General features: G+C 64.4%; 44 protein-coding genes, 2 tRNA genes and 3 rRNA genes (2 of these 49 only partly in view). 30 read left to right on the top strand and 19 right to left on the bottom strand.

Annotated features, from left to right (window positions below):
* Together WHH00_RS15250 and WHH00_RS15245 are read right to left on the bottom strand one after the other, a co-directional pair.
* Window positions 1–2,376 carry the 5' portion of an ExeM/NucH family extracellular endonuclease gene (locus tag WHH00_RS15250; protein ID WP_406634065.1) on the bottom strand. The gene continues 2,148 nt to the left of window position 1, outside the view, so only the first 2,376 of its 4,524 coding nucleotides appear in the window; the start codon lies at window positions 2,374–2,376; its stop codon lies beyond the left edge, outside the window.
* 453 nt (window positions 2,377–2,829) lie between these two features.
* Window positions 2,830–2,917, bottom strand: a tRNA-Ser gene (locus WHH00_RS15245).
* A 107-nt stretch (window positions 2,918–3,024) separates the two neighbouring features.
* Between WHH00_RS15245 and WHH00_RS15240 the strand changes: the two genes are divergently transcribed.
* The 8 genes from WHH00_RS15240 to WHH00_RS15205 all read left to right on the top strand — a co-directional run bounded on the left by WHH00_RS15240 (window position 3,025) and on the right by WHH00_RS15205 (window position 9,800).
* The gene (locus tag WHH00_RS15240) at window positions 3,025–4,008 is read left to right on the top strand and encodes an NAD(P)H-quinone oxidoreductase (protein ID WP_406634063.1); all 984 of its coding nucleotides are present in this window, start codon (window positions 3,025–3,027) and stop codon (window positions 4,006–4,008) included.
* 44 nt (window positions 4,009–4,052) lie between these two features.
* A complete protein-coding gene (locus WHH00_RS15235) occupies window positions 4,053–4,586 on the top strand; it encodes a PadR family transcriptional regulator (RefSeq protein WP_406634061.1) in 534 nt (177 codons plus the stop codon).
* Between the two features lie 92 nt (window positions 4,587–4,678).
* Window positions 4,679–4,963, top strand: coding sequence for a DUF1540 domain-containing protein (locus tag WHH00_RS15230; RefSeq protein ID WP_066273802.1), 285 nt, complete (start codon window positions 4,679–4,681; stop codon window positions 4,961–4,963).
* 228 nt (window positions 4,964–5,191) lie between these two features.
* Complete coding sequence (locus tag WHH00_RS15225) at window positions 5,192–7,492, top strand: carbon starvation CstA family protein (RefSeq protein ID WP_406634059.1); 2,301 nt, start codon at window positions 5,192–5,194, stop codon at window positions 7,490–7,492.
* Window positions 7,492–7,695 (top strand): YbdD/YjiX family protein, encoded by a 204-nt coding sequence (locus tag WHH00_RS15220; RefSeq protein WP_231457563.1) that lies wholly within the window; start codon window positions 7,492–7,494, stop codon window positions 7,693–7,695. The genes WHH00_RS15225 and WHH00_RS15220 overlap by 1 nt, the downstream gene beginning before the upstream one ends.
* Window positions 7,696–7,773: 78 nt before the next feature.
* Complete coding sequence (locus tag WHH00_RS15215) at window positions 7,774–8,406, top strand: bacterial proteasome activator family protein (protein ID WP_406634056.1); 633 nt, start codon at window positions 7,774–7,776, stop codon at window positions 8,404–8,406.
* 8 nt (window positions 8,407–8,414) lie between these two features.
* Window positions 8,415–8,891, top strand: a complete 477-nt coding sequence (locus tag WHH00_RS15210; RefSeq protein ID WP_406634054.1) for a hypothetical protein — start codon at window positions 8,415–8,417, stop codon at window positions 8,889–8,891.
* Between the two features lie 63 nt (window positions 8,892–8,954).
* Window positions 8,955–9,800, top strand: coding sequence for an aldo/keto reductase (locus WHH00_RS15205; protein WP_406634052.1), 846 nt, complete (start codon window positions 8,955–8,957; stop codon window positions 9,798–9,800).
* Window positions 9,801–9,895: 95 nt separating this feature from the next.
* On the opposite strand, the gene WHH00_RS15200 is transcribed toward WHH00_RS15205, so the two are convergent.
* From WHH00_RS15200 to tmk, 8 genes are all read right to left on the bottom strand, one after another.
* Window positions 9,896–10,081 (bottom strand): hypothetical protein, encoded by a 186-nt coding sequence (locus WHH00_RS15200; protein ID WP_406634050.1) that lies wholly within the window; start codon window positions 10,079–10,081, stop codon window positions 9,896–9,898.
* A gap of 38 nt (window positions 10,082–10,119) precedes the next feature.
* Complete coding sequence (locus WHH00_RS15195) at window positions 10,120–11,088, bottom strand: hypothetical protein (protein ID WP_406634048.1); 969 nt, start codon at window positions 11,086–11,088, stop codon at window positions 10,120–10,122.
* A 29-nt stretch (window positions 11,089–11,117) separates the two neighbouring features.
* Window positions 11,118–11,288, bottom strand: coding sequence for a hypothetical protein (locus tag WHH00_RS15190; protein WP_406634046.1), 171 nt, complete (start codon window positions 11,286–11,288; stop codon window positions 11,118–11,120).
* Window positions 11,285–11,920, bottom strand: a complete 636-nt coding sequence (locus tag WHH00_RS15185; RefSeq protein ID WP_406634044.1) for a hypothetical protein — start codon at window positions 11,918–11,920, stop codon at window positions 11,285–11,287. Before WHH00_RS15185 ends, WHH00_RS15190 begins: the two co-directional genes overlap by 4 nt.
* Before the next feature lie 501 nt (window positions 11,921–12,421).
* Window positions 12,422–12,494: transfer RNA gene (locus WHH00_RS15180), tRNA-Thr, on the bottom strand.
* Between the two features lie 103 nt (window positions 12,495–12,597).
* Window positions 12,598–14,163 carry an alpha/beta hydrolase gene (locus tag WHH00_RS15175; protein ID WP_406634042.1) on the bottom strand — a complete coding sequence of 522 codons (1,566 nt, stop codon included), beginning with the start codon at window positions 14,161–14,163 and terminating at the stop codon, window positions 12,598–12,600.
* Between the two features lie 17 nt (window positions 14,164–14,180).
* Window positions 14,181–15,323 carry a DNA polymerase III subunit delta' gene (locus WHH00_RS15170; protein ID WP_406634040.1) on the bottom strand — a complete coding sequence of 381 codons (1,143 nt, stop codon included), beginning with the start codon at window positions 15,321–15,323 and terminating at the stop codon, window positions 14,181–14,183.
* Window positions 15,320–16,015, bottom strand: a complete 696-nt coding sequence (tmk, locus tag WHH00_RS15165; protein WP_406634038.1) for a dTMP kinase — start codon at window positions 16,013–16,015, stop codon at window positions 15,320–15,322. Before tmk ends, WHH00_RS15170 begins: the two co-directional genes overlap by 4 nt.
* A gap of 114 nt (window positions 16,016–16,129) precedes the next feature.
* Between tmk and WHH00_RS15160 the strand changes: the two genes are divergently transcribed.
* Window positions 16,130–17,320, top strand: coding sequence for a trans-sulfuration enzyme family protein (locus WHH00_RS15160; RefSeq protein ID WP_406634036.1), 1,191 nt, complete (start codon window positions 16,130–16,132; stop codon window positions 17,318–17,320).
* Window positions 17,321–17,329: 9 nt separating this feature from the next.
* Window positions 17,330–17,683, top strand: a complete 354-nt coding sequence (locus WHH00_RS15155) for a DUF2516 family protein (protein WP_102976875.1) — start codon at window positions 17,330–17,332, stop codon at window positions 17,681–17,683.
* 76 nt (window positions 17,684–17,759) lie between these two features.
* On the opposite strand, the gene WHH00_RS15150 is transcribed toward WHH00_RS15155, so the two are convergent.
* Window positions 17,760–18,605 (bottom strand): class I SAM-dependent methyltransferase, encoded by an 846-nt coding sequence (locus tag WHH00_RS15150; protein WP_406634034.1) that lies wholly within the window; start codon window positions 18,603–18,605, stop codon window positions 17,760–17,762.
* A 95-nt stretch (window positions 18,606–18,700) separates the two neighbouring features.
* Between WHH00_RS15150 and WHH00_RS15145 the strand changes: the two genes are divergently transcribed.
* Window positions 18,701–19,447 carry a phosphoglyceromutase gene (locus tag WHH00_RS15145; protein WP_406634032.1) on the top strand — a complete coding sequence of 249 codons (747 nt, stop codon included), beginning with the start codon at window positions 18,701–18,703 and terminating at the stop codon, window positions 19,445–19,447.
* A gap of 157 nt (window positions 19,448–19,604) precedes the next feature.
* Here WHH00_RS15145 and phoU read toward each other — a convergent pair whose 3' ends face one another.
* Window positions 19,605–20,267: a phosphate signaling complex protein PhoU gene (gene phoU / locus WHH00_RS15140; protein WP_406634030.1), complete on the bottom strand. Its 663-nt coding sequence runs from the start codon at window positions 20,265–20,267 to the stop codon at window positions 19,605–19,607.
* A 205-nt stretch (window positions 20,268–20,472) separates the two neighbouring features.
* Here phoU and WHH00_RS15135 point away from each other — a divergent pair, with 205 nt between their 5' ends.
* Together WHH00_RS15135 and WHH00_RS15130 are read left to right on the top strand one after the other, a co-directional pair.
* Window positions 20,473–21,717 (top strand): sensor histidine kinase, encoded by a 1,245-nt coding sequence (locus tag WHH00_RS15135; RefSeq protein WP_406638632.1) that lies wholly within the window; start codon window positions 20,473–20,475, stop codon window positions 21,715–21,717.
* Window positions 21,714–22,394, top strand: coding sequence for a response regulator transcription factor (locus WHH00_RS15130; RefSeq protein WP_066273817.1), 681 nt, complete (start codon window positions 21,714–21,716; stop codon window positions 22,392–22,394). Before WHH00_RS15135 ends, WHH00_RS15130 begins: the two co-directional genes overlap by 4 nt.
* Before the next feature lie 119 nt (window positions 22,395–22,513).
* Here the strand turns inward: WHH00_RS15130 and WHH00_RS15125 are convergent, their stop codons facing one another.
* The gene (locus WHH00_RS15125; RefSeq protein ID WP_374201030.1) at window positions 22,514–23,077 is read right to left on the bottom strand and encodes a hypothetical protein; all 564 of its coding nucleotides are present in this window, start codon (window positions 23,075–23,077) and stop codon (window positions 22,514–22,516) included.
* A 256-nt stretch (window positions 23,078–23,333) separates the two neighbouring features.
* On the opposite strand from WHH00_RS15125, the gene WHH00_RS15120 reads away from it, so the two are divergent.
* From WHH00_RS15120 to WHH00_RS15085, 8 genes are all read left to right on the top strand, one after another.
* Window positions 23,334–23,816: a CarD family transcriptional regulator gene (locus WHH00_RS15120; protein WP_011690592.1), complete on the top strand. Its 483-nt coding sequence runs from the start codon at window positions 23,334–23,336 to the stop codon at window positions 23,814–23,816.
* Between the two features lie 122 nt (window positions 23,817–23,938).
* A complete protein-coding gene (gene ispD, locus WHH00_RS15115) occupies window positions 23,939–24,721 on the top strand; it encodes a 2-C-methyl-D-erythritol 4-phosphate cytidylyltransferase (protein WP_406634025.1) in 783 nt (260 codons plus the stop codon).
* A 2-nt stretch (window positions 24,722–24,723) separates the two neighbouring features.
* Window positions 24,724–25,239 (top strand): 2-C-methyl-D-erythritol 2,4-cyclodiphosphate synthase, encoded by a 516-nt coding sequence (gene ispF, locus WHH00_RS15110; RefSeq protein ID WP_374201029.1) that lies wholly within the window; start codon window positions 24,724–24,726, stop codon window positions 25,237–25,239.
* Between the two features lie 9 nt (window positions 25,240–25,248).
* Window positions 25,249–26,715 carry a cysteine--tRNA ligase gene (gene cysS / locus WHH00_RS15105; protein ID WP_406634023.1) on the top strand — a complete coding sequence of 489 codons (1,467 nt, stop codon included), beginning with the start codon at window positions 25,249–25,251 and terminating at the stop codon, window positions 26,713–26,715.
* A gap of 102 nt (window positions 26,716–26,817) precedes the next feature.
* A complete protein-coding gene (gene rlmB, locus WHH00_RS15100; protein ID WP_406634021.1) occupies window positions 26,818–27,807 on the top strand; it encodes a 23S rRNA (guanosine(2251)-2'-O)-methyltransferase RlmB in 990 nt (329 codons plus the stop codon).
* Between the two features lie 106 nt (window positions 27,808–27,913).
* Window positions 27,914–30,025, top strand: coding sequence for a glycogen debranching protein GlgX (gene glgX / locus WHH00_RS15095; protein ID WP_406634019.1), 2,112 nt, complete (start codon window positions 27,914–27,916; stop codon window positions 30,023–30,025).
* 31 nt (window positions 30,026–30,056) lie between these two features.
* Complete coding sequence (locus WHH00_RS15090) at window positions 30,057–30,548, top strand: ribonuclease domain-containing protein (RefSeq protein ID WP_406634017.1); 492 nt, start codon at window positions 30,057–30,059, stop codon at window positions 30,546–30,548.
* A gap of 7 nt (window positions 30,549–30,555) precedes the next feature.
* Window positions 30,556–30,912 (top strand): barstar family protein, encoded by a 357-nt coding sequence (locus WHH00_RS15085; protein WP_406634015.1) that lies wholly within the window; start codon window positions 30,556–30,558, stop codon window positions 30,910–30,912.
* A gap of 15 nt (window positions 30,913–30,927) precedes the next feature.
* On the opposite strand, the gene WHH00_RS15080 is transcribed toward WHH00_RS15085, so the two are convergent.
* The gene (locus tag WHH00_RS15080) at window positions 30,928–32,712 is read right to left on the bottom strand and encodes a thiamine pyrophosphate-requiring protein (protein ID WP_406634013.1); all 1,785 of its coding nucleotides are present in this window, start codon (window positions 32,710–32,712) and stop codon (window positions 30,928–30,930) included.
* Between the two features lie 50 nt (window positions 32,713–32,762).
* Window positions 32,763–35,381 carry an alpha-glucan family phosphorylase gene (gene glgP, locus WHH00_RS15075; protein WP_406634011.1) on the bottom strand — a complete coding sequence of 873 codons (2,619 nt, stop codon included), beginning with the start codon at window positions 35,379–35,381 and terminating at the stop codon, window positions 32,763–32,765.
* Window positions 35,382–35,573: 192 nt separating this feature from the next.
* On the opposite strand from glgP, the gene WHH00_RS15070 reads away from it, so the two are divergent.
* The 8 genes from WHH00_RS15070 (at window position 35,574) to WHH00_RS15035 (ending at window position 51,475) form a co-directional block, all read left to right on the top strand.
* Window positions 35,574–37,616: an alpha-1,4-glucan--maltose-1-phosphate maltosyltransferase gene (locus WHH00_RS15070; protein ID WP_406638630.1), complete on the top strand. Its 2,043-nt coding sequence runs from the start codon at window positions 35,574–35,576 to the stop codon at window positions 37,614–37,616.
* Window positions 37,613–39,409, top strand: a complete 1,797-nt coding sequence (treS, locus tag WHH00_RS15065; RefSeq protein ID WP_406634009.1) for a maltose alpha-D-glucosyltransferase — start codon at window positions 37,613–37,615, stop codon at window positions 39,407–39,409. The genes WHH00_RS15070 and treS overlap by 4 nt, the downstream gene beginning before the upstream one ends.
* 1 nt (window position 39,410) lies before the next feature.
* Window positions 39,411–43,106 carry a 1,4-alpha-glucan branching enzyme gene (locus WHH00_RS15060; protein ID WP_406634007.1) on the top strand — a complete coding sequence of 1,232 codons (3,696 nt, stop codon included), beginning with the start codon at window positions 39,411–39,413 and terminating at the stop codon, window positions 43,104–43,106.
* A 470-nt stretch (window positions 43,107–43,576) separates the two neighbouring features.
* Window positions 43,577–45,099: ribosomal RNA gene (locus WHH00_RS15055) — 16S ribosomal RNA — on the top strand.
* A 507-nt stretch (window positions 45,100–45,606) separates the two neighbouring features.
* Window positions 45,607–48,733, top strand: a 23S ribosomal RNA gene (locus WHH00_RS15050).
* Window positions 48,734–48,952: 219 nt separating this feature from the next.
* Window positions 48,953–49,069: ribosomal RNA gene (gene rrf / locus WHH00_RS15045) — 5S ribosomal RNA — on the top strand.
* Together the 16S, 23S and 5S rRNA genes form the textbook arrangement of a ribosomal RNA operon.
* Before the next feature lie 433 nt (window positions 49,070–49,502).
* Window positions 49,503–49,994, top strand: coding sequence for a hypothetical protein (locus WHH00_RS15040; RefSeq protein ID WP_406634005.1), 492 nt, complete (start codon window positions 49,503–49,505; stop codon window positions 49,992–49,994).
* A 98-nt stretch (window positions 49,995–50,092) separates the two neighbouring features.
* Window positions 50,093–51,475, top strand: coding sequence for an FAD-binding oxidoreductase (locus tag WHH00_RS15035; RefSeq protein WP_406634003.1), 1,383 nt, complete (start codon window positions 50,093–50,095; stop codon window positions 51,473–51,475).
* Window positions 51,476–51,478: 3 nt separating this feature from the next.
* Here WHH00_RS15035 and WHH00_RS15030 read toward each other — a convergent pair whose 3' ends face one another.
* The 4 genes from WHH00_RS15030 to WHH00_RS15015 all read right to left on the bottom strand — a co-directional run bounded on the left by WHH00_RS15030 (window position 51,479) and on the right by WHH00_RS15015 (window position 56,707).
* Complete coding sequence (locus WHH00_RS15030; protein WP_406634000.1) at window positions 51,479–52,897, bottom strand: DUF4032 domain-containing protein; 1,419 nt, start codon at window positions 52,895–52,897, stop codon at window positions 51,479–51,481.
* A gap of 168 nt (window positions 52,898–53,065) precedes the next feature.
* Window positions 53,066–54,148, bottom strand: coding sequence for an ABC transporter ATP-binding protein (locus WHH00_RS15025; protein ID WP_174179677.1), 1,083 nt, complete (start codon window positions 54,146–54,148; stop codon window positions 53,066–53,068).
* Between the two features lie 230 nt (window positions 54,149–54,378).
* Entirely contained in the window at window positions 54,379–55,215 is an 837-nt protein-coding gene (gene otsB, locus WHH00_RS15020) for a trehalose-phosphatase (protein ID WP_406633998.1), read from the bottom strand.
* Window positions 55,205–56,707 carry a trehalose-6-phosphate synthase gene (locus tag WHH00_RS15015; protein ID WP_406633996.1) on the bottom strand — a complete coding sequence of 501 codons (1,503 nt, stop codon included), beginning with the start codon at window positions 56,705–56,707 and terminating at the stop codon, window positions 55,205–55,207. Before WHH00_RS15015 ends, otsB begins: the two co-directional genes overlap by 11 nt.
* 180 nt (window positions 56,708–56,887) lie before the next feature.
* On the opposite strand from WHH00_RS15015, the gene WHH00_RS15010 reads away from it, so the two are divergent.
* Window positions 56,888–57,671 carry the 5' portion of a DsbA family protein gene (locus tag WHH00_RS15010; RefSeq protein WP_406633994.1) on the top strand. Its footprint extends 89 nt past the window's final position, so 784 of the gene's 873 nt are visible here — the first part of the coding sequence; it begins with the start codon at window positions 56,888–56,890; its stop codon lies beyond the right edge, outside the window.

Genomic DNA, 57,671 nt, shown 5'->3' with positions numbered 1-57,671 from the left:
AGTGACCACCGCATTGGCGGCAGGTGAGGCCAGGATGTGGTCCAGCGAGCCCACCATGCCGCCGAAGAGGTAGGAGTGCTTGGCGGTGCCGTCGGCGTTGCGGGCTTTCTCGTCCTGGTTGACGTAGCCCTCTGCCGTGAAGACGTTGATGGGGTCTTCCTTGGCGTAGGCGTTGAAGTCGCCGATCAGGAACACCTTGTCCGTGCCCTTTGACTGCTGCAGGGACTTGGTGAACTCGAGAAGGGACTTCGCCTGGGCCGTGCGTGCGAGGTTTGATGCGCCCTGCCCCTGGTCCGTGTCCTCGGGGGTGGCCGCCGAGCCTTTGGATTTGAAGTGGTTTGCGATGGCAATGAACTCTGTGCCCGCACCGCCACCCACGGGCTTGAAAACCTGGGCCAGCGGCTTGCGGGCGTTGGAGAACGCCACGGTGTCGTTGTGGATGATGGACTCACCCACAGGCTCTGCAGCTGCCTTTTTGTAGATGAACGCGGTGCGGATCATGTCCTCGTCGCTCAGCGGCGGCGCGTTGGCAGGGGACCTGACGTAATCCCAGATGCCCGGCGTTTCGATGTTCAGGGCGTCCACCAGCTTGGCCAGGGCGTCGTCCCGGTCCTTGCCGAACTGTGCTGAGTTTTCGATCTCCATCAGTGAGACAACATCGGCGCCGGCCTTGGAGATGGCCGAGACAATCTTGTCCTGCTGCCGTTCGAAGTTCTCGGCGTTGGCGGCGCCGCGGGCGTCGCAGCCGCCGCGGACCGTGATCGGGTTCCCGGCCCGGTCCTCGTAGTAGGTGCAGCCCGTGAGCTGGTCACCTGTGGTGGGGAAGTAGTTGAGCACGTTGAAGGAGGCGATCTTGAGGTTGCCTCCTACTGCGGCAGGAGCGTCGGTGCGCGTGGCCCCGAACGACGCCGGCTGGACGGTGCCCTTGTTGCCTTCCGTCAGGTGGGTCAGCGGCTGGAGCTTCCAGGCGTTGTTTCCGTAGCCGAGCACCACGTTGGTGCTGAAGGTGGCGGGCGAGCCCACCCGTACCGGGTCAGCCGTGGTCAGGTAGGGAAGGACCTGGGCTTTGGCCGCGGCGTCGCGAAGGAAGTTGGTGCTGGAGCCGTCGTCCAGCTTGATCCCGCGGGCGGCGTTGTCCGCCACCGTTGCGGTGTATTCGGCTGAGCCGTAGGGGGCGACGGCGGTCGGCTGGACCAGCGGCGTCGTTCCGCCGGCGAGGCCGATCTCGCCGTACTGGTTCAGGGTGTAGTTGTCCGTGACAGTCAGCGGGCCCTGGGGTGCCAGGAGCATTCCTTCCAGGGATTCGCGGAAGGTTTCGCCTGCGGGCAGCGTGAACGGCGTGGCCTTGACCTCGGGCGCGGCGTCGGCCAGCTTGGTCAGTCCGGCCGCTGCGGTGACGTTCAGCTGCGTCATCCCGTAGTACTCCGCTACGGCACCGGTCACCTGCACGTGGTCTCCGGCCTGGACCGATGCCACGGTGGCGGGGGAGTAGACGAAGATTCCGTCCGAGGCGGTGTGGTTCGTTGCCGTCAGGTCGCCGCCGGTTCCCGGTGTCTGCAGGTAGTAGCCGTTGAGGCCGCCGGTGGGGAAGACCGCTGTGACCCTACCGGCGGTGGTCACTGTTGATCCGGTGAGGGGGCTTTGCGCGCCCGTGCCCTGAATCTCGGCGATGGACCGGACTGACGGCGCGGGGCCCGGATCCGGGGCGGTGCTGCCGCCCGGGGTTGGGCTGATGGTTGTGCTGAGGCTGAAGTCCGCCGCGTTGCTGTTGCTGTCCGCGCCCCCGCTGCGGTTCAGGCTCCTCACGTCGCCCGCACCCGCCACGCCCGCAGCTACTGCAGTTTCGAAGGTGTTGGAGGAGCCGTAGCCCAGCAGGTCCGCCACGCCCGCGGGCTCCACCTGGGAGCCGGTGGACAGCGCGACGGCGGTGGGCTGCTTTGCGAGCACGATGGTGCCGGAGGTGCCGCTGAAATTCAGGCTTCCTGCTACGAGGTCCGGCGTGGGGAGGTCGGCGCCGTTGGTTCCGTTGCTGGCACCCTGGATCAGGTAATGCCCCTTTGCCGCGATGGTGCCGGAAAGGGGTGCCACGGAGGTAGGGGCTGCCGTTCCGGCTGCGGAACGGTACTGGACTGACCAGCCGTCAAGCGACACCGGGGCGTCCGAGGAGTTGTAAAGCTCCAGGAACCGGTTCTTGTAGGCGGCGCCCGTGCTGCCGCCGCTGAGGTAGGCCTCGTTGATCACAACGGGGGAGGTTCCTGCCGCGGCTGAGACCTCTGCGGCTTTATTGTCCGCAACTGCGGGAAATGCTGCCAGGGGAGCCAGAAGCCCCGCCGACAACGCTGTACCCAGCGCTAGTTTCCAAGGTGTGTGATGCATCCGCTCGTACTTTCATAAGGGTGTCCCGGTGGGGGACCCGATGGAAGGTGTCCGGGTTGTACCGACGGACAGGGGCCCGGATCCTGCTCCTGGTCAAGTGGTATCCGGCACATCACAACAGCGCTGAATGAACGCAGGGTTGATAGCGCGTGCATTCGGCGGGACGCTCCCCAGCGGAACGGGCCACCTCCCGGCCGGGAGCCCCAGTAGCCCCGGTTCCGGTGATGCTGTTGGCGGAATGTGGTGGCCGGCATCTACCCCAGTGTGCCGACTATCACAAAGGATACCGGCCAGTAGCTTTGGTGGAAGGGTGCTGGACAAATTTGTCAGAACAATTTACCCGGGGGCACTGGTTTCCCTCGCGGCTGCCATTCCGGACCGGCTGCGGCCTGCCGCGGCTTAAACGAAGGACCCCTGTCCGCCAGCATGCTGGCGGACAGGGGTCCTATTTCGCGGAAGGTAAGAGATTCGAACTCTTGGTACGGGGTTACCGCACACTAGTTTTCAAGACTAGCTCCTTCGGCCGCTCGGACAACCTTCCTCAACAAGTAGTGTTTCATAGGCACTTGCCTGCAACAAAACAGAGTCCGGAAGGTGTCCGGTGCACACTGGTTGCACGCAGTATTCAGTCAGAAACGGGAGTGTTCCATGAAAGCCGTCTACATTTCAGAGCCGGGCGGCCCGGAAGTGTTGGAGGTCCGCGAGGTTGAGGCCCCGGTACCCGGTACCGGAGAGGTGCTGATCGACGTCGTGGCGGCCGGCCTCAACCGGGCGGACGTGCAGCAGCGCAGGGGTTTCTACCCGCCGCCGCCAGGAGCCTCGGACATTCCGGGGCTTGAGGTATCCGGCCGGATCGCGGGGTTCGGCCCCGGCGTCACGAGGGCGTTTTCCCTCGGTGACAAAGTGGTGGCGCTGCTGGCCGGGGGCGGCTATGCCCAACAGGTGGCTGTCCCCGCCGAGCAGGTCCTCCGGGTGCCCGACGGCGTCGACCTGGTCACCGCGGCAGCGCTTCCCGAAGTTGCCGCCACCGTCTACTCCAACCTGGTCATGACCGCCCAGCTGCAGGAGGGGGAGACCGTCCTGATCCATGGGGCCACAGGCGGGATCGGCACCATGGCCATCCAGCTGGCCAAGGCGCTCGGCGCCAGGGTTGCCACCACTGCCGGGTCTGATGAAAAAGTGAGCACGGCGAAGGCCTTCCTGGGTGCGGACATAGCGATCAACTACGCAGAGGAAGATTTTCCCGAGAGCCTTCGCCGCCAAAACGGAGGCAAGGGCGCGGACGTCATCCTCGACGTTGTCGGCGCCAAATACCTCAAGCAGAACGTGGACGCGCTCGCTGACTATGGACGCCTGGTGGTGATCGGACTGCAGGGCGGCACCAAGGGTGAGCTCGATCTGGGGCAGCTGCTTCAAAAGCGGGCTGCTGTGGTGGCCACAGCCCTGCGCCCGCGGCCCGTGGAGGAGAAAGGCGCCATTATGTCCGCCGTCCGCGACGCCGTATGGCCGATGGTCAGCGACGGAAGGGTCCGGCCGCTGGTGGCAAAGACATTCCCGCTCGACCAGGTGCGCGCTGCCCACCGGTACTTCGACACCGGCGACCACGTCGGCAAGATCCTCTTGGTCATGTAACCGCTCCGCCCGCAGACCGTTGCCCGCCGAGCACAAGGAACAGCATGTCCATCCGCCATAGCCTCCTCGCCCTGCTGCAGGACCAGCCCCGCTACGGCTACCAGCTGCGGGCCGAGTTTGAGGCGCGCACCGGCGCTACCTGGCCGCTGAATATCGGACAGGTGTACACCACCCTGGACAGGCTGGAACGCGACGCCCTGGTGGCCCGGGACGGCGACGACGGGAACGGCCACGTGGTGTACAGCATCACGGCGGCCGGCAGGGCGAAGATCCGGGAGTGGTTCGCGGCGCCGGTGGAGCGGAACAACCCGCCGCGCAATGAGCTGGCCATCAAGCTGGCACTCGCCGTCACCGTGCCCGGCGTCGACGTCCAGGGCATTATCCAGGGCCAGCGGATGGCCTCCGTCCGCGCCCTGCAGGACTACACCAAAGCCCGCCGGGACACGGCTTCAAACCAGCGGGCCGTTGATACGGCGTGGCTTTTGGTCCTGGACTCCCTGATTTTCCAGACTGAGGCGGAGGTCCGTTGGCTTGATCTGTGCGAGGCAAGGATGATCCAGCAGGCACAGGGGAAATAGGCAACACAATTGGGTCTTTTTGAACGCGGAGGACAGGTTTACCGTGGGGTGCAGGAGCCGCCCGGCCGGGCGGTGGAACTTGGAGGAAGCTCATGACAACCCACGTGGCCGACTGCAGCGTAACGAACTGTTCCTTTAACGATCACACCAACTGCAATGCTGCCGCCATCACGGTTGGCGGCGCGGAAAACCACGCGCACTGCGCCACCTTCATCGACACCGGTATGCACGGCGGACTGCCGAAAGTCCTTGCCGACGTCGGAGCCTGCCAGCGCTCCGAATGCGTCCACAACGACCACCTGATGTGCAAGGCGGCCGAGGTGCATGTCGGCCCCGGTGCTGACAACGCTGACTGCCTTACCTACTCGCACGCCTAAGGAGCAGTTTTACGCTTTCCCCACGAGCCAAGGCCTCCGCCCGAATTGTTCGGACGGAGGCCTTCTCTGCGTTGGTCCGGCCGGGACGACCATCTGATCCGTCGTTCGTCGCCGCGTCCCGTCCGCTCACCGCACGTTTCCGCGCCACCTGGCAGAACGCCCCTGGAACAGGGCTGCGGGTTGGTAGGGTGCGTCACAGCAGAAGCGAAACAATCTCAAGGAGGAGACATGGCCGAAACGCCTGATCAACGGAGGAATGCATCCGGGGAAAGGGGCGTGGTGGCCACCGACCCGGCCCTGCCCCCGACAGCCATCGATGAGGAGGTCCGCGAGGCAGAAGACCGGAAATGGACGCCGGCGAAGATCGCGCTGTGGGCCGGCATCGCCCTGCTGGGCGGCCTGGCGTGGTTCATGCTGGCCATCATCCGCGGCGAGACCGTCAACGCCATCTGGTTCGTGTTTGCCTCGGTGTGCACCTACCTCATCGGCTACCGCTTCTATTCAAAGGTCATCGAGCGCTATATCACCCGGCCTGACGACCGCCGTGCCACCCCCGCAGAGTACAAGGCCGATGGCAAGGACTACGTCAGGACTGACCGCAACGTCCTGTTCGGCCACCACTTCGCCGCCATCGCCGGCGCCGGACCGCTGGTGGGTCCAGTCATCGCGGCCCAAATGGGCTACCTGCCCGGCACTATCTGGATCATTATCGGCGTCGTTCTTGCCGGTGCCGTCCAGGACTACCTGGTGATGTTCTTCTCCATGCGGCGCGGCGGCAGGTCCCTGGGACAAATGGCCCGCGAGGAGCTTGGCGTGATCGGCGGCACTGCTGCCCTCATCGCCACCTTGCTGATCATGGTGATCATCGTCGCCATCCTGGCCCTCGTCGTCGTCAATGCCCTGGGTGAAAGCCCGTGGGGTGTCTTCTCCGTAGGCATGACCATCCCCATCGCCCTGTTCATGGGCGTCTACCTCCGCTACCTGCGGCCCGGCAAGGTCATGGAAGTGTCGCTGATCGGCTTCGTCCTCCTGATGGCGGCCATCGTCGGCGGCGGCATCGTGGCCGAAACCCCGTGGGGCGCCGATATCTTCAGCCTGGACAAGGTCACCATCGCGTGGGGGCTCATCGTCTACGGCTTCATCGCCGCCATCCTGCCCGTTTGGCTGCTCCTGGCACCCAGGGACTACCTGTCAACATTCATGAAGATCGGCGTGATCGTGATGCTGGCGCTGGCCATCATCGTGGTCCGACCGGAAATCACCGTTCCCGCCTTCAGCGAATTCGCCAGCAGGGACAACGGGCCAGTGTTCCCCGGGGCCCTGTTCCCGTTCCTGTTCGTTACCATCGCCTGCGGTGCCCTCTCCGGCTTCCACGCACTGATCTCGTCCGGCACCACCCCGAAGCTCGTGGAAAAGGAACGCCAGACCCGTTTCATTGGCTACGGCGGCATGCTGATGGAGTCATTCGTGGCCATCATGGCACTGGTGGCCGCCATCTCAATCGACCGCGGCCTGTACTTCGCCATGAACTCGCCGGCCGCGCTGACCGGCGGGACGGTGGAAACAGCAGCCACCTGGGTAAACAGCCTGGGCCTGGCCGGAGTTAACATCACCCCCGAGTTCCTGTCCCAGACGGCAGCCAATGTGGGTGAGGAAAGCATCGTTTCCCGCACCGGTGGCGCTCCCACCCTTGCCGTTGGCCTCGCGCACATCATGCAGCAGTTCATCGGCGGCACCGCCATGATGGCGTTCTGGTACCACTTCGCCATCATGTTCGAGGCCCTCTTCATCCTCACCGCTGTGGATGCCGGCACACGAGTTGCCCGCTTCATGCTGCAGGACTCGATCGGCAACTTTGTCCCCAAGTTCAAGGAGCACTCCTGGCGTCCCGGGGCCTGGCTCTGCACCGCCATCATGGTGGGAGCGTGGGGCGCGGTGCTGCTGATGGGCGTCACGGACCCGCTGGGCGGCATCAACACACTGTTCCCGTTGTTCGGCATCGCCAACCAGTTGCTGGCCGCAATCGCCCTGTCCGTGTGCCTGGCCATCGTGGCAAAGCGCGGCACGTTCAAGTACCTCTGGATTGTTGCCCTGCCGCTGGCGTTCGCCGCCGTGGTGACCATCACCGCGAGCTACCAGAAAATCTTCTCGTCCACCCCCGCGGTGGGCTACTTCGCCAACAACGCGGCCTTCAGCAAGGCCCTCGCTGACGGGAAGACGGAGTTCGGCACAGCTAAATCCGTGGCGGCCATGGAGGCCGTTGTTCGGAACACGGCCATCCAGGGCTGGCTCTCCGTGATCTTCGTGGTGCTCAGCATCATAGTGATTGCGACGGCGTTGCTCGCCACGGTCAAGGCCTTCCGCAACCGCGCGGACGGCACCGCCGTCAAGGACAATGAGGACCCGGCCCTTCCGTCCAGGGTCTTCGCCCCTGCCGGGCTTATCCCCACACCCGCCGAACGCGAACTGATGGCTGAGTGGGACAAGGTGCCGGCGGAGCTCAGGTTCGAAAAGGGCGGCCACCACTAATGGCGGCGCGGCTGGCTGTGCTGACGCGGGGCGTCCGCGGCGTCGCCAGGTATTTCGGCGGCGTCCTGGGCGCGGACGCGTACGCCAAGTACCTGGAGCACCACAGGGCGGCCGGGCACGGGGCGGCACCGCTCACGGAGAAGGAATTTTGGCGCGACCGGACTGACCGCCAGGACACCAATCCGCAGGGCCGGTGCTGCTGATTGAGCTTGCAGCGGACAAACCGCCAGGCAGGTTCATCCGGTGGGTCACGGGTGGATCGCTCATGAGAGTATGAACGCATGAGCGATCCACAAGACACTCAGTCAGCTGAGGACCTCCCGGTAGAAGGCACTCCCATCGACGACCGGCAGCCGCCCATGCACGCCCAGCCAGGCCCTCCGGAGGGCATGAAGCCCAAGGGGAGCAGCCTGCAGGACCTGGTGGATGAGCCGGCCAAGGTGATGCGGATCGGAACCATGATCCGGCAGCTCCTGGAGGAAGTGAAGTCGGCGCCCCTGGATGAGGCTGCGCGCGGCAGGCTGGCTGAAATCCACGAGCGCTCCATCAAAGAGCTGGAAGACGGACTGGCCCCGGAGCTCGTGGAGGAACTGGACAGGATCAGCCTTCCCTTCTCCGACGACGGCACTCCCTCGGACGCTGAACTGCGCATAGCCCAGGCCCAGCTGGTCGGGTGGCTTGAAGGCTTGTTCCACGGCATCCAGACGGCCATCGCCGCCCAGCACGCAGCCCGCGAACACGCGGCTGCGCAGATGCAGCTCCGCCAGCTTCCGCCCGGAACGATGATCGCCCCCGGCGTGGTCATTGGTGAAAACGGTGAGCCGCAGAGGGCCACCGCAGGTTCGCGCTCCGGCAATTCCGCCCGGCCCGGCCAGCGGGACGACCCGGACCACGGTCCCGGACAATACCTGTAAGGGTGCGCTTGGGCTTTTTCAGCGCCGCCAGGCAGGGGCGCAAGGATGATGCGGAACTGGGGAAGGGGCTGTGGCGCCGCGCCCACGACCGCTTCCAGCGGGGACTGGACCGCTTCCACCAGGTCCTTGAAGGTGTGGAGGACGACCAGCTTTACGGTGAACTGCTCGAGATCGCCAACGAGCTGGCGGGCCTCCTCGAAAGGGTACGGCTGGTCTGCATGGAGGCGCAGCGGCGTTCACCCAACGAAGGCCTGGATATTCCGGTTGACCTGGCCGGCGTGCACCGTGCCCTGTCCAAGGCTGGCAACTCATTGGCTACAACGGCGGAGGCAGCCGCCATGCTTCGGCTCGCCGCGGGCCCGGTCCCGGTAGGTGCGGCGTCCGTCCGGCGCCGGGCCGAGTCCGTCTTCCAGCAGGTGGCCGACGCCGAGCGCCACCTTGATGAGGAGGGCTCCGGGCAGCGGCAGGCGGATATTCCCGGTTAAGCGCCTGGCTTACTTCAGGCCAATACCCTCTTGGCGGGCTGCGGTGTTTGGCAGGATAGTCGAATGACTCTTTCACCTACACTGACGTTCAATGATGGAAACACGATTCCCCAGCTTGGCTACGGCGTGTGGCAGGTTGAGGACGACGTCGCCGAAAAGGTGGTCCGGCAGGCGTTTGAAGCAGGCTTCCGCCACATCGACACCGCCAAGATCTACGGCAACGAGGCAGGCGTGGGGCGGGCCATCGCCAGTTCCGGCCTCTCCCCGGAGCAGCTCTTCATTACCACCAAGCTCTGGAATGCTGACCAAGGCTATGAGTCCACCCTGGCAGCCTTCGAGGCGTCGATGGACAGGCTGGGACTCGAGACACTGGATCTGTACCTGATCCACTGGATGCAGCCCAAGCAGGACAAGTACCTGGACACCTGGAAGGCGCTGATCGAGCTTCAGAAGCGCGGCAGGGTCAAGTCCATCGGCGTGTCCAACTTCACCACCGAGGGCCTGCAGCGGCTCATCGACGAAACGGGCGTTGTCCCGGCCATCCACCAGATCGAACTGCACCCGTACTTCAGCCAGCGCGAACTGCGCGAGTTTGGCACTTCGAAGGGCATCCTGACCCAGGCCTGGTCGCCGCTGGGCCAGGGTGGCGAGCTGCTCGAGGATTCCACGGTGGCGTCCATTGCCGCCAAGCACGGTGCCACGCCTGCCCAGGTGGTCATCGCCTGGCACCTGGCTATCGGCAACGTGGTGATTCCCAAGTCCGTCACGGAATCCCGGATCCGGGAAAACTACGCGGCGCTTGAGGTGAACCTGGACGCAGACGACATCGAGGCCATCAATGCCCTTGACCGCTCGGCCAACGGCGAAGGCCGAATCGGCGCGGACCCGGCTGTTTCTGACTTCGCGTAGCCGCCGGACGGCGCCCACGCCAGGGCTTTAGCCGTGCACTGCCGCCCTGCCTGTTCTGTACAGGCAGGGCGCTTTGCGTTTAAGCGGGAACGGTATTAGGCGGCTGTGCGGATCTGCTCTATGGCCACGGCGTCGACGACAGCCCAGCTGTCCTCCCCGGCGCAGTGCCGGCTGGCGAAGCGCTCCGCCTCTGCCAGGGTGTCAAAGGCCTCAGCCCGTGCCCGGCCGCAGTCGGCGTCGAAGTACGTGACGTGAAATTCCTGTACCAGTTGCTTTTCCATGAATCCAGTCTGCAACCGGGGTCTGACAATTACGGGAATCAGTCCCGCGTGTTGCCCAGCCGAAGGACCCGTTCCTGGGCAAGGACTGCCGTCCGCCCGGCTTTGTCCGCTGCCCGCACCGCCTGCTTTGCCTCGGCAACGGTGGCCGCAAGCCTCTTCTTTGAGCGCTCCAGCTGCTCTTCGGCGGTCCTCAGCCGGGCACGAAGATCTGCAGTCTCCTGGAGGAGTTCCGCAATCTCAGTCCGTATGTCGTTGGCCTGGTCCTGCAGCTCCCGCGCCGCCCGGGCTGTCCCGGCCTCTGCTGCCTGCGCTTCGGTAAGGGCAGCCCGGGCCCGTTCTAGCGCGGGCGGTGACGCGGGCCGCGGAGTCTGCCGGACTGCCTCAAGCCGCGGCTTTGCTGGCTTGCGCTGTTGCGGCGCTGCCGCCGTCGTACGCGCTTGACTGCCGGCGGAGGCCGCTGGCACGGAGGCGGGAGCCGCTGCAGCGGGCGGCAGGACCGAAGGGACTGCCACGGTGCCGTCCAGGTCGACGGCGTTCACGCCGTCTGCCAGCAATGTCTTGAGCAGGCGCCCGCTCCGCACGGCCGCTGCTGCTCCCTCATCGGCTGTCAGCGCGCGAAGCGTCTCCTCAACGTCGCCTGCCATGGCATCGCTGATGGCCCGGCCATTTTCCTGGGCCACCGAACGGGCGGTCTCGACTGCGGCGGAGAGCGACGTGCGGCGCTCACGTCCCAGGTCACGGAGCGACGCAGCATCCAGCGAGGCCTGTGCCGCACGCATTCTGCCACCGAGTTCCGTCAGCTGGGCCAGGACGTCCGGCTGGTGCACGGCCAGCATGTTCACCGCCCAGGCGGCCACTGACGGCTTCGGCAGTGCCCGGACCGCTGCCGCCAGCTCCTTGTCCGACGCGGCTGCTTCCTTCGCTGCCGTGGTCCTGGCCCCCACAAAGTCGTCCAGCGGTTTGGCGTAGAGCTGGTTGGCGACCTCCGCAAGAACCTCGTCTTCCATGCTCGCCATCTTAGGCGCCGGCGATCTGCCTACCTGTACTCACCCGGTTGGCCCGAACCGCCGTTGTCCTCCCGGACGCGGCGCCGGTCTTCCGCCTGGCCTATGCCGTCACGTACGGCGGCACGGATGACGCCGTACAGGACATAGAAGAAGATGGCGGCGAAGACCAGGTTCAGGACGATGTTATCCGGGGATGTCACGGCTGGTCACCGTCCGCCCAGAACTGCTGCACGCCCGCCGCGGCGTCCCGAAGTTTCCCGCCATCCAGCACCACCGAGCTTTCGGCCAGGCCAAAGTCCATCCACTGGGCGAGCAGCCGAAGGTTCCCGGCGGGAGGCAGGGGCCAGAGCCAGGCGCTTCCGGTGCCCGCCAGTTCGTTGTCCGCGCCGCTGCCGCCACCGCCGTTCAGGGCAAGGGTTGGGGGTTCCGGCTCCTCGGTGCTGCCCATGAACCCGTGGGGACCATGGGCTCCCGTACTGGCTTTGGATCCGTCGGCAAGTTCCACGCCGAGCATCAGCCCGGAGAGGAGCCGTGTGCCGCGGCGGATGCCCATCCCTGGTTGAAAGAACAGGGAATGTTTGTCCGCCCAGTCATCCTCGTTCTCGTCGCCCCGCCGGAAGACCCAGGACAAGTTGAACGAGCAACCCGTGGAATAGACCTCGGCGCTCCTTACGGCCACCACCATGCGGGGGCTGCGGTGCAGGAACTGGCCGAGGTGGACGGCCACTGGAAGCTCGTAGGCGGGTGGAGCGGTCCACGCCGGCGGCACGAACCTGGTGCTGGGCGGCCGGGGCGCTGACGGCGGGATCGGAAAGTCCTGGAAGAAGGTCACGGTCATCCTTGGTCTCACTGGCGGTGACCGACCAGCGGAACGGCGGCACTATGCCGCCCTGGATCCCCCAATCCGTCCTTACTCCGCCAGTCTAGCCGTGCCTCTCCAGGCGGATGCGGAGCCGGCTGGGCAGCGCCTCCTGCATCGATCGCCTGGATGTCTGGCAGGCCGCTGGCATAAGGCTCCCGCGGTCCCACCGATTGCCCCTACTATCGCCGGGGCGGCAGGGCCATCATGGGAGCTATAGGCGCTGCAACCAATGATCGGAGTCCGCCATGATCCAGGCCTTGCGGTGCAGGTTGAATATCCGCCACCAGTGGCACGTCGAACATACCGAAGACGGAGGCCTGTACAAGCGTTGTTTGCGCTGCGGCAAGGATGGCGGGGACGGGGACGGCGCGAACAACGGCTGGGCGCTCAGGAAATGGTGGTAGGCCCCGGTCGACCCCTTAACCAGCGAAAAACCCCCCAGAAACCTTGGTTTCTAGGGGGTTTATCCCGAGCTTCCTATCAGAATCGAACTGATGACCTTTTCATTACGAGTGAAACGCTCTACCGACTGAGCTAAGGAAGCACCGCACGAATCTCCGGCTGAACCGGGCGCTTCATGCAAGAGTCAACTGTAATAGAGTCCCCGCGCCCGGGTCAAAATGGGCGGCGGTAGCGGAGTGAGGCCTTCAGCACACCGTGTTGTCGGCAGGAACCTGGCCGCTCACCAGATAACTGTCAACGGCATCCTCAATGCAGCTGTTGGACCGGCCGTACGCGGTGTGGCCTTCCCCTTCCCAGGTGAGGAGCGCTGCGTTGCCCAGTTGCTTGCGGAGCGATGAGGCCCATTCCACCGGAGTGGCGGGGTCGCCGGTGGTGCCGATGACGACAATGGGGGAGTCGCCGTCGTATTCCACGGGCGACGGCGTGCGCACGCTTTCATACGGCCAGTCGACGCAGTTGGTGCCTCCGTACGCAAAGAAATACCCGAAGGTGGGGGAGTCCTGCATCAGCCGCTGCTGCTCTGCCCGCATGGCGGCGGTATCGGACTCCATTGGGTAGTCAAGGCAGTTGATGGCGTTGAAGGCGAACGTCGAATTGGACGTGTACGTTCCGTTGGAAGAACGGTCAGCCCCCAGGTCTGCGAGCCGCAGCATGAGGCTGACGTCTCCCGTCATTGCCGCTTCCAGGGCCTGGGTCAGGGCGGGCCAGCTCTGGTCGTTGTACAGGGGCGTGATCAGCCCGCTGACGAACATGGTGGCGTTCACTACCCGCCCGTCCTTGGCTGTCCGCGGCGTCTGCTGGACTGCGGCGATCAGGTCGCGGATCTGCTGGACACCGGAATCCACATCCCCGCTCAGGGGGCATCCGTCCTGTCCGAGGCAGCTGGCAACGTAGGCGCGTATTGCCTTCTCGAAGGCGCGTGCCTGCCCGCTGGTCAGCTCTTCGTTGCTGATGGAGGGGTCCAGCGCCCCATCCAACACCATTCGCCCCACATTGCCGGGGAACAGCGAAGCGTAGGTTGAGCCCAGGAAGGTGCCGTAGGAGTAGCCAAGGTAGTTGAGCTTCGGGTCATTGACCACAGCCCGGAGAATGTCCACGTCCTTGGCGGAACTGACAGTATCGATGTTCCCCAGCACCGGACCGGTCTGCTCTTCACACTGGGCTGCAATCGCCTTGTTGTCGGCCAAAACGGCAGACAGGCCTGAGTCCGTTTCGAGATCGTAAATCTTGGCCCGGGAGGCATCCCGTTCGGCGTCGGTCATGCACGTGACGGGAGCTGAGCGTTTCACGCCCCGCGGGTCAAAACCCACAAGGTCGTATGAGTCCCGCACAGCCTGCGAGAAATGTGTTCCGGCCGCATCCTTCACGAAGTCGTACCCGGAAGCGCCCGGACCGCCCGGGTTGACCAGGAGGCTGCCCGTTTTCTTTCCCGTGCTGGGAGCCCTCAGCGCGGCAATCTGGATTGTCTCGCCGCCTGGGTTGTCGTAGTCCATGGGCACCGTCACGCTGGCGCACTGGAACTCGGCCTCGCAGGGTTCCCAGACGACCTCCTGCGAATAGAACTCCTCCAGCCCTGCCGGCGCGGATGCCACGATGGACGGGTCGGCCTTGGCAGTGGCGGCCTCCTGGCTGCGGTCGTCACCATTCAGGAGGCTGCAGGACGCCAGAACCATGGCCAGGGCCATGGCCCCGAGGGCACGGACGCCAACCGCCGCGGATCGCGGGCGTACGGGCAGGGGGCGGGCAGTCATCGGGTCTCCTTGAAGGACTAGATCAGGCTGGCTGCCATGGACTCAATGGTCAACAGCGGTGCAACGTTGGTGGTGGTGATGCGTTCGCGGGCTTTGTTGATGGCATCCATCCGGGCAAGCGTTGACTCCGGCGTGGAACGGCGGGCGAACTCCTCCAATTCACCCCTGAGCTCAACGTTTACGAGCTCCACAGCATTCCCGAGCTGGATAATCAGCACATCACGGTAGAAGGAAAGAAGATCGGTCAGGGTCCGGTCCAGCGAATCCGTGATGGATCGTTTGGCCCGCCGCTTCTGGTCGTCCTCCAGCTGCTTTACCTGGCTGCGCATGGCGGGCGGCAGTGTCCCGGACTCGGGGGCACCCAGCGTCGCCAGCAGTGCGGCCTTCTCCGCAGCGTCCCGTTCTTCATTGGAACTGTTGGCCTCTGCCGTGGCGATCTTGACCAGCTTGTCCGCCATCATCACCGCAGCGGTAACGCCCCTCAGGCCGAGCGGGAACCGCACAGTCTCCAGCCGGCGTTCCCTGGCAGCGGGGTCGCGGGCCAGCCGCCGGGCGATGCCCACGTGGCTCTGCGCCGCCCTGGCCGCGCGCTCAGCGAGACCCGGCTCCACGCCGTCGCGCTTTACCAGCAGGGCAGCGACGTCGGCGGCAGGCGGAAGCCTCAAAGCCACGCTGCGGCAGCGCGAGCGGATGGTGACCAGGACGTCCGCCGGGGACGGGGCACACAGCATCCAAACGGTCCGGGGGGTGGGCTCCTCGATGGCTTTGAGGAGGACATTCGTGGTGCGCTCCGCCATCCGGTCCGCATCCTCCACCACGATGATGCGCCACCTCCCCGTCGAGGGCCTGTTCCCGGCGGTGGCCACCAGTTCCCGGGCTTCGTCGATGGTGATGGTGACCTTCTCCGTCCGGACAAACGTCACGTCCGAGTGGGTCTCGCCCAGGATAGTTAGGCAAGCGGGGCAGCGGCCGCACCCGCGCTGGCTGACATCGTCCTGGTCGCAGTTAAGTGCCGCGGCAAAAGCCTTCGCCGCATTCGAGCGCCCGGAGCCTGGCGGGCCGGTGAAAAGCCACGCGTGGGTGAGCCCCTCACCGCTGGATGCCTGCCGGAGCTGTTCGACGACGGCGGGTTGCCCTTGCAGGTCGTCCCACACGGTCACGGGTGGCCACCCACAGAGGGAGCATGGGCGGGAACGTCTGCCGGGACGCCGTGGTGCGCGGCCAGGAGGCTTTCCACCCGCTTGAGAATCTGTTCCGCCAGTTCCCCGACCGAGTGATGGGCGGGCAACACGAGGTAGGACTCCGGACGGCTGCGTGCCAAGTGCAGGAACGCATCGCGGATCCGGGCATGGAAGTCATCAGCTTCGGATTCCAGCCGGTCCTCGGCAGCCTCGCCGGCAGTACGGCGGCGGCGGCCAACGGCAGGATCGACATCCAGCAGGACGGTGAGGTGGGGCTGCAGGCCGGAAGTGGCCCACTCGTTCAGCGACCGCACAGCGTCTTCGCCCAGTCCGCGTCCGGCTCCCTGGTAGGCGACGGACGAATCGATGTACCGGTCGGTCAGGACGATCTCGCCGCGTTCCAGGGCAGGCCGGATGACCTGGGTGGCGTGCGCGGCCCGGGAAGCGGCGAAGATGAGCGCTTCCGTGTGGGCATCAATGTGGCCGTGGCCGTGGTCCAGCACCAGTGAGCGCAGTTTTTCGCCGATGGGAGTTCCGCCTGGCTCACGGGTGCGCAGGACGGTGCGGCCCTGTGATTGAAGGGCTTCTGCAAGCCGGGCAGCCTGCGTTGATTTGCCGGCGCCGTCGCCGCCCTCAAACGCGATGAAAAGCCCGGCCCTTTGTTTGCTCACCCATCAAGCCTACCGATCCCCGCTGACAAATCCGATTGGGCCTGTGGACCAAGGCAGGGCCAACTGGGGTAACAGCTTTCCGGCGGACTGCCGACGGACAGTACGCTTTTCACCATGAGTCTCTCCGAACAGCAGGCCGCGGCGCTGTCAGCCGAAACAATGGTGGTTGCGGCCGGGCGTCCCCTGAGGGAACGGGACCAGCCGGTCAACCAGCCGATCGTCCTTTCCTCCACATATTTTGGTTCCGGCCCGCTCGGGGATGGCGACCGTGGGTACGGCCGGTATTCGAATCCCACCTGGGACCCTTTCGAAGAGGCGCTCGGCCAGCTTGAAGGTTCCGGGCTGCCGGGTCTGCTCTACGCATCGGGGCTCGCGGCGGTCAGTTCGGCCCTTTCCCTGATTCCCGCCAGGGGAGTGCTGGTGATGCCCGCGCACAGTTATTCGGGGTCCCTGGTCATGGCCACGGAACTGGCCCAAAAGGGCTTCATTGAACTGCGCACCGTTGACATCGCCGACACTGCCGCCGTCAGGGAGGCCCTTGCGCCGGGGGGACCGGCGGCCCGCCCGGCTGCCATGTTGTGGCTTGAAAGCCCCACCAATCCCATGCTCGGCATTGCCGATATCTCCGCACTGACTGACGCTGCGCACGCTGTCGGCGCCATCGTCGTCACCGACAACACTTTCTCCACGCCCCTCGTCCAGCAGCCCCTGCTGCTGGGATCCGACGTCGTCCTGCACTCGGTGACAAAGTACCTGGCGGGCCATTCCGACGTCGTCCTTGGAGCCCTGGTGACAGCCAACCCGGACATCCGCTCCGCGCTGCTCCACCACCGCACTATCCATGGCGGAATCGCCGGGCCGTTCGAAGCGTGGCTGGCGCTGCGCGGCCTGCGGACCCTGGCGCTGCGGATAGAGAGGTCCCAGGCCTCTGCCATGGTTTTGGCGGAACGGCTCAGCAAGCATCCGGCCTTTGAATCCGTCCGTTTCCCGGGCCTGCCCGAGGATCCCGGCCATGAGCGCGCCAAGGTGCAGATGAAGGGGTTCGGCTCCATCATCTGCGTGCAGGTGGCCCCTGCAGGAGGGCTGAGCGGGGCTGACACCGCTGACAAACTCGTCCGCGCCCTGCAGCTATGGCTGCCTGCGACGTCGCTGGGCGGTGTTGAGTCCCTCATTGAACGACGACGGCGGCACACCGCCGAGCCGGCGAGCGTCCCGGAGAACTTGGTGCGGCTGAGTGTGGGAATCGAGAACGTGGAAGACCTCTGGGCCGATTTGAAGCGGGCGCTTGACTCGCTGGGCAGCTAGGCTGGGCTTGTGGACGGTGAACTGATTATTCGGCCTGTAGAGCAGGCAGTGTTCTTTATTCTGGCCCTGGTGGCACTTGGGCTTGAGCTTTGGGCAGTGGTCGACTGCGCCCGGCACCGTGCCAACGCGTTCGAGGCCACGGGCAAAAGGACCAAGACTTTCTGGCTGGCCCTGACCGGCGGGGCGGCCCTGATCGGTGTCATCTCCTTCTTCGGCAGCGGGGGAGGCTTCTTCGGCACCCTGGGCCTGTTCGGCCTCGCGGCCGTCGTCGCCGCGTCCGTCTACCTTGCGGACGTGCGGCCGGCAGTGAAGGACGCCGGCCGGGGCGGCAGCCGCAACACCGGCCCGTACGGCCCCTGGTGAACCAGCGGCCGGCCTGACTGCACCTTAGGACGGACCACGGTTCCCTGCCTACAGAAAGCCCGTCCCGCATAGGCCCTTACGCCAGGGGCGCGACGGCGTCCCAAGCCACCGTGAGTTCGCCGAGCCGCCACCGGGCGGGCCCATCCTGCACCGGCCAGCCGGCGTCCCGCAATGTCCGGCACATGCCCTGCCACCGCTGCCTGTTTCCAAAGGATGCCAGGGGCGCGCATTCCAGCCATGCCCGGTCCATGGCCTGCATCAGTGCGTGGACCGGTTCGCCGGGAACGTTGCGGTGGATCAGGGCTTTGGGCAGCCTTTCGGCAACGTCCGAGGGCATGTCGAAGCTGCCGAACCGGACTGAGATGCTGAGGGACAGCGGCCCATCGGCGTCGAGCGCCACCCAGGTGACACGCCGCCCGATCTCGTCGCAGGTGCCGTCGATGAACAGGCCGCCCGGGGCCAGGCGGTCCTGAACCAGCCGCCAGATGCCGGCAACGTCCGCTTCCTCGTACTGCCGCAGGACATTGAACGCGCGCACCAGCACCGGCCGTCCCGGCACGGGCAGTTCGAACCCGCCTACCCGGAAGTTCAGGCCAGGCCGTTGCAGGGGGAGGGCGGCGCGGACGCGTTTCGGTTCAATCTCGACTCCGAAGACCCGCACATCCGGGCGAACGGCGGAAAGCCGTTCAAAGAGCTCGACGGCGGTGGCGGGCGTGGCGCCATAGCCCAGGTCCACCACCAGGGGGTCGGCGGCGTTGCGGAGCCGCCACGACTGGGGCCCGGCCAGCCAGCGGTCAACCCGACGCATCCGGTTGGGATTGGTGGTTCCGCGGGTAATGTTGCCCACCGGTTTGCCCGGCCTGCCGGTGCTGTTCCTGCCGGAAATCTGCGGGGCAGTCACCCGTTCAGCCTTTTGCACCACGGCCCCACCATATCCCTGCAGCCGGACGTGGCGCGCCACGGGTCGGGCTTGTAACGCTGGGCAGGCTGCGGCAGCGCTCGGCTAGGATGAAATTCATGACTTACAAGCTGATTCTGCTGCGCCACGGCCACAGCGAATGGAACGCCAAGAACCTGTTCACCGGCTGGGTGGACGTAGACCTCAACGACCAGGGCCGTACGGAAGCAGCACGCGGCGGCGAGCTCCTGGTTGAGAACAATGTTCTCCCGGACATCCTCTACACATCCCTGCTGAAGCGGGCCATCAACACCGCCAACATCTCCCTGGACAAGGCTGACCGCGGCTGGATCCCGGTGAAGCGCGACTGGCGCCTGAACGAACGCCACTACGGCGCCCTGCAGGGCAAGGACAAGGCCCAGACCCTCGCCGAGTACGGCGAAGAGCAGTTCATGGAATGGCGCCGCTCCTACGACACCCCGCCGCCGCCCCTGGACGACGATTCCGAGTTCTCCCAGGCGCACGATCCCCGTTACGCGGACCTGGGTGACGCCCTCCCGCGCACCGAATGCCTGAAGGACGTCCTGGTCCGCCTGCTGCCGTACTGGGAGTCGGACATCAAGGAGGACCTCAAGGCCGGCAAGACTGTCCTGGTCACGGCCCACGGCAACTCCCTGCGCGCCCTGGTCAAGCACCTGGACGGCATCAGCGACGAAGCCATCGCCGGCCTGAACATCCCCACCGGCATCCCGCTGGTGTACGACCTGGACGAGGAGTTCCAGCCGATCAAGCCGGGCGGCACCTACCTTGATCCGGAAGCCGCGGAACAGGCCATCCTGGCGGTAGCGAACCAGGGCAAGAAATAACCCTGGCAGGAAATAACGCATCAGCAGGAATTACGACGGCGGGCTGGTCACCTGAGGTGACCAACCCGCCGTCGTTAATTCCCGCAAGAGTTTTTGTCCAGATATGCAGGCTTCCGGGCCGCGGAAGTCGCCGTACCTGGACAAAAACTCCCGGGTTTTAGCTGTGTTCTGTGCCGGTGGGCTGCCAGGCGCCGGTCACCAGGTAGGTGACCTTCTGGGCCACTGAAACCCCATGGTCCGCAAAGCGTTCGAAGTAGCGGCTGGCGAGGGCAACATCCACCGTGGTGGCGGGCGATTCCTTCCACTCAGGTGTTGCGATGGCCTTGAAGACGCTGAGGTGGAGGTCATTGATAGCCGTGTTGGCCTTCAGGATGTCCCTTGCCACCTCAAGGTCGCGGGTTTCCAGGAGGACAGTCAGCTTGTCCGCGATTTCCTGGTCCAGTTCGGCCATGCGCTTGAAGGTGCCGGTCATGGACGCCGGAATCACGGTGGACGGGTAGCGCAGGCGTGCCAGCTGGGCAATGTGCCGGGCAAGGTCGCCCATGCGCTCCAGCGATGCGCTCATCCGCAGCGATCCGACAATCATCCGCAGGTCGCTGGCCACCGGCCCCTGCAGCGCCAGGATGTCGATGGCGCGCTCGTCGAGGCTGTTCTGCAGGAAGTCGATGCGGGCATCCGCAGCGATGACGTCCTGCGCCAGGTCCACATCCGCCACTTCGAAGGACGTGGTGGCCTTGTCCATCGCTTCGCTTACCAGCCGGGAGATCTCCACGAGCTGGTCACCGACCTGGGTCAGCTCTTCCTGAAAAACCTTACGCACGTGGGCGTCCTTTCCTTGTAACTCCCGCCGGCCCCGGTCCGGGCAGCGGGAATCGCGTCGCCAATCGGCACTCCAACTAGCTAGTGTGCCAGCGCCGGGTGAACGGCGAGGCCCGTGAAGGTGAACGTTAGTTGAACCGTCGCAGGAGGAGGCCTGGACGCGCCGATCAGCGTCTTCCAGAGCATAAGGTGGAGCTGTGGATCCTATGTTCATCGGCCTGGTGGCCGGCCTCGTCGGCCTGGCGCTCGGCACGTTCGGCGTGCTCGCCTACCGGGTCAGCGAGCGGCAGCGGCGGCTCCTGGACGTGGACGCCGAAGAACCGGCGCTGCCGCCGGGCGCCGCCGAGGTGCTGGCCGTCGTCGGCCGTGCCTTTGTGGTGGTGGACGCCGTGGACGGCGTGGTCCGTGCCAGCCCGGCAGCCTACGCGTACGGCCTGGTCCGCGGCCATACTGTAGTCCACAGGGAACTGCTGGACATGACGGCCGGCGTCCGGCGGGACGGTGTCATCCTGGAGAAGCAACTGGAGCTTCCCCGCGGCCCCCTCGGCCAGGGAACCATCATCGTCCAGGTCCGGGCCGCGATGCTCGGGGAGGAATACATCCTGCTGCTTGCGGATGACCGCACCGAGATCACCCGGACGGAAGAGATCCGGAACGACTTCGTAGCCAACGTTTCCCACGAGTTGAAGACCCCCGTTGGTGCCATCTCCCTGCTCGCCGAAGCCCTTGAGTCCTCGGCGGATGACGAACTGGCCGTCCGGCGCTTTGCCAAACGCATGCACAAGGAGTCAGGCAGGCTGGCCGCACTGGTGCAGGACATCATCGAGCTGTCCAGGCTGCAGGGGGCCAGTGTGGCCCAGCAGGGCAGGCCGGTTGACGTCAACGCCGTCATAGCCGAGGCTGTGGACCGGTCGCAGCTTCCGGCGGAGAGCAAGAACATCCGGATCGTCGTGGGCGGACGGACGGAGGCGAAAGTCTTCGGCGACCAGGACCTGCTGGTGACCGCGCTCCGGAACCTGATCGACAACGCCATCCGCTACTCCCCGGAAAACACCCGGGTGGGGATCGGCGTGCGCAGCAGGGAGGGCCTGGTCTCCATCTCTGTGACGGACCAGGGCGAGGGACTCAGCCCCGAGGACCAGGAACGCGTCTTTGAACGCTTCTACCGGGTGGATTCGGCACGCTCGCGCCATACCGGCGGCACCGGCCTGGGCTTGAGCATCGTCAAGCACGTCGCCTCCAACCACGGCGGTGAGGTAACCCTGTGGTCCCAGCCCGGGCAGGGATCCACCTTCACCCTCCGGCTTCCCGAAATGGAAGGCCAGGACGACGGGGAACAACAGGATGCCGCTGCAGCCGCCCCGGGACCGGCCCGGCACAGCCTGGAAGAGCCACCTGTCACCCAAGGACCCGGCGCCGCCGGCGCAACAGAACGAGGAGCAAAAGCTTGAGCAGGATCTTGATTGTCGAGGATGAGGAGTCGTTCAGCGATCCCCTCTCCTACTTGCTGGGCAAGGAAGGATTCGAGGTGGAGGTCGTGGACAACGGCTTGGACGCCATCACAGAATTCGACCGGAACGGCGCGGACCTGGTGCTGCTGGACCTGCAGCTTCCCGGACTCTCCGGCACGGAAGTGTGCCGCCAGCTCCGCCAGCGGTCCAGCGTGCCGGTGATCATGCTGACAGCCAAGGACGCCGAAATCGACAAGGTGGTGGGCCTGGAGCTTGGCGCCGACGATTACGTCACCAAGCCCTACTCCTCCCGCGAGCTCGTGGCGAGGGTCAGGGCAGTGCTGCGGCGCCAGGGCGAACCGGAGGAGCTCGTCTCTTCCACCGTGCAGGCGGGCCCGGTACGGATGGACATTGAACGCCACGTTGTCAGCGTTGGCGGGGAACAGGTGCTGCTGCCACTGAAGGAGTTTGAGCTCCTGGAAATGCTGCTGCGCAACTCCGGCCGCGTGCTCACCCGGGGCCAGCTGATCGACCGCGTGTGGGGTTCGGACTATGTGGGGGACACCAAGACCCTGGACGTCCACGTCAAAAGGCTGCGCGGAAAGATCGAGCCGGATCCTTCAGCGCCGCGGTTCCTGGTCACCGTGCGGGGCCTGGGGTACAAGTTCGAGCCGTAAGCACGCAGTTCCCGGCAGCTGCCGGACCGGCAGAAGCTGGCGGAGAATGGCAAACAAAAGGAGGGGCCGCCAGGCCCCTCCTTTTGTTTGCTTCAATGCTTGGCGGTCAGCCCTGCTGGCTAGTGGCCGTCGCCACCGGCGGCTTCTTCGGATTCCGACGGCGACGGGCTGGCGGAGGTGGGCGCAGGAGTGCTTCCGGCCGGCAGGTACTCCTGGTACTCGGGCAGCGTGGTATCCAGCACAGGAACCTTCACCGTGTTGCTGACGTTGGTGCCGTCTTCGCTGATCTCGACGTCGACGAGCGAGCCCGGGATTCCTCCGGTGGTGCTGAGGATGGCTTCGTCGGAGCTCTCGTTAAGCAGGGTGTAGTCGTTGGCCTTGACCGGAATTTCGGTCTGCGACCCTTCCGCACCGTTGACCGTGAGGGTCACGTCCTGGGAGGAGGAGTTGTAGACGGCGCCGATCAGGCGGCCCGGCTGGTCCTCGCCTGCGGAGACGATCAGGATGTTGCGGAGCTCCAGCGGACCGAGGTCGGCGATGATGCCGTCAGACGCCTGGTACCGGGCGGTCGTCTGCTGGGAATTGGTGTACCCGCAGCCCGAGGTCAACAGGCCTACGCCAAGGGCGGCTGCCGTCAGTGCCAGTTTGCCGCGCTGGGCCCGGGTCATCGCAGTGAAACGCACGTCGCGTACTCCTCAAGAGTCTTGAAACATTAATCACGCATAGCCTATCCGCAAAGCACGCCAAACGAGGATTCGGCGCTGTCACATCACCCTTCCGCCAGCCCGCTGCATGCACTATTATCTGCGTTCGTCAAGGGGGTGAGGGGGTCTGATTAGGCCCACTTTCCGCGTATTTCTGCGGTTCCCGGCCCTCTTCCCGGCCGGTCATATGCCTGAATCGTGATAAACTGGTCAGCGGGAAAGGGGAAATGTCCACATGGTATTTGAGGTCGGCGAGACAGTAGTTTACCCTCACCACGGTGCTGCGAAGATTGAAGAAATCAAGATGCGCACCATCAAGGGCGAAGAGAAAATGTATCTCAAGCTCAAGGTGGCCCAGGGTGATCTGACCATTGAAGTTCCAGCAGAGAACGTTGACCTTGTTGGGGTTCGGGACGTAGTGGGCAAGGAAGGCCTGGAGCACGTATTTGATGTGCTTCGTGCTGAGTTCACGGAAGAACCCACCAACTGGTCACGTAGGTACAAGGCAAATCTGGAGAAGCTTGCTTCCGGTGACGTCATCAAGGTTGCCGAGGTCGTCCGCGACCTGTGGCGCCGCGATCACGACCGGGGCCTTTCCGCAGGCGAAAAGCGAATGCTGGCCAAGGCCCGGCAGATTCTGATTTCAGAACTGGCGCTGGCTGAGAAGACCGACGAGGAGAAGGCTGCAAGCGTTCTCGACGAGGTCCTGGCTTCCTAAGAATTGAACCCCGGTGTCACCCAAGTGGCGCCGGGGCTTCTTTTTGCCCAAAATCATGCCCCTGAAGATTCACCCGCCGGTGTTCAGGCGCCGGCGGCCCGCAGGGACGTAGGCTAGTCCGCATGAGCGAAACACCCACCCGCCCGGTCACTGCAGTGATCCTGGTGGCAGCAGGTTCGGGGCAGAGGCTGGGCTACGGCATCCCCAAAGCAGCGGTCCCGCTGGGCGGTGAGCCAATCCTGATGCATGCCCTTCGCGGCATTGTCGCGTCCGGAACCGGCAGCCAGGTGTGCGTCGCGCTGCCCCCCGGAGAGGACACGCTCCGCCGGCTGTGCGAGGATTTCCGGCAGGAACTGGCGGACGGCGGTCCGCTCCTTTCCATTGTGGATGGCGGCGCCACCCGGGCAGATTCCGTCCGCGCCGGGATGGCCGCTTTGATGGACGGTATTGAAGCGGTGCTGGTGCACGACGCCGCCCGCGCCCTCACGCCCGAGTCCGTCTTCCACCGCGTCACCGACGCCCTTGCTGCCGGCGCCGCAGCCGTCATTCCCGCCGTCGCGGTAGTGGACACCGTTAAGACCGTTGCTGCCACCACGGGGAAGGACGCCAGCCTGGCGCCGGAGGTTGTGACCGGAACAGCGCCCCGCGAGGAACTCCGTGCGGTGCAGACACCCCAGGGGTTCCACCTTGGGACGTTACTGAAAGCCCACGAGGCTGCGCGCAGCCTGGACCAGAAAAGCTCAGCAGCCGTCACCGATGACGCAATGCTCGTGGAAATGCTCGGGATCCCGGTCCACGTTGTGAGGGGGTCCACCCAGTCCCTGAAAATTACCACTCCGCTGGACCTGATCTTCGCCGAAGGGCTCCTGGAGGGTCCGCTGGGTGCGCGCTGGGTGGAAGGCTAGCAATGGAACGTGCCGAAATGATCATCCCCCGCACCGGCATTGGCCTGGATGTGCACGCCTACGCCGCCGAGGACCAGCCCCGTCCGCTATGGCTTGGCGGGCTGCTGTGGCCGGGCGAGCGCGGCCTCGCAGGGCACTCGGACGGTGATCCCGTAGCGCATGCGGCCGCGGATGCGCTGTTCTCCGCCGCAGGACTGGGTGACCTGGGCACGCACTTCGGGACGGACCGGCCCGAGTTCGCCGGCGCCGCGGGAACCACGCTGCTGGCCGAGGCTGCGCGGATTGTCCGCGCAGCCGGGTTTGAGATCGGCAACATCGCCGTCCAGTTCGTTGCCAACCGGCCCAAGTTCGGTCCGCGCCGGGAGGAATCGCAGCAAGTCCTGAGCGATGCCGCCGACGCGCCGGTGAGTGTCACGGCTACCACCAGCGACCACCTTGGATTCACGGGCCGGGGCGAAGGCATCTCGGCGGTGGCCACCGCTTTGGTGTATCCAAGGCCGCCCCTTCCCATCAGCTAATCTGGAGCGGTGACCCTGCGCTTCTATGACACTGCCTCCGCCGAAGTCCGGAACTTCGTGCCCCTCGTCGAGGGCAAGGCCAGCCTCTACTACTGCGGGGCCACCGTGCAGGGCATGCCCCACGTGGGCCATATCCGCTCCGCCATCGCTTTCGACCAGCTCACCCGCTGGCTCGCCTACCGCGGCTTCCGCGTCACGGTGGTCCGGAATGTCACGGACATCGACGACAAGATCCTGGCCAAGTCCGAGGCCTCCTTCGCCCAGGGTTTCCAGCCGGAACCAGGGGAGGTGCGGGAAGAGGAATGGTGGGCCCTGGCCTACCGCTACGAGCAGGAGTTCCTCAAGGCCTACGACACCCTCGGTGTCTCCCGGCCCACATACGAGCCACGCGCCACCGGACACATCCCCGAGATGCACGCCCTCATCCAGCAGCTGATCGACCGCGGCCACGCCTACCCTGCCCCGGACGGCTCGGGAGATGTGTACTTCGATGTCCGTTCCTGGAGCAAATACGGCGCACTGACCCGGCAGAACATCGATGACATGCAGGCGGCGCCGGACGTTGAGGTCCAATTCAGCAACAGGAAGAAGGACCCGCGCGACTTCGCCCTGTGGAAGGGGTCCAAAGAAGGAGAACCGACGACGGCGAGCTGGGCTTCCCCGTGGGGCGCCGGCCGGCCGGGCTGGCACTTGGAATGCTCTGCGATGGTGACCAAATACCTCGGCACCGAGTTCGATATCCACGGCGGTGGCCTTGACCTGCGCTTCCCGCACCACGAAAACGAGATGGCCCAGTCCCAGGCCGCCGGCCACCCGTTCGCCAGCTTCTGGATGCATAACGGCATGGTGACCTACGAGGGCGAAAAGATGTCGAAGTCCATCGGCAACACCATCAGCCCCGCTGAAATGCTGGAAGTGGCCTCCCCCCGCGTGGTCCGGTACTACCTGGGCCAGGCACACTACCGCTCCGTCCTGGACTACCGTCCCACCTCCCTGCAGGAGGCAGCGGCCGCCGTCGAACGCGTTGACGGGTTCATCAGCCGTGCGGTGCGGGCGCTGTCCGGCGGCGTCGATTACAGCTTCGCCACCTACGGGACGGTGCCGGAACAATTCGAACGCGCCATGGACGAGGACCTCAACGTGCCGCAGGCCCTGGCCGTGCTTCACGAAACGGTCCGGTCCGGCAATACTGCTTTGACCGAAGGGAAGCTGGAGGAAGCGCGGCAGGCCCTGCACCACGTCCATGACATGCTTCGCGTTCTGGGCCTGAACGACGTCGCTTCCGGCTCCGTGGCGGACACGCGGGAATCAGCTGCGCTGTCAGTCCTCATAGAAGCCCAGCTCGCAGCCCGCGCCGCAGCCCGCGCCGATAAAGACTGGACCGCCTCGGACGCCATCCGGGACACCCTGGCCGCCGCCGGAGTGGTTGTGGAGGACGGACCGGAGGGTCCCACCTGGAGCCTGAAGCGGGACTGACCGGGCAGTCCACAAGCAACCGCGGAGCCCGGAGCAGGCGATTTTTCCTGGTTCAGTAGACTGGTAGGCAGACTCAGTCAGCACAATCAAGGGTGGAACACAATGGCCAACAATGGTCGCCGATCGGTTAAAGCGAAGAAGGGCCCAACCATCGGGACCGGTGGCCACGGCCGCAAGGCCCTGGAAGGCAAGGGCCCCACGCCCAAAGCGGAGGACCGCCCCTACCACAAGGCGCACAAGGCCAAGCAGCTCTCGGAGCGCTCCGCAGCAAAGCGCAACCCGGGAGCCCGCAGTGCGGGAGCGGCCAAGTCCGGACCCAAGGGCCGCGCCACCGAGGAAGTCGTCACCGGCCGCAACTCGGTAGTGGAGGCGCTCCGCGCCGGCATCCCGGCCAAGGCGCTGCACGTCGCCATCCGCATCGAGATGGACGATCGCGTCAAGGAATCCCTGAAGCTCGCCGCTGAACGCGGCATCCCGCTGATGGAAACCGGCAAGCCCGAACTTGACCGGATGACCGATGACGCCGTGCACCAGGGCCTGGTGCTGCAGATTCCGCCGTACGACTACCAGGATGCCTACGAACTCGCTGAAGAAACGGTTGACAAGTGGAAGAAGGGCCATGTCAGCAACGCGCCACTCTTCGTGGCGCTGGACGGCATTACCGATCCCCGCAACCTCGGCGCCATCATCCGCTCGGTTTCCGCCTTTAGCGGCCACGGCGTCATCGTCCCCGAACGCCGCTCCGTGGGTGTGACCGCGTCGGCCTGGAAGACCAGTGCCGGCGCCGCTGTCCGCGTGCCCGTGGCCCGGGCGTCGAACCTCAACAACGCGCTGAAGCAGTTCAAGAACATGGGGATCTTCGTCCTGGGCCTGGATGGCGACGGCGATGTTTCCCTGCCTGACCTGACGCTTGCCACCGAACCCGTGTGCATCGTGGTGGGCTCGGAGGGGAAGGGCCTCAGCAGGCTGGTCCGCGAGAACTGCGACCAGATCGTGTCCATCCCCATTGACTCCGCCATGGAATCGCTGAACGCCTCCATGGCCGTGGGCATCTCGCTCTACGAGGTCTCCCGGCAGCGGGCAGCCAGATAGGAGCCGGCGGATACTGCCAACTGCAGTGCCCGCTTCGCTGAGCAGTACCCGGCGCAACCCAGGCGTCCGGGCAGGTCACGTGCCGCTGGCGGCTAATATTTAGGTGATGGTCATGCCGCTCTTCGACACTGCTTCCACCATGGACGCCTCCACGGCCGTTCCACTCGGTGTGAGTGTTCCGCGCGCTGATTCGGGGGGCTCACGCCACCGGGCAGGCGGGCGTGCCAACGTGGCCTGCTATGCGCCGGGTATCTCCAGCCTGGAAATCGCGTATATCGCCCCTGGCGGGGAATGGAAGCTGCAGTCGCTGCCCAACGTCACGCATGGGGTCCACCACGGGATCGTTGAGGACCTGCCGTACGGATCCCGCTATGGTTTCCGTGCGGCGTCCAGCGAGCAGTCGCTGCCTTTTGCCGTGCCCACCGCGGACGTTGATGACGACGGCGGCCAGCCGCTGCTGCTTGATCCGTACGGCAGGGCCGTGGACCAGCGCGATGGCTTCCTGACCAGCGTGCGCATGGCGGGGGACTTCGACTGGGGAACAGACGAACGCCTCAGGCTGCCGTGGCGCAACACGATCATTTACGAGGCACATGTCCGCGGACAAAGCATGCTCCACCCGGATGTTCCGGAGGAACTGCGCGGCACGTACGCCGGCATGGCCCACCCTGCCATCATCGAGCACCTCACCAGCCTGGGAATCACGTCGGTCCAGCTGCTGCCGGTGCACTTCCACCTGGATGAACCCCACCTGCAGGACCTGGGACTGACCAATTACTGGGGCTACAACACGGCGGCTTTCTTCTCCCTGCACCCCGGTTACGCCACCCGGGCAGCCCAGGAAGCCGGCCCGCAGGCCGTCCAGGACGAGTTCAAGGGAATGGTCAAACTCCTCCATGCCGCAGGGCTGGAAGTCATCCTCGACGTCGTCTACAACCACACAGCCGAGGGCGGTCCCGACGGCCAGACCATCAGCTTCCGCGGGCTGGGAGAGCAGGCGTACTACCGGACGGACGGACACGGAAAGTACGTGGACACCACGGGCTGCGGAAACAGCCTGAACTTCGGTGAACCACGCGTGGTCCAGATGGTCCTGGACTCCCTTCGGTACTGGGTGGATGAGTTCCACATCGACGGCTTCCGCTTCGACCTCGCCGTGACGCTGTGCCGGAACGCGTCCAATGACTTCGACCCCCGGCACCCGTTCCTCGTCGCCATCGCTGCGGATCCAGTCCTTTCGGACGTCAAACTGATTGCCGAGCCTTGGGACGTGGGCTATGGCGGCTGGCAGACCGGGCGGTTCCCGGGCGGCTGGGTTGACTGGAACGACCACTTCCGGGATGCGCTCCGGTCCTTCTGGCTCGCTGACCGGGCTGCCCTGGAAGCGGGGGGCCACGGCGGTTCCCTGGCCAAGCTCGCGGACGGTCTGTCCGGCTCCGCGGCCCTCTTCCAGGCCTCTGGCCGCTCCCGCCTGGCGTCGGTAAATTTCATCACCTCCCACGACGGCTTCACGCTCAATGACCTCGTCTCGTTCGACCGCAAGCACAATGAGGACAACGGCGAGGAGAACAGGGACGGGCACGGCGACAACCGCAGCTTCAACCATGGCGTCGAAGGCCCCACCGAGGACGGCGGCATCCTGGCCAAAAGGGCCCAGTCGCGCCGCAACCTGATGGCGTCGCTGCTCATCTCCCTGGGCGTGCCCATGATCACCGCTGGCGATGAGCTGGCGCGCACCCAGCAGGGAAACAACAACGCCTACTGCCAGGACAACCCCATCGCCTGGCTGGACTGGACCCGGACTCCGGAATCCCACGAAATGCTCCGCAGCACCAAACGCTACATCCGCCTGCGCAAGGAGTTCCTCGCCGCGCAGCCACACGACTTCCCGGTCCGGGACGAGCAGTCATACCTCCACTGGTTCGACCAGGACGGCCATCCCATGTCCATGGAACGCTGGAACGATCCCCACCACCGGGTGGTGCAGCTCCTGCTCGGATCCGACAACGGCGCCCTCGCCGGCCTGATGGTGGTGAACGGCAGCAACACAGACGTCCAGATCACCCTGCCCCGAGTTACCGCAAAAGGCACCCACCCGCAGATGTTCGAGCTCCGCCTGACCACCTCGCCGCTGCACGACCTGCGCCAGGGCGGCCGGGTTGCCTCCGGCGAAAAGGACCTCGTCGAGGCCCATTCCATCAGCATCTACCGCACCTAGCTCTATCGACCTAACTCCCGGGACAACAAGAATGCGCAACCGCTCCATCCTGCCCTTGCTGCTGCTGGCTGGCCTGGTGGTACTCGCCCTGTTTGCTTTCGGCGGCACCGGGTTCCTGGGCCAGCTGACCGAAAGTACGACGCCGGAGGCCACCTCCACCGCGGAGCCTGCGCCGGGTGCCGCTTCCGGAACGCCGGCGGCACCTGCTCCGCCCCCGCCGGCGCAAGCTAATCCTTCCGGGCTGCCGGAGGTCCAGGAATCGGCGCTTCCTGCCGAGGGCCGAAGGATACTCAACCTGATCCGCGCCGGCGGACCGTACCGCTACAGCCAGGATGACCAGACGTTCGGCAACTTCGAACGCATCCTGCCGCGGCGGGACAGGGGCTATTACCGGGAGTACACCGTGCCCACGCCTGGCGAACCGGACAGGGGCGCACGCCGCATCGTGGCCGGCGCCGGCGGCGACAAGTACTACACCGACGACCATTACGACTCCTTTAAGTTCATCGCGGAAGGCAGCTGAGCAAACCATGAAGATCTATTCCGGTGACACCTGGACCCTGGAGGAACTGCAGGAGCAGGTGGCCGACGCCGGCCGCCGCAGCCTGGTGGTCTCGGCTGCGGACAGCAGGAAAGCTGTCCTGGAGGCGTTCGGCGAGGTCCTGGACTTCCCTGAGCACTACGGCGTGAACCTGGATGCGCTGAACGATTCACTGCACGACTTTGCGGACAGCATCACGGACAACGGCAATCCTCCCGTCACCGTCCTGTGGCTGGTGGCCGCTCCCTTCCGCAGCGACAGGGCCTTCGGCATCATGTGCGAAATCCTCCAGGACGCTGAACGCTACGCCGGAAAAGACCTCGCCGTCACCGCCGTCCTGCTCTAGCCAGCCTGCCGGACCCTACCCGCCGCGCTCCTCATGCGAGACGTAGGTGCCAAGCAGCTCCGCTGCCCGGCCGCCGTCGTCCTCTGCCGCCAGGCCTTTACGCATGTTCTCCGCCTTCTCCCTGCCGGCGGGGAACGGCGGCAGGAGGGGGACCTCGGGGTCCGTGAGTACTTCGATCACCACGGGCCGGTCTGCCGCGAAGGCACGTTCCCAGGCGGGCCCGATCAGCTCCGGATCCTCCACCCGGATGCCGGTAAGGCCCAGCAGATCGGCGTAGCCGGCGAACGGGAAGTCAGGAAGCTCCTGGCTTGCGGCGAACCGCGGTTCGGCCTCGGACTCCCGCTGCTCCCACGTCACCTCCGTGAGTTCCCGGTTGTTGAACACGCAGACCACAAACCGGGGATCCGTCCACTGCCGCCACCGGTGGGCCACTGTCACCAGTTCGGCGATGCCCGCCATCTGCATGGCACCGTCGCCGGCCAGCGCAACCACCGGCCGGTCCGGGTGCGCGAGTTTTGCGGCGATGCCATAGGGGAGGGAGCACCCCATGCTGGCCAGCGTCCCCGACAGGTGCGCAGGAACGCCCGGCGGGAGCACCAGTTGCCGCGCATACCAGTAAACGCAACTGCCGACGTCGACACTCACCAGGGCGTCGCCGGGCAGCCGGCCGTTCAACTCCCGGACAACCCGCTCGGGGTTCACCGGGATTGCCGTTACGGCGGCCCGTTCCGCAGCCAAGGCCCGCCAACGGGCAACTTCCTGCTCCACGTCCGTTTGCCACTGCCCCCGGGAACGTGGCCGCAGCCGCGGGATCAAGGCCTGGAGCGCCAGGACTGCGTCACCTGCCAGGCCCACCTCAACCGGATACCGGTTGCCGGTCTTCCGTTCGTCGATGTCGATCTGGACGGCGCGCGCTGCACCGGGCGGCGGATAGAACTCGGTCCAAGGATCGCTGGAGCCCACAATCAGCAGAGCGTCGCAGTTGCCCAGCAGGTGCGCACTGGCGGTGCTGCCGAGGTGCCCCATGGTGCCCGCGGCAAAGGGCAAGGTCTCGTCCACATACGGTTTGCCCAGCAGGCTGGTGGCTATGCCGGCGCCGAGTTTTTCAGCGACCGCCACTACCTCCCTGGAAGCGCGCCGGGCTCCCTGGCCCACCAGCAGCGCCACTCTCTGCGAGGAGTTCAGGAGGGCTGCCGCGGCCTCCAGGTCCTGCTCCCGGGGAGTCTTCGCCGAGGTGCTCCACGTCGGTGCGGTGACCACAATCCCGTGTTCCTGGTCCAGGTCCGGTGCGGGCGCGGACTGGATGTCATGCGGCACAATGACCACACAGGGCGAGGACGTCGCCCTGGCGGTGCGGAAAGCCCGGTCCAGGACCATGGGCAGCTGCTCCGGGGCATTGACCTGCTGGACGAACTGGGCGGCCACATCCTTGAACAGGGACATGAGATCGATTTCCTGCATGTAGGCCGAGCCGAGCACCGTGCGGCTTTGCTGCCCGACGATCGCCACCACCGGCACGCCGTCGAGCTTGGCGTCGTAAAGCCCGTTCAAGAGGTGGACGGCGCCCGGTCCCTGGGTGGAGGTGACCACCCCCACCCCGCCGGTGTACTTCGCGTGGCCCACCGCCATGAAGGCAGCCGACTCCTCGTGCCGGGCCTGCACGAACTCAACGTGTCCTTCGGCCCGCCGCAGGGCACCCATGAAGCCGTTGATCCCGTCCCCGCTGTAGCCGAAGACCCGGTTGACTCCCCACGTGCTGAGGCGCTCCACGATGAGGTCGGACACAGTGCGGTCGGTCATGGGTTCCTCCCCGGGCGGTCAGCCACTCGGTTTATGCTTCCGGCGATCCTTTACGCGTTGACGATCAGTCCCAGCTCGGCCTTGGAGGCGAGGGCGTCGTGCCGCGGCAGGACCCGGACGGTGTACCCGAACGGTCCCGAGCGGTCGATCACCAAGGAACCGCTGAACAGATGGCGCCCGCTGCCCAGGTCCTCCTGCATCTTCAGCTCCATCACCGTGATGTCCGTCAGGCTGTCGCTTTCCTCGGCCCGGCCGTACGCCACTTCGACGGCTACGTCCTCAGGGGTGAGGTTGTGCAGCGCCACATACGCATTGACCTGGAGGATGTCGCCGATCTGGGGATCCTCGGACACCCCCACGGAGTCCACGTGCTCCACGTGCACCAGCGGCCAGGCCAAACGCACCTTCGCCGTCCAGGCCGCCAGGGTGCGGGCCTGCGAGTAGGAGTTGGCGGAAGCGCTTCGCCCCGCCTCCGCCGCCGGACGGTAGAGGATATTCACGTAGTCGCGCAGCATGCGTTCGGCGGAGACTGCCGGTCCGAGGTGCGAGAGGGTGTGCTTGATCATGGAGACCCAGTGCGTGGGCACCTTCTCGGCCCCCGACGTCGACGGTCCCGCAGCACCCGCACCCGCCGATACCGTGCTGCCGTAGAAGCGCGGGGCAACCTGCGTTTCCAGCAGCTCGTACAGCGCGGCAGCCTCGATGTCGTCCCGTTCCTCGGGGGACGCGCCGTTGTTGGCGGTGGGAATCGCCCAGCCGTTCTCGCCGTCGTACATCTCGTCCCACCACCCATCCAGGACGGACAGGTTCAGCGACCCGTTGAGCGCTGCCTTCATGCCGGAAGTTCCGCATGCTTCCAGGGGGCGCAGCGGGTTGTTCAGCCAGACGTCACAGCCCGGGAACAGTGTCCGCGCCATGGCGATGTCGTAGTTGGGCAGGAAGGCAATCCTGTGCCGGACGGCGGGATCGTCGGTAAAGCGGACCAGGTCCTGGATCATCTTCTTTCCTGCGTCGTCGGCGGGATGGGACTTGCCCGCGATGACCAGCTGGATGGGATGTTCCTTGTGCAGGAGGAGCGCCTTGAGCCGTTCCGGCTCGCGCAGCATCAGGGTGAGGCGTTTGTAGGTGGGCACGCGCCGGGCAAAGCCGATGGTTAGGATGTCCGGGTCCAGGACCTTGTCCGTCCACCTCAATTCGGCATCGGCCGCCCCGCGTTTCTTCCAGGCAGCGCGGAGGCGGAGGCGGACATCGTCAACGAGCGCTGACCGCATCTCCCGGCGGAGCGCCCACACATCCGCGTCGCTGACGTTGTAGGCGAGGTCCCAGCGGCCGTTCGCTTCGGCTTCGCTGCCGAACTGGTCCCGGGCAAGCTTGGAGATGCGGCTGTCCACCCAGGTGGGCACGTGCACGCCGTTCGTCACCGAGGTGATGGGCACCTCGGAGTGGTCAAAGCCCGGCCAGAGTGCGGAGAACATGCCGCGGGACACTTCCCCGTGCAGCTTGGCCACGCCGTTGGCGCGCTGTGCCAGGCGAAGGCCCATGACAGCCATGTTGAAGACGGAAGGATTGCCCTCGGCGTAGTTCTCGCGCCCCAGCTCCAGGATGCGGTCAATGGGCACGTCCGGCGCAAGGCCGGCCTGGAAGAAGTGGTGGATCTGGGCGATCTCGAACCTGTCGATGCCTGCAGGAACGGGCGTGTGCGTGGTGAAGACAGTGGACGCGCGCCCTGCGGCAAGGGCTTCATCGAATGACAGGGCCTGCTCCCCGGCCATGAGTTCCTGGATGCGTTCGATGCCCAGGAATCCGGCGTGCCCTTCATTGGTGTGGAACACCTCCGGAGCGGCGGTACCGGTGAGCTGCTGGAAGGCGCGCAGCGCCTTGACCCCGCCCATGCCGAGCAGCAGTTCCTGCTGCAGCCGGTGGTCTCCGCCGCCGCCGTAAAGGCGGTCGGTGATGCTGCGGGCAGCGTCATCGTTGCCGGGCACGTTGGAGTCCAGGAGCAGCAGGGGAACGCGTCCGACGTCGGCGCGCCAGATGTGTGCCAGCAGGCGCCTGCCGTTGGGCAGGGGGAGGGCGATCTGCAGGGGACGGCCTATGCCGTCCGCGGAAGGCTCGCGCAGCAGGGTGAGTGGCAGGCCATCAGGGTCCAGGACCGGGTAGGTCTCCTGTTGCCATGCGTCCCGGGAGAGAGACTGCTTGAAGTAGCCGGCCTGGTACAGCAGGCCCACACCGATCAGCGGCACGCCCAGGTCCGAGGCAGCCTTGAGGTGGTCGCCGGCCAGGATTCCCAAGCCACCGGAGTACTGCGGCAGCACCTCGGTGATGCCGAACTCCGGGGAGAAGTAGGCGATGGACGCAGGCGCATCAGGGCCGAGGCCCTGGTACCAGCGCGGTTCCTCAAGATAGCGGTCCAGGTCCTGCTCCGCTGCCCGTACCCGCTCCACCACGGAGCGGTCCGCAGCGAGCTGCTGGAATTCCTCGCGGCTGGCCATCCCCAGGAAGCCCACCGGATCCTGTCCGCTCTCTTTCCACAGGCGGGGGTTCAATCCCTCGAAGAGTTCCCGCGTGGGGCGGTGCCAGGACCAGCGCAGGTTGCTTGCCAGGCGGGCCAGCGGGCGGATCGGTTCGGGGAGGACTGTACGGACGGTAAATCTGCGGATTGCCTTCACCTGCGTCACACTAACCGACAACATGCGCGGCTGGAACCAGCTTCGGGTTTCTTTTGGGTAAATGACAGTTGGCGCCGGGGAAATGACGGTTGGCGCGCCGGATTTAGTGCGCAGCCTTAGCATTCCCGATCATTTCTCGCTAACGTCGAGCTTGTGACGACTAAATCAGGAACCAGTGCCGCATCAATGAAAATGTCGAAGGGCCTCATCACTGAGGGGCTGCGGTTCGGACGATTTCCGATCACCGCCGTGCAGCCGGTCGTGGAGGATGGCAAATTCCCTGCCAAAGCCCTGCCGGGCGAAGGGATCGTGGTGGGAGCCACAGCCTTCCGCGAGGGCCATGACCAGCTGGGTGTCAGCGCCGTGCTCTTTGACCCCGAAGGCAACGAACGCCAGCGGGTGAGGCTCGCTCCGCCGCGCGGGGAACGCGGCATGGGGACCGACCGCTGGGAGGGCGTGCTCACGCCGTCGGAAACCGGCGACTGGTCCTTCGCGATCGAAGCCTGGCACGACCGCTACGGCACCTGGCACCACAACGCCGAGGTGAAGGTGGAGGCCGGCATCGACGTCGAGCTGATGCTCGCCGAGGGTGCCGCGTTGCTCCATGAAGCTGCCGGGGACGACACCCGCAGCGAGTGGGACAGGGGTGTCCTCCGCGAGGCCGCCGACAAGCTGGCGGACCCTTCCCTCAGCACGGAGGAGCGGCTCGGGGCCGGATTCAGCCATGCGGTCACCGGCGTTGTCGCGCACCAGCCCATCCGTGAACTGGTGACCGTCTCCCGGCGCTTCCCCCTGCTGGTTGAGCGTGACCGGGCCGGACGCGGCTCTTGGTATGAGTTCTTTCCCCGCTCGGAAGGCGCCGTCAAGGATCACACCACGGGCGCCTGGACCTCGGGCAACTTCCGTACCGCTGCCCAGCGGCTTGACGCTGTAGCGGCCATGGGCTTCGACGTCATCTACATGCCGCCCATCCATCCGATCGGCGTGCAGCACCGCAAGGGTCCCAACAACACTCTGATCGCAGGCCCGAACGATCCCGGGTCACCCTGGGCCATCGGAGCCGCGGAAGGCGGCCACGACGCCATCCACCCGGACCTTGGCAGCTTCGATGATTTTGATGCCTTCGTGGAGCGGGCCAACGGGCTGGGCCTGGAGGTTGCCCTGGACCTCGCGCTCCAGGCCGCTCCGGACCACCCCTGGGTGCAGTCCCATCCCGAGTGGTTCACCACCCGCGTGGACGGCTCCATCGCCTACGCGGAAAATCCCCCGAAGAAGTACCAGGACATTTATCCGCTCAATTTCGATAATGATCCCGAGGGCCTCTCAAAGGAAATTCTGCGGATTGTGCTGCTGTGGGTAAGCCACGGCGTAAAGATTTTCCGTGTGGATAACCCGCATACCAAGCCCGTCTGGTTCTGGGAATGGCTAATTGCACAGGTCAACAAAGAGGCTCCCGGAGTGGTGTTCCTGGCCGAGGCCTTCACCCGGCCGGCCATGATGCACGCGCTTGGCCGCGCAGGGTTCCAGCAGTCCTACACCTACTTCACCTGGCGCAACACCAAGAAGGAAATCGAGGCGTACTTTGCGGAAGTAAGCCACGAGTCGCCGGCGTTCTTCCGCCCCAACTTCTTCGTCAACACCCCGGACATCCTCACGGAATACCTGCAGTTCGGTGGGCCTGCGGCGTTCAAGATCAGGGCCGCCCTGGCCGCCACGGCCAGCCCGTTGTGGGGCGTCTACGCCGGTTACGAGCTGTACGAGCACGTGGCCCGCCCCGGCGCGGAAGAGTACATCGACAACGAAAAGTTCGAGTACAAGGCACGTGACTGGGACGCCGCGGCGCACTCCGGCCGGACCCTTGCCCCCTACATCACCCGGCTCAACGAGATCAGGCACACGCACCCGGCGCTGCAGGACCTGCAGAACCTGACGGTCCACCACAGCACCGACGACGCCACGGTGGTCTACTCCAAGCACAAGACCCTTCCGGACGGGTCCAAGGACACCCTCATCATCGTGGTGAACGTGGATCCGCACGGAACCAGGGAATGCACCATCTCGCTTGACCTGCCCGCGCTGGAACTCGACCCCCAGGACCTGACCCACAATGGAGGCTTCCACGTGGAGGACCTCATTTCCGGCGAAAGCTGGGAATGGGGCGAGTACAACTATGTCCGCCTTGACCCGCATGTCGAGCCCGCACACATCCTGCGCGTGAGGAGAATTCATCAGTGAATTTCAACCCGCAAGGTTCGGGCCAGCATTTCACCCCTAAGAGCACGTTTGAGTTAAATGCCCCGGGCCTGCAGCATGATCCGCTGTGGTACCGGAAAGCAGTGTTCTACGAGGTACTTGTGAGGGCCTTCGCGGATGCCAACGGCGACGGTTCCGGCGATTTCTCCGGCCTCATCGACAGGCTCGACTACCTGCAGTGGCTGGGCGTGGACTGCCTGTGGCTGCCGCCGTTCTTCCAGTCACCCCTGCGCGATGGCGGCTACGACATCTCGGACTACAACTCGGTCCTGGACGAGTTCGGCACCATCAGCGACTTCAAGCGCCTGGTGGCCGAGGCCCACGCGAGGGGCGTGCGGGTGATTATCGACCTGCCGCTCAACCACACCTCGGACCAGCACCCCTGGTTCCAGGAGTCGCGCAAGGACCCGGACGGCCCGTACGGCGACTTCTACGTCTGGAGCGACACCGACGAGAAGTACCAGGACGCCCGCATCATTTTCGTGGACACCGAGGAATCCAACTGGACGTTTGATCCCATCCGCCGCCAGTTCTTCTGGCACCGGTTCTTCAGCCACCAGCCGGACCTGAACTTCGAGAACCCCAAGGTTATCGAGGCACTGTTCGATGTGGTCCGGTTCTGGCTGGACCAGGGCATCGACGGCTTCCGTGCCGATGCCATTCCCTACCTGTACGAGGAGGAAGGGACCAACTGCGAGAACCTTCCGGCCACGCACGAGTTCCTCCGCAAGCTCCGCACCATGGTGGATGGAAGCTACCCCGGCAGGGTCATTATCGCCGAGGCCAACCAGCCGCCAAATGAAGTGGTGGAGTACTTCGGAACGGAGGAGGAGCCCGAGTGCCACATGGCCTTCCACTTCCCGATCATGCCGCGCCTCTACTACGCATTGCGGGACCAGAAGGCCGCCCCCATCATCGAAACCATGCAGGACACCCCGGATATCCCCGACGGGGCACAGTGGGGCACCTTCCTGCGCAACCACGACGAGCTGACCCTGGAAATGGTCACGGCCGATGAACGAGCCGCCATGCTGGGCTGGTACGCCCCGGACCCCCGCATGCGGGCCAACATCGGCATCCGGCGCAGGCTCGCGCCCCTGCTGGATAACTCCCGCGCCGAAATCGAACTGATCAATGCGCTCCTCCTCTCGCTGCCGGGCAGCCCGTTCCTCTACTACGGCGATGAAATCGGTATGGGGGACAACATCTGGCTTGAAGACCGGGACGCCGTGCGCACGCCCATGCAGTGGAACCCCGACCGGAACGCCGGGTTCTCCAACGCGGATCCGGGCAAGCTCTACCTGCCTCCCATCCAGTCCTTGGTGTACAACTACGCCATGGCCAACGTGGAGGCAGAGGCAGCCCACTCAGGATCACTGCTGCGCTGGACGCGGCAGATCCTGAGCGTCCGCAAGAACCACCCGGCATTCGGCCTGGGAGCCTTCAAACACGTCGAAGCGGACCACGACGCCGTCCTCGCCTACCTCCGGGAGCTGCCGAATGACAATTCTGCCGGCGCGGACGGGGAAACCATCCTGTGCGCGTTCAACCTCTCGCAGCATCCGGTGGCAGCCCAGTTGCGGGTCCCGCAGTTCGCGGGGCGCGGCTTGCGCGACGTCTTCGGCGGCCAGCCGTTCCCCGGCATCAGCGGGGACGGAACCCTTACCCTGACCCTCGGCAGCCACGATTTCTTCTGGCTGAGGATCCGTTCAGCAGCGTCCAACCCATCGTCTCCGTACACGCAGGCGATGCCGATTTTATCGATCGAGAACTGATATGAACCAACCTATCCTCACCCCTGCCCTCACCGCCCTGCTCCAGGAATGGCTGCCACGGCAGCGCTGGTTCCCGGTCAAGACGCCCGACTTCGATTTGTCGCAGGCCGGCAGCCTCGGGCTGGAAGACCCGTCCGGCCATGCCGGGCTGGCCGTGTTCCTCCTCCGGGTCACCACACAGACGCCCGACGGCGGCACGCGGACCGCCGTCGTCCAGGTCCCCTTGAGTTTCCGGCACGCGCCTGCAGCCGGGATGGAGCGTGCGCTGGTTGGCCAGGCCGCCGGGATGGACCCGTCCAGGACCTGGGTCTACGACGCCGTCCACGATCCCGACTTCGTGGGCAGCTGGCTGGAACTCATCCGGCAGGAGGAAAAGGCGCCCAACGGTACGGCAGCCGGCTTCCGCGTCCCCGGGGAGTTCCGGCTCCCTACCGCCCGCGGAGTAGTGAAGGTGCTGTCCGGGGAGCAGTCCAACAGTTCAGTCATTGTGGACGACGGCGAGTCCGCGGCCATCGTGAAATTCTTCCGGGTCCTCTCAGAAGGGACGAATCCCGAGGTTGAGGTGGGTGCAGCCCTCTCGGCTGCAGGCACATCCGAAGTGCCCGCCACACTGGGCTGGGTGCGTGGCGAATGGCTCGGCCAGGGTGCTCCCGCGTCCACAACGGCAAAGGGACCCCGGTACGTCGAGGGTGAGCTGGCGGTGGCGCACGAGTTCCTCGCCGGCGGCCGCGACGCCTGGCGCCTCGCCGTCGATGCCGCCCGCTCGGGTACCGACTTCACGGCAGAAGCACACGCCCTGGGCGCGGCCACGGCCACCGTGCACCAGCGGCTGGCGCAGGCCCTCGGGCACTCCGCCGAACCGCAGCCTGGGCAGGTCATTGCGCCGGCAGTAGCCCAGCGGGTCCGCGAGGCGTGGGCGGAAGCCGGTGCCGCCGTCGGACCTTATGACGACGCCTTGAACGCGCTCCTTGACCGCCTTGGCCACGCGCCCGCCGGCCCGCTGCAGCGCATCCATGGCGACCTCCACCTGGGCCAGATACTCCAGGTCCCCGGGCAGCCGGGAAGCCCTGCACGATGGGCCATCCTGGATTTCGAAGGTGAACCGCTGCGTCCCGTCGCGGAACGGAACGTCCCGGACGTACCCCTGAGGGACGTCGTCGGCATGCTGCGGTCCTTCGACTACGCAGCCGGCGCGGCCCAGCGCGAACAGGAAGGCGCGCACGTGCCGGCAAGCTGGGTGGATGACTGTGCGGAGGCCTTCCTGGCCGGCTATGCGGGTGTCACTCCCGGAACGGTGGACAGGGAGTCGCCGCTCTTTGTGGCATTGTGGCTGGACAAGGCACTGTACGAAGTAGTTTATGAAATGCGTAACAGGCCCGAATGGCTGGCGATCCCCGTGAACGCCTCCAGGCGGCTCCTGGGCAGCAATGGCGCCGGCGGTCACGCCGGGGCAGCATCGGAAGGTAACGAAATGACAGGCTCAGCACAAACTGACCGGCCGGGGGTTCCGCTGAAGGTCGACGAAGGCACCCTTGGCAGGATTGCCAACGGTGAACACCACGCGCCCCACTCCGTCCTGGGCGCGCACCTTGACGATTACGGCCACGTCACTATCCGCACGGTGAAGCACCTCGCGGAAGCAGTCTCCGTCCTTACGCCGGCGGGTGAGGTCCCGATGGAGCATGAGGCCCACGGCGTATGGGTTGCCGTCCTCGAACCGCTGCAGCAGGGGCACGTTCCCGACTACAGGCTTTCCGTCACGTACCCCGGCGCGGAACCGGTCACGGTGGACGATCCTTACCGCTACCTGCCCACCGTGGGCGAAGTGGACCTGCACCTCATCGGTGAGGGCCGCCACGAGAAGCTGTGGGAAGTCCTTGGCGCCCACGTCCAGCACTACAAATCCGCGATGGGGGACGTGGACGGTGTCTCCTTTGCCGTCTGGGCACCCAACGCGCAGGCTGTCCGGGTCAAGGGCGACTTCAACGCCTGGGACGGCCGCGAGAACTCCCTTCGCTCACTGGGTTCCTCCGGAGTGTGGGAGATCTTCGTTCCCGGTGTTGTAGCAGGGGCGTGCTACAAGTTCGAAATCAGGACCAAGGCCGGGCACTGGGTGGAGAAGGCCGACCCCCTTGCCTTCGGAACCGAGGTGCCGCCCTTGACCGCCTCGAGGGTAGTGGAGCCTTCCTACGCCTTCAAGGACCAGGAATGGATGGAGGCCCGCGCGCAGCGAGACCCGCACAACTCGGCAATGAGCGTCTACGAGGTGCACCTCGGTTCCTGGCGCCTGGGCCTGGGGTACCGGGAACTGGCCAAGGAGCTGGTGGAGTACGTCAAATGGCTCGGATTCACCCACGTGGAGTTCATGCCGGTGGCCGAGCACCCGTTTGGCGGGTCATGGGGCTACCAGGTCACGTCCTACTTTGCGCCGACCTCCCGTTTCGGCCACCCGGACGAGTTCCGCTACCTGGTGGACACCCTGCACCAGGCGGGCATCGGTGTTCTGCTTGACTGGGTCCCGGCCCACTTCCCCAAGGACTCCTGGGCACTTGCCCAGTTCGACGGCGAGCCCCTGTACGAGCACGCGGATCCCAACCTGGGCGAACACCCGGACTGGGGCACGCTGATCTTCGACTTCGGACGCACTGAGGTCCGGAACTTCCTGGTTGCCAACGCCCTGTACTGGCTGGACGAGTTCCATATCGACGGCTTGCGGGTGGACGCTGTGGCTTCCATGCTCTACCTGGACTACTCCAGGGAGGAGGGGCAGTGGCAGCCCAACCGCTTCGGCGGCCGGGAAAACCTTGAGGCAATCTCCTTCCTGCAGGAAGTCAACGCCACTGTGTACAAGACCCACCCCGGCGCCGTCATGATCGCCGAGGAATCCACGGCGTTCCCCGGCGTTACCGCTCCGACCAGCCACGGCGGGCTCGGTTTCGGCCTCAAGTGGAACATGGGCTGGATGCACGATTCCCTCAATTACATGGCCGAGGAGCCGATCAACCGGAAATGGCACCACGGCACCGTCACGTTCTCCATGGTCTACGCCTTTACGGAAAACTTCCTGCTTCCCATCAGCCACGATGAGGTAGTCCACGGCAAGGGATCGATGCTCCGCAAGATGCCGGGAGACCGCTGGCAGCAGCTTGCAAACCTGCGTGCCTTCTTTGCCTACCAGTGGGCCCACCCGGGCAAGCAGCTGATCTTCATGGGTACGGAATTCGGCCAGGAAGCCGAATGGTCCGAACAGCACGGGCTCGACTGGTGGCTCGCCGATATCCCGGCACACCAGGGCCTGCAGTTGCTGACGAAGGACCTCAACGAGCTCTACAGTTCCACGCCTGCGCTCTATACCCGCGATAACGAGCCCGGCGGATTCCAGTGGATCAACGGGGGAGACGCCGACCGGAACGTCCTGTCCTTCATCCGCTGGGACAAGGAGAACAACCCGCTGGTCTGTGCCATCAACTTCTCCGGAGCACCCCACGTTGGCTACACCCTGGGTGTACCGGAGGCCGGGGCCTGGACAGAGGTGCTGAACACAGACGCAACAACTTATGGCGGATCCGGTGTCCTCAACTCCGGCCAGCTGAAGGCGACGGACAAGGGGCAGGACGGACAGCCGGCAACACTCAGCGTTACGTTGCCTCCGCTGGGCGCCGCCTACTTCAAGCCTGGGGCTCCCGCCGCAGGCTAAGCCTTGGCTCGTGCGAAAGCCCGGAATCCGCGGGATTCCGGGCTTTTTCGCGTCCTGGCGACACCCTCCCGGGGAGGCTTCCCTGCCCGGTTGGCCTTCTGGAAAAAGTGGTGGTAGAGTTTATTTCCGCGCTGCTCCACGGAGTCAGACGGAAAAACCGACACTCAAGCCTCTGGCTAGAGAGAGTCGCGGAAGCCGGTTTGACAAGCGGAAGAGCAGCCGGTAAGTTTGAGAAGTTGCTCCGGAGCGATCCACGGCTGAGAAGTGCTGGTGGTGGTGCCGGGTGTGTCTGTTGTTTGAGAACTCAATAGTGTGCCAAGTTTGTTGATACCAATTGTTTTATTGATTGGTTGTTTTGGCCAGGTCCGCCACCCCGTGGTGTGGTCTGGTTTTTACAGCTGGTTTCAAATTTTGCAGTGTGGTGGCCGCGTTTTCCCGTGGTGCCATGTTGTGTTCGTTTTTGTTTTACTTCAACGGAGAGTTTGATCCTGGCTCAGGATGAACGCTGGCGGCGTGCTTAACACATGCAAGTCGAACGATGATGGGAGCTTGCTCCTGGATTAGTGGCGAACGGGTGAGTAACACGTGAGTAACCTGCCCTTAACTCTGGGATAAGCCTGGGAAACTGGGTCTAATACCGGATATGACTCCTCATCGCATGGTGGGGGGTGGAAAGCTTTTTGTGGTTTTGGATGGACTCGCGGCCTATCAGCTTGTTGGTGAGGTAATGGCTTACCAAGGCGACGACGGGTAGCCGGCCTGAGAGGGTGACCGGCCACACTGGGACTGAGACACGGCCCAGACTCCTACGGGAGGCAGCAGTGGGGAATATTGCACAATGGGCGCAAGCCTGATGCAGCGACGCCGCGTGAGGGATGACGGCCTTCGGGTTGTAAACCTCTTTCAGTAGGGAAGAAGCGAAAGTGACGGTACCTGCAGAAGAAGCGCCGGCTAACTACGTGCCAGCAGCCGCGGTAATACGTAGGGCGCAAGCGTTATCCGGAATTATTGGGCGTAAAGAGCTCGTAGGCGGTTTGTCGCGTCTGCCGTGAAAGTCCGGGGCTCAACTCCGGATCTGCGGTGGGTACGGGCAGACTAGAGTGATGTAGGGGAGACTGGAATTCCTGGTGTAGCGGTGAAATGCGCAGATATCAGGAGGAACACCGATGGCGAAGGCAGGTCTCTGGGCATTAACTGACGCTGAGGAGCGAAAGCATGGGGAGCGAACAGGATTAGATACCCTGGTAGTCCATGCCGTAAACGTTGGGCACTAGGTGTGGGGGACATTCCACGTTTTCCGCGCCGTAGCTAACGCATTAAGTGCCCCGCCTGGGGAGTACGGCCGCAAGGCTAAAACTCAAAGGAATTGACGGGGGCCCGCACAAGCGGCGGAGCATGCGGATTAATTCGATGCAACGCGAAGAACCTTACCAAGGCTTGACATGAACCGGAAATACCTGGAGACAGGTGCCCCGCTTGCGGTCGGTTTACAGGTGGTGCATGGTTGTCGTCAGCTCGTGTCGTGAGATGTTGGGTTAAGTCCCGCAACGAGCGCAACCCTCGTTCTATGTTGCCAGCACGTGATGGTGGGGACTCATAGGAGACTGCCGGGGTCAACTCGGAGGAAGGTGGGGACGACGTCAAATCATCATGCCCCTTATGTCTTGGGCTTCACGCATGCTACAATGGCCGGTACAAAGGGTTGCGATACTGTGAGGTGGAGCTAATCCCAAAAAGCCGGTCTCAGTTCGGATTGGGGTCTGCAACTCGACCCCATGAAGTCGGAGTCGCTAGTAATCGCAGATCAGCAACGCTGCGGTGAATACGTTCCCGGGCCTTGTACACACCGCCCGTCAAGTCACGAAAGTTGGTAACACCCGAAGCCGGTGGCCTAACCCCTTGTGGGAGGGAGCTGTCGAAGGTGGGACTGGCGATTGGGACTAAGTCGTAACAAGGTAGCCGTACCGGAAGGTGCGGCTGGATCACCTCCTTTCTAAGGAGCACCTACAAGTTCCCATGTCCTGTGTATGCGGGGTGTGGGGGTTGTCAGGAGTAAAGGCCCGTTGCGCAGACGTTTGTTCTGCGGCGGGTGCTCAAGGGTGGAATATCAACGAATAGCGGCTGCCGGGTCTTTCCGGTGCTGAGTACGGTTCTCCTTTTGGGGGGTTCCTGGAAAGGTGCCGGCGGGGTGCGGTGGTTTAGTGTTTGGCACACTGTTGGGTCCTGAGGCAACAGGGCCGTGGTTCTTCCCTTTTGGGGAGGGGTGCGGGTTTGTTTGTTTCTGGTTTCCTGGCTGCACCGATCATGCATGTTGTGTGTGTGGGGTGTGTGGTACGGGGTTGTTGTTTGAGAACTACATAGTGGACGCGAGCATCTTTTATAAGAAGCAATTTCCAAGAATATGAACCTGGATCTGTCCGTGGCTTGCTGCACTTTGGTGTGGTTGGTTTGCGGTCCGGTTCCATGGTTTTCTCGAAAATTAGCGTTTTTGATCTTTTGTGGTCAAGTTTTTAAGAGCACACGGTGGATGCCTTGGCATTAGGAGCCGAAGAAGGACGTAGGAATCTGCGATAAGCCTGGGGGAGTCGATAACCGGACTGTGATCCCAGGGTGTCCGAATGGGGAAACCCCGCCAGGGGCGCGAGTTGCCTGGTGACCCGCATCTGAACACATAGGGTGCGTGGAGGGAACGCGGGGAAGTGAAACATCTCAGTACCCGCAGGAAGAGAAAACAATAGTGATTCCGTTAGTAGTGGCGAGCGAACGCGGATCAGGCTAAACCGTTCCATGTGTGATAGCCGGCGGGCGTTGCATGGTCGGGGTTGTGGGACTTTCCATACCAGTTCTGCCGGACTGGTGGGGTGTGATGTGCAGGCATAGGTGAACGGTTTTGAAAGGCCGGCCAGAGAGGGTGTTAGCCCCGTAACCGTAATGTTGTGTACCGCCCGGATGAGTATCCCAAGTAGTACGGGGCCCGAGAAATCCCGTGCGAATCTGTCAGGACCACCTGATAAGCCTAAATACTCCCTAATGACCGATAGCGGACCAGTACCGTGAGGGAAAGGTGAAAAGTACCCCGGGAGGGGAGTGAAACAGTACCTGAAACCGTGTGCTTACAATCCGTCGGAGCCAGTCTGATTCTGGTGACGGCGTGCCTTTTGAAGAATGAGCCTGCGAGTTAGTGTTACGTCGCGAGGTTAACCCGTGTGGGGCAGCCGTAGCGAAAGCGAGTCTGAATAGGGCGTTGCAGTGGCGTGATCTAGACCCGAAGCGAAGTGATCTACCCATGGCCAGGTTGAAGCGACGGTAAGACGTCGTGGAGGACCGAACCCACTTCAGTTGAAAATGGAGGGGATGAGCTGTGGGTAGGGGTGAAAGGCCAATCAAACTTCGTGATAGCTGGTTCTCCCCGAAATGCATTTAGGTGCAGCGTTGCGTGTTTCTTGCTGGAGGTAGAGCTACTGGATGGCTAATGGGCCCTACAAGGTTACTGACGTCAGCCAAACTCCGAATGCCGGTAAGTGAGAGCGCAGCAGTGAGACTGTGGGGGATAAGCTTCATAGTCGAGAGGGAAACAGCCCAGACCACCAACTAAGGCCCCTAAGCGTGTGCTAAGTGGGAAAGGATGTGGAGTTGCGAAGACAACCAGGAGGTTGGCTTAGAAGCAGCCATCCTTAAAAGAGTGCGTAATAGCTCACTGGTCAAGTGATTCCGCGCCGACAATGTAGCGGGGCTCAAGTACACCGCCGAAGTTGTGGCATTCAGATATTAGCTAAGCCCTTGTGGTTCAGGCGTCTGGATGGGTAGGGGAGCGTCGTGTGGGCGGTGAAGTCGCGGTGTAAACCAGCGGTGGAGCCTACACGAGTGAGAATGCAGGCATGAGTAGCGAAAGACGGGTGAGAAACCCGTCCGCCGAATGATCAAGGGTTCCAGGGTCAAGCTAATCTGCCCTGGGTAAGTCGGGACCTAAGGCGAGGCCGACAGGCGTAGTCGATGGACAACGGGTTGATATTCCCGTACCGGCGAAAAACCGCCCATGCTGAACAGGGGATACTAACTGCCCGAGACCTGCCCGATCGCCCTTGTGGTGTGAGGGTTTTGGTGGAGCGCAGGACCTGATCCTGGGAGGCAAGCGTATTAACAGGTGTGACGCAGGAAGGTAGCCAAGCCGGGCGATGGTTGTCCCGGTCTAAGGATGTAGGGCGAACGGTAGGCAAATCCGCTGTTCATGATGCCTGAGATCTGATGGGACCCCCGTTTGGGGGGATTTGGTGATCCTATGCTGCCGAGAAAAGCATCGACGCGAGGTTTTAGCCGCCCGTACCCCAAACCGACACAGGTGATCAGGTAGAGAATACTAAGGCGATCGAGAGAATTATGGTTAAGGAACTCGGCAAAATGCCCCCGTAACTTCGGGAGAAGGGGGGCCCCAACCTTGATGGACACTTGCTGTCCGGAGGGGATCGGGGCCGCAGAGACCAGGGGGAAGCGACTGTTTACTAAAAACACAGGTCCGTGCGAAGTCGCAAGACGATGTATACGGACTGACTCCTGCCCGGTGCTGGAAGGTTAAGAGGACCGGTTAGCCGCAAGGCGAAGCTGAGAATTTAAGCCCCAGTAAACGGCGGTGGTAACTATAACCATCCTAAGGTAGCGAAATTCCTTGTCGGGTAAGTTCCGACCTGCACGAATGGAGTAACGACTTCCCCGCTGTCTCAACCATAAACTCGGCGAAATTGCAGTACGAGTAAAGATGCTCGTTACGCGCAGCAGGACGGAAAGACCCCGAGACCTTTACTATAGTTTGGTATTGGTGTTCGGAGTGGCTTGTGTAGGATAGGTGGGAGACGTTGAAGCCCGGACGCCAGTTCGGGTGGAGTCATCGTTGAAATACCACTCTGGTCACTTTGGACATCTAACTTCGGCCCGTAATCCGGGTCAGGGACAGTGCCTGATGGGTAGTTTAACTGGGGCGGTTGCCTCCTAAAAAGTAACGGAGGCGCCCAAAGGTTCCCTCAGCCTGGTTGGCAATCAGGTGTCGAGTGTAAGTGCACAAGGGAGCTTGACTGTGAGAGAGACATCTCGAGCAGGGACGAAAGTCGGGACTAGTGATCCGGCGGTACATTGTGGAATGGCCGTCGCTCAACGGATAAAAGGTACCTCGGGGATAACAGGCTGATCTTGCCCAAGAGTCCATATCGACGGCATGGTTTGGCACCTCGATGTCGGCTCGTCGCATCCTGGGGCTGGAGTAGGTCCCAAGGGTTGGGCTGTTCGCCCATTAAAGCGGTACGCGAGCTGGGTTTAGAACGTCGTGAGACAGTTCGGTCCCTATCCGCTGCGCGCGCAGGAAATTTGAGAAGGGCTGTCCTTAGTACGAGAGGACCGGGACGGACGAACCTCTGGTGTGTCAGTTGTACTGCCAAGTGCACCGCTGATTAGCTACGTTCGGATGGGATAACCGCTGAAAGCATCTAAGCGGGAAGCTCGCTTCAAGATGAGATTTCCATACACCTTGTGTGTGAGAGGCCCCCAGCCAGACCACTGGGTTGATAGGCCGGATGTGGAAGCGAGGACTAACGACTCGTGAAGCTGACCGGTACTAATAGGCCGATAACTTACACCACACACCCTCTTCCGTGAACGGATTCAAAAGACGTTCACACCAGGAAAGGGTAAGAAGATAACAAGACTGCTTGCGTCCACTATGTGGTTCCCAACCAACAAACCCACCCGTTTGCTGGCAAGGAACCAACAACTACATAACAACACCACAATGTTGTAACCACACAGATTTCCCACACCCGAACGTCCCTTACGGACACACAGGTGACGGGTAACAGGGTTACGGCGGTCATAGCGTGGGGGAAACGCCCGGTCCCATTCCGAACCCGGAAGCTAAGACCCACAGCGCCGATGGTACTGCACCCGGGAGGGTGTGGGAGAGTAGGTCACCGCCGGACACACATTAAAGGTCGAGGCCCCAACCACATGGTTGGGGCCTCCCACATTTAACACACACACCACAGGAACCACCCCCAAAACCCAACCCCAGAGACCCCAGGACCCACCCCCCGGACGCTCTCTCACCTGATGCCGCTTCCCGGGGGACGCTCTCTCACCTCATGGGGCTTTCCCCCCTCGATGCTCTCGCACTTAATGGGGCTTTCCCGGGGGATCGTCTCTCACCTCACTGCCGGCAACAAACCCCCAACACCACATCGAGTGAGAGAGGATCCACAAGAACCCCACATCGAGTGAGAGAGCGCCCCTGGAAAGCCGACATCAACTGAGAGAACATCCCGGGAACCTGACATCGAGTGATGGAGCGTCCCGGGAAACCCCGCATCGACTGAGAGAGCGTCGCAGGGGGGAGGGGCGGTAAAGTTGGGCAGCATGGATAGCCTCTTCAGCCATCAGCAAGAACCCGCCAGGGACGATGCCCACCCTGTTTTCGAGCTCCTGGAGCCCCTGGTTCACACGGTGGTAGTACCGGGAAGCGTAGCGCATGCGTTCGCCGGCTTCACGGACCACACCCATCTCTGGTGGCCTATGGAATCCCACGGCGTCTATGGGGCCGGTTCCTATGTCGAGTTCGAGGAGAACCTCATCCTCGAAACGGCGGACGACGGCCGCACCAGCATCTGGGGAACACTTGACGACTGGCAGCCTCCGTTGTCCTTCCATGCAACCTGGCATCCCGGCACCACGGCGCTGTGGTCCACGGAGCTGCTGGTCGCCTTCCGTGCAGCCCCGGACGGAGCCGAAGTGAGGATATTCCACGACGGCTGGGAGGGGGCAGAAGACCCGGCTGCCACGCGGGCCACTTACGCCGAAGCCTGGCCTGTGATCCTTGCCAGGTACGCCCGGTTTATGGGCGCTGCCTGAGCCTGAAAACCTACGCTGCGGACGAGCGCCTCCCTGGGCATCCGCCGACCGGCCCCGTCAGGGTTTCCGCCTAGACTGGGGAGAATCCGCGACGAAGTATGGAGGCCAGGTTGGGAAGCGTAGTAGACGAGCTGGAGAGGATCCTGGCACCCGGGCAGGTGGACGCGGGGGAAGTTTCCCGCCGCCGGTACGCCGTGGACCAGGCGCCAGTGATCGACTTCCAGCTGCCGCTGGCTGTTGTCTTCCCTGAATCCGTGGAAGAGGTCCAGGCCGTAGTGCGCGCTTGTGCGGACAGCGGTACCGCCGTCGTGCCGAGAGGCGCGGGCACAGGTGTCTCGGGCGGGGCCCACGCCACGAGGAACTGCATAGTCCTGTCCCTGGAGCGCATGGACCGCATCCTCGCGCTGAACCCGGACGATGAGACGGCCATGGTTGAGCCGGGCGTCGTCAATGCCGTCCTGAACGACGCAGCCGCGGAGCACGGGCTGATGTACGCGCCCGATCCCGCCAGCTTCCGCAGTTCAACCATCGGCGGGAACGTGGCCACCAACGCCGGCGGCCTGCGCTGCGCCAAATACGGGGTCACGCGGGACTCCGTCCTGGCGGTGGATGTGGTGCTCGCCGACGGTTCACTCATCCATACCGGCCATCAAACATTCAAAGGCGTGGCGGGCTACGATCTCACCGGCCTGTTCGTAGGTTCTGAAGGGACGCTCGGCATCGTCGTCGGCGTTACCGTCCGCCTGAAGTACCTACCCCGGGACGTGCATACCGTCGCCGCGTTCTACCCCGACTTCCGGCAGGCCGCAGCAGGCGTCCTGGCAGTGGGAAGGGCCCGGGTCCAGCCGGCCATCATGGAACTGCTCGACGGCGGCACGCTGGCCCAGCTCGATGACATCCACGGATCAGACCTCACCGCCAGGGGCCGCTCCCTGCTCCTGATCCAGACCGACGGGTTTGGCGCTGCTGCCGAGGCGCAGGTGGTCCGGGATGTCCTGATGGCGGGCGGTGCAGCCGTCAGCACCAAAGCGAGCGCAGAGGCTGAACGGCTGGTGGAGCTGCGCCGGCACAGCAGGGGCGTGGAGGTCGACGACGAATACCGCGTGGGCGAGGACGTGGCCGTTCCCCGTTCCCGGCTGGTGGACTACGTTGCAGCACTGGAAGCCATGGCGTTGAACCACGGGGTGCACCTCAAGGTGGTGGCCCACGCCGGCGATGGCAACCTGCACCCCACGTTCTGGATCGACCGTACGGGGAACGGTGTGGACGCTGGCGCCATGGAGCGGCTCCAGCGGGTCCTGGACGAGTCCATCACCGCCGCACTGGCAATGGGCGGCACAATCACCGGTGAACACGGGGTGGGCCAGTACAAGCTGCGCTGGCTGGGCCAGGAGCAGCCGGAGCCGGTCCGTGAGCTCCAGCGCAGGATCAAGGCGCTGTTCGACCCCGCCGGCATCCTCAACCCCGGAAAGGCAATCTAGCCCTCAGTCGTCCGAGTCCGGGTATTCGTCAACCGACTCGTCGTCGCCGTAGCGGGACTCTTCCGTCTCCACCTCAAGGATCTTCAGCATTCCCGTGTCGGGGTTCAGCATGATCGCCGCTTCATCACGCCGGTGGCGCAGGATGGAGTCGATGTAGGACTGCACGGCCTCGGCCAGCGGGATGTGGCGCTCCTGCTTCTCCGACATGTACCAGCGGTGCTCCAGAACCTCGTGCACCACTTCAGCCGGTTCCAGCTTCCCCGAAAGGTCCCGTGGAATGGACCTGACGATCGGCTCGAAGATCTGGCTGACCCAGAGATGGGCGCTGTATTCCTCGTCCATGTTCGGGTTGTTGTCCGCCCGGAACGAATCCATGTCGTTCAGCAGCCGGCGCGCCTGGTTCTCCTGCGCATCGATGCCCGTGAGCCGCAGCAGCCGCCGCTGGTGGTGCCCGGCGTCCACCACTTTGGGCTGCAGCTGGATGGTGGAGCCGTTCTGGGTGGTCTTGATGGCGTATTCCTCGACGTCAAAGCCCAGTTCGTTAAGCCGCCGTATTCTGGCACTCACGCGCCAGCGCTCACCGAGTTCGAAGGACTCCTTCTCCGTGAGCTCCGCCCAGAGCCGGCGGTAGCTGTCCATGATGAGCTCGCTGGTGGCCACCGGGTCCACCTTTTCCTCGATCAGGCCGCCGTCGAGGAGGTCCATAAGCTCGCCCGCAATGTTCACCCGAGCGATCTCGAGGTCGTACTCGCGCTGCCCTGTGGACAGGTCCGGATAGAGCTCGCCGGTTTCCGCGTCCACGAGGTACGCAGCGAACGCGCCGGCGTCGCGCCGGAACAGCGTATTGGAGAGCGACACATCGCCCCAGTAGAAGCCGATGAGGTGCAGCCGCACCAGGAGCAGTGCCTGCGCATCGATGAGGCGCGTCAGGGTGTCCTTGCGGAGCATCTGGGAGAACAGGGCGCGGTACGGCATGGAAAACTTCAGGTGCCTGGTGACGAGAACCGGGTTCAGGGGCCGCCCGTCCAGGGTGGTGCGTCCGGTGATGACGGCGACCGGCTCCACGCAGGGGACGTCCAGCCGGGCCAGCTTCCGGAGCATGTGGTACTCGTGGCGCGCCACGTGCTCGGAGGTTTCCTTGATGGCGATCACGGAGCCGCCAAGGTGGGCGAAGCGCACGATGTGGCGGGAGATGCCGCGGGGGAGGGCCGCCAGGTTTTCCGCCGGCCAGTCCTCAAGTGCGATGTGCCACGGCAGGTCCAGCAGCTCGGGATCAGCCGCTGCCGCCGTGATGTTCAGGGAGCTGGAAACCGAGGCAGCCTTGCCGTCGTCGGCGCTGGCGGCAACAAACCGCGGCAGCTTTCCGATCTGCGCATAGTCGGTGGGTTCGTCGTGCCACTGGGCGCTGTATTCCTCGGTCATGGTCCAATTCTTCCGTACATAGGGGCGTCCAGCTAATTTCTTTTGCAGGCACGGTTAACAGCCGACGGCGGCCCATCCGTGAGGAGGAGCCGCCGTCAGTTGTGTGGTGGGCCCACGCCGGCAGGGTTCCCTGACCGAAGCGAAGCGAGGTTAGGGTGCCGGTGGGGACTAGTCGCCCAGGCGCAGGCCGGTCTTGGTGTCGAACAGGTGCACGTGGCCCGACTGCGGCCGGACGTAGATGACCTCGCCCTTCATCGGGGGGCGGCGGCCGTCGACGCGTGCCACGATGTCGTGGTCCTTGCCGTCGAGGGTGGTGTGGCCGTAGACGTAGGCGTCGGCACCGAGCTCTTCGACGACGTCGACCTCAACCTTCAGGCCTTCGCCCTGGGGAGCGGTTTCGAGGTCCTCCGGGCGGCTTCCGAGGGTAACCGTGGAGCCGTGTGCCTCTTCCAGGACGTTGCGCGGCACGGGGTACACCGTTCCGCCGAACTGGACGCCGCCGTCGACCACGGGGAGCTCGAGCAGGTTCATGGCGGGGGAGCCAATGAAGCCTGCAACGAAGACGTTCTTGGGCTTGTCGTACAGGTTGCGCGGGGTGTCGACCTGCATCAGCAGGCCGTCCTTCAGCACGGCAACGCGGTCGCCCATGGTCATGGCCTCGACCTGGTCGTGGGTCACGTAGACGGTGGTGACGCCCAGGCGGCGGGTCAGCGAGGCGATCTGGGTACGGGTCTGGACGCGGAGCTTGGCATCAAGGTTGGAGAGCGGCTCATCCATGAGGAAGACCTGCGGGTTACGCACGATTGCGCGGCCCATGGCGACACGCTGGCGCTGGCCGCCGGAGAGGGCCTTCGGCTTGCGGTCCAGGTACTGCTCAAGGTCAAGAAGCTTGGCCGCTTCGCGGACACGCTCGGCGCGCTCTTCCTTGGAGACGCCTGCGATCTTCAGCGCGAAGCCCATGTTGTCGGCTACAGTCATGTGCGGGTACAGCGCGTAGTTCTGGAAAACCATCGCGATGTCGCGGTCCTTCGGGGGAACGTCGGTGACATCGCGGTCGCCGATAAGGATGCGGCCGGCGTTGACGTCCTCGAGGCCTGCGAGCATGCGCAGGGAGGTGGACTTGCCGCAACCGGAGGGTCCAACGAGGACCAGGAATTCGCCATCGGCGATGTCGATGTTGAGCTTATCGACGGCGGGCTTATCTGTGCCCGGGTACAGACGCGTAGCGTTATCAAAAGTAACTGTAGCCACAGTTATCAATCCCTTCACCGGCAGGTACGTGCCGGACGATCCGTTGTGAATGGTTCATGTTTGTTCAGTTTTGTACTGCAGACGCCTTCCGGCCAAAGCAGGAGAGCGTTGAGTGACGCCGCACGGTTCTTGTGCGCCACATCACAAGCAAGAGTATGTCAGATGTTCCGCTATTGGTTGCAAATGTTACGGACGTCACACGTGAGCTTGGACAACCCGGGTGCGCCGCGTCACTGCCCGGAAATGCCCGGATCTTCCTCCGCGACGGCCATGCTGCGCTCCTGAAGCAGTACCTCCAGCAGTTCCGCCACATGGACCGGCGCCTCTACCCGGTACTGGGCCTGGGTGAAATCGAGGCCCACTTTAACGCCGACGTCCCCCGGTTCCAGCCGCGCCAGGGCGTCCTCGTCCGTGGTGTCGTCGCCGGCGAAAAGGACCCCCGTGGCACCGGTGATCTGCCGCAGGAAGGTGACGCCTTCGCCCTTGGAAGCATTGACCACCGAAGTCTCAAGGACCCGCTTGCCGTCCTTGAGGAACACCCCCTTCCGGTCCTGCAACACGGAACGCGCCGCGGCCACGGCGTCGTCGGCTACGTCATCGGGGGCGAGGCGGGTGTGCAGCACCACCCCAGCAGGCTTGTCCTCGAGCATGGTGCCGGGCGCTTCCTTGACGATGTCCGCCAGGACGGCGCGCACCTCGGCAAGGAGTGCTTTTTGCTCCGGATCGAGTGTCAGCCCGGTGGATCCGGGGCCCAGCCATGCCTCCGCCCCGTGGCTGCCGATGAGGAGGGTGTTCACCGGCGGGGACGCGACGGCGCGGAGGCTCGTGAGGGCGCGCCCGGAGATCAGTGCCGTCGTCGTTCGCGGAAGCACCGCAAGCCCGGCGAAAGCCGCTGCGGAGCGTGGCAGGGGCCGGGCGTCGTCCGCGTGGCCGACGATGGGTGCCATGGTCCCGTCAAAATCCATGGCCACCAGCAGGTGCTCGGTCGCGGCGATCTGCCGGATGGCCGCCCGGAGTTCAGGCGTCAGTGCGAGCTTGTCCTTGGCATGGCGGGCATCAGGAGTCATCGCGGACCACCTTTTGGTTGAGCGCGTGCAGGAAGTCTGCGGACCAGTGGTCCACATCGTGCTCGAGGATCTGCTTGCGCATGGCCCGCATCCGGCGGCCCGCTTCCCTCGGCTGCATCTCTACGGCGCGCATGATGGCGCCCTTGAGCCCGTCGATGTCGTGGGGGTTCATCAGCAGGGCCTGCTTGAGTTGGTCGGCTGCACCGGCGAATTCACTGAGGACCAGGGCGCCGTCGTTGTTGGTGCGTGCCGTGACGTATTCCTTGGCCACGAGGTTCATGCCGTCCCGGAGTGCTGTGACCAGCATGACGTCGGCGGCGAGGTACAGCGCCACCATCTCCTCGACGGGATAGCTGTGGTGCAGGTAGCGGACCGCGGTGTTCTCGATGGTGTCGTAGGTGCCGTTGATATGTCCTACGGTGCCCTCTACCTCCTCGCGCAGGAGCCGGTACTGCTCAACGCGCTCGCGGCTGGGACTGGCCACCTGGATCAGGGTGGCGTCGCCGACAGACAGCTTGCCGTCCGCCAGGAGTTCCTCGAAGGCCTTGAGGCGGTGCCGGATGCCCTTGGTGTAGTCCAGCCGGTCGACGCCGAGCAGGATGGTCTTGGGGTTGCCAAGGTCCTGGCGAATCTGGCGGGCCCGCTCAACGATTTCCGGTTTGGCGGCCAGCTCGCTGATCTGCCGGACATCAATGGAGATGGGGAAGGCCTGGGCGCGGGCAATATGCGTGACCTCGCCGTCGTGGCCCTTCACATGGACCTGCTGCTGCTTGACGCTGGCGCCCAGGAAGCGGCGTGCCGAGCGCATGAAATTGCCGGCGTCGCTGGTCCGCTGGAAGCCCACCAGGTCGGCTCCGAGGAGCCCGTCGATGATTGCCTGGCGCCAGGGCAGCTGGGCAAAGATCTCCGGCGGCGGGAACGGAATGTGGTTGAAGAACCCGATGCGGAGGTCCGGCCGGGCTTCACGCAGCATGCGCGGCACCAGCTGGAGCTGGTAGTCCTGCACCCATACGGTGGCGCCCTCGTCGGCATGGCGGACGACGGCGTCGGCGAACCTGCGGTTGACCTTGCGGTAGGCGTCCCACCAGGTCCGGTGGAACTCCGGCGGGGCGATGACGTCGTGGTAGAGCGGCCAGAGGGTGGCGTTGGAGAACCCCTCGTAGTACAGCTCCACATCGTCGGTGCTGAGCTGGACCGGTACGAGGTCCATGCCGCCGTGGCTGAAGGGCTTGACTGTCTCGTCCGGCGCGCCGTGCCACCCCACCCAGGCGCCGTCTGTCTTGGTCATCATGGGTGCCAGTGCCGTCACCAGCCCGCCGGGGGAGCGGCGCCAGCCGGAGCCGTCGTCCCCGCTTTCGCCGGGGGCGCAGCGGTCCACGGGCAGCCTGTTGGACACCACCATGAAGTCGTACTTTGTTTCTCCGCCGTGGCCGGGCTCGGCGGCGCCGGACGTCGCCGGGGCGGTGGGTTTTTCCTGGACGGGTGTTTGCATTGCGGCCCCCTGGGGTTGCTTGTGCCTCTGTGCCCACCCTAACGGGACGGAATCTTCCGTGCTATTCGGCTGTTCGTCAACCCCGCCAATACTTGAAGGAGCAAGCTCCCAGCTTTCTCCCCTAAAATGTATGGAGTTGCCACGAAGTGGTCCCCCCACGTCAACCGACCCAAGGAACACATGAGCCCTGCAAACGAAGTCCGTAAGTCCAAGGCTGAGCGAACCGCGGAGGCGCGGGAAAAGGCGCGCCTGATCCGTGACGCGCAGCTGAAAAAGGACAAGCGCAACAAAATGCTCATCGGCTGGGGCATCGTGGCGGCTGTCGTGGCCATCCTGGCTGTTGTTGCGTTGGTGGTCACCACCAGCATCAGGCAGAACACTCCCATCGCGGACCAGGGGCCGGTGCCTGCAAACGCCAACGTCAATGGCGGCGTGACCCTCCTGGCCAACACCGACGTCAAGCAGACGGATCCTGCCAACGTTGACGTGACCACGCTGACCAAGCCCGAGACGCCGCCCAGCCCCGTGGCGGCGCCCGGGGCAGAAGCCGAAGATGGGCAGCCCGTCAAGGTCATTGCCTACATCGACTTCATCTGCCCGGTGTGCCTGCGCTTCGAAGAGACCTACAACGAGGCCCTGACAAGCCTGCGTAATGAAGGCAAGATCACCATGGAGTACCGTCCGCTGGGCTTCCTGGACCGCCAGTCCAGCACCAACTACTCCTCCCGTTCCGCCAACGCGGCTGCGTGCGTTGCTGACACGGCCCCCGACAAGTACGCGGAATACGTCAATGTCCTCTTCGAGAACCAGCCCGCAGAAGGCGGTGCGGGCCTGTCCGACGACAAGCTGAAGTCCCTGGCCAGTGACATTGGCGCTGACATCAACAGCTGCGTGGACGACAAGACCTTCCGCCCTTACGTGAAGTACTCCACGGAGCTGGCGGCAAACTCCGGGATCAGCGGTA

The sequence above is a fragment of the Pseudarthrobacter quantipunctorum genome, assembly GCF_045291495.1.
In the GTDB taxonomy this organism is placed as follows: Bacteria; Actinomycetota; Actinomycetes; order Actinomycetales; family Micrococcaceae; genus Arthrobacter; species Arthrobacter quantipunctorum.
The sequence above is the reverse complement of the archived record's forward strand: the minus strand, read 5'-3'. Positions and strand labels throughout refer to the sequence as shown.

Excerpts from the sequence above, each read along its gene's own strand:
- WHH00_RS15235 (WP_406634061.1), top strand. The coding sequence starts at position 4,053 with ATGTCCATCCGCCATAGCCTCCTCGCCCTGCTGCAGGACCAGCCCCGC.
- WHH00_RS15120 (WP_011690592.1), top strand. The coding sequence starts at position 23,334 with ATGGTATTTGAGGTCGGCGAGACAGTAGTTTACCCTCACCACGGTGCT.
- WHH00_RS15060 (WP_406634007.1), top strand. The coding sequence starts at position 39,411 with ATGAACCAACCTATCCTCACCCCTGCCCTCACCGCCCTGCTCCAGGAA.
- WHH00_RS15015 (WP_406633996.1), bottom strand. The coding sequence starts at position 56,707 with ATGCAAACACCCGTCCAGGAAAAACCCACCGCCCCGGCGACGTCCGGC.
- WHH00_RS15175 (WP_406634042.1), bottom strand. The coding sequence starts at position 14,163 with ATGACTGCCCGCCCCCTGCCCGTACGCCCGCGATCCGCGGCGGTTGGC.
- WHH00_RS15160 (WP_406634036.1), top strand. The coding sequence starts at position 16,130 with ATGAGTCTCTCCGAACAGCAGGCCGCGGCGCTGTCAGCCGAAACAATG.
- otsB (WP_406633998.1), bottom strand. The coding sequence starts at position 55,215 with ATGACTCCTGATGCCCGCCATGCCAAGGACAAGCTCGCACTGACGCCT.
- WHH00_RS15240 (WP_406634063.1), top strand. The coding sequence starts at position 3,025 with ATGAAAGCCGTCTACATTTCAGAGCCGGGCGGCCCGGAAGTGTTGGAG.
- WHH00_RS15215 (WP_406634056.1), top strand. The coding sequence starts at position 7,774 with ATGAGCGATCCACAAGACACTCAGTCAGCTGAGGACCTCCCGGTAGAA.
- WHH00_RS15090 (WP_406634017.1), top strand. The coding sequence starts at position 30,057 with ATGCGCAACCGCTCCATCCTGCCCTTGCTGCTGCTGGCTGGCCTGGTG.
- WHH00_RS15145 (WP_406634032.1), top strand. The coding sequence starts at position 18,701 with ATGACTTACAAGCTGATTCTGCTGCGCCACGGCCACAGCGAATGGAAC.
- rlmB (WP_406634021.1), top strand. The coding sequence starts at position 26,818 with ATGGCCAACAATGGTCGCCGATCGGTTAAAGCGAAGAAGGGCCCAACC.
- WHH00_RS15085 (WP_406634015.1), top strand. The coding sequence starts at position 30,556 with ATGAAGATCTATTCCGGTGACACCTGGACCCTGGAGGAACTGCAGGAG.
- WHH00_RS15070 (WP_406638630.1), top strand. The coding sequence starts at position 35,574 with ATGTCGAAGGGCCTCATCACTGAGGGGCTGCGGTTCGGACGATTTCCG.
- WHH00_RS15135 (WP_406638632.1), top strand. The coding sequence starts at position 20,473 with ATGTTCATCGGCCTGGTGGCCGGCCTCGTCGGCCTGGCGCTCGGCACG.
- WHH00_RS15230 (WP_066273802.1), top strand. The coding sequence starts at position 4,679 with ATGACAACCCACGTGGCCGACTGCAGCGTAACGAACTGTTCCTTTAAC.
- WHH00_RS15040 (WP_406634005.1), top strand. The coding sequence starts at position 49,503 with ATGGATAGCCTCTTCAGCCATCAGCAAGAACCCGCCAGGGACGATGCC.
- WHH00_RS15195 (WP_406634048.1), bottom strand. The coding sequence starts at position 11,088 with ATGGAAGACGAGGTTCTTGCGGAGGTCGCCAACCAGCTCTACGCCAAA.
- glgX (WP_406634019.1), top strand. The coding sequence starts at position 27,914 with ATGGTCATGCCGCTCTTCGACACTGCTTCCACCATGGACGCCTCCACG.
- WHH00_RS15225 (WP_406634059.1), top strand. The coding sequence starts at position 5,192 with ATGGCCGAAACGCCTGATCAACGGAGGAATGCATCCGGGGAAAGGGGC.
- WHH00_RS15220 (WP_231457563.1), top strand. The coding sequence starts at position 7,492 with ATGGCGGCGCGGCTGGCTGTGCTGACGCGGGGCGTCCGCGGCGTCGCC.
- WHH00_RS15205 (WP_406634052.1), top strand. The coding sequence starts at position 8,955 with ATGACTCTTTCACCTACACTGACGTTCAATGATGGAAACACGATTCCC.
- WHH00_RS15030 (WP_406634000.1), bottom strand. The coding sequence starts at position 52,897 with ATGACCGAGGAATACAGCGCCCAGTGGCACGACGAACCCACCGACTAT.
- WHH00_RS15200 (WP_406634050.1), bottom strand. The coding sequence starts at position 10,081 with ATGGAAAAGCAACTGGTACAGGAATTTCACGTCACGTACTTCGACGCC.
- ispD (WP_406634025.1), top strand. The coding sequence starts at position 23,939 with ATGAGCGAAACACCCACCCGCCCGGTCACTGCAGTGATCCTGGTGGCA.
- WHH00_RS15035 (WP_406634003.1), top strand. The coding sequence starts at position 50,093 with ATGGAGGCCAGGTTGGGAAGCGTAGTAGACGAGCTGGAGAGGATCCTG.
- ispF (WP_374201029.1), top strand. The coding sequence starts at position 24,724 with ATGGAACGTGCCGAAATGATCATCCCCCGCACCGGCATTGGCCTGGAT.
- WHH00_RS15080 (WP_406634013.1), bottom strand. The coding sequence starts at position 32,712 with ATGACCGACCGCACTGTGTCCGACCTCATCGTGGAGCGCCTCAGCACG.